This window comes from Bradyrhizobium sp. MV1.5 (assembly GCF_055807615.1).
Genome location: NZ_JBVVPL010000039.1, coordinates 1 through 55,474, shown reverse-complemented (window position 1 = coordinate 55,474; position 55,474 = coordinate 1). Strand labels below are relative to the sequence as shown.

At 64.1% G+C, this 55,474-nt stretch carries 56 protein-coding genes; 33 read left to right on the top strand and 23 right to left on the bottom strand.

Features of this window, described 5'->3' with window-relative positions; all coding sequences use genetic code 11:
• Positions 1 to 79: 79 nt before the first annotated feature.
• From AC0L2J_RS28090 to AC0L2J_RS28080, 3 genes are all read left to right on the top strand, one after another.
• The gene (locus AC0L2J_RS28090) at positions 80 to 280 is read left to right on the top strand and encodes a hypothetical protein (protein WP_473395165.1); all 201 of its coding nucleotides are present in this window, start codon (positions 80 to 82) and stop codon (positions 278 to 280) included.
• Positions 281 to 427: 147 nt separating this feature from the next.
• Positions 428 to 1,375, top strand: a complete 948-nt coding sequence (locus tag AC0L2J_RS28085; RefSeq protein ID WP_473395164.1) for an AAA family ATPase — start codon at positions 428 to 430, stop codon at positions 1,373 to 1,375.
• Between the two features lie 5 nt (positions 1,376 to 1,380).
• The gene (locus AC0L2J_RS28080; RefSeq protein ID WP_473395163.1) at positions 1,381 to 2,757 is read left to right on the top strand and encodes a vWA domain-containing protein; all 1,377 of its coding nucleotides are present in this window, start codon (positions 1,381 to 1,383) and stop codon (positions 2,755 to 2,757) included.
• A gap of 19 nt (positions 2,758 to 2,776) precedes the next feature.
• Here the strand turns inward: AC0L2J_RS28080 and AC0L2J_RS28075 are convergent, their stop codons facing one another.
• The gene (locus tag AC0L2J_RS28075; protein ID WP_007612823.1) at positions 2,777 to 2,959 is read right to left on the bottom strand and encodes a hypothetical protein; all 183 of its coding nucleotides are present in this window, start codon (positions 2,957 to 2,959) and stop codon (positions 2,777 to 2,779) included.
• Between the two features lie 344 nt (positions 2,960 to 3,303).
• Between AC0L2J_RS28075 and AC0L2J_RS28070 the strand changes: the two genes are divergently transcribed.
• A complete protein-coding gene (locus AC0L2J_RS28070) occupies positions 3,304 to 3,525 on the top strand; it encodes a hypothetical protein (RefSeq protein ID WP_473395162.1) in 222 nt (73 codons plus the stop codon).
• A 214-nt stretch (positions 3,526 to 3,739) separates the two neighbouring features.
• Positions 3,740 to 5,059: a dicarboxylate/amino acid:cation symporter gene (locus AC0L2J_RS28065; protein ID WP_473395161.1), complete on the top strand. Its 1,320-nt coding sequence runs from the start codon at positions 3,740 to 3,742 to the stop codon at positions 5,057 to 5,059.
• Positions 5,060 to 5,069: 10 nt separating this feature from the next.
• Here AC0L2J_RS28065 and AC0L2J_RS28060 read toward each other — a convergent pair whose 3' ends face one another.
• Both AC0L2J_RS28060 and AC0L2J_RS28055 read right to left on the bottom strand, forming a co-directional pair.
• Positions 5,070 to 6,443, bottom strand: a complete 1,374-nt coding sequence (locus tag AC0L2J_RS28060) for a hypothetical protein (RefSeq protein ID WP_473395160.1) — start codon at positions 6,441 to 6,443, stop codon at positions 5,070 to 5,072.
• A gap of 94 nt (positions 6,444 to 6,537) precedes the next feature.
• Positions 6,538 to 7,812, bottom strand: a complete 1,275-nt coding sequence (locus tag AC0L2J_RS28055; protein ID WP_473395159.1) for an allantoate amidohydrolase — start codon at positions 7,810 to 7,812, stop codon at positions 6,538 to 6,540.
• Positions 7,813 to 8,216: 404 nt separating this feature from the next.
• Here AC0L2J_RS28055 and AC0L2J_RS28050 point away from each other — a divergent pair, with 404 nt between their 5' ends.
• From AC0L2J_RS28050 to AC0L2J_RS28025, 6 genes are read left to right on the top strand one after another with little or no spacing between them, the layout of a single operon-like run.
• Positions 8,217 to 9,329, top strand: a complete 1,113-nt coding sequence (locus tag AC0L2J_RS28050) for a BMP family ABC transporter substrate-binding protein (protein WP_473395158.1) — start codon at positions 8,217 to 8,219, stop codon at positions 9,327 to 9,329.
• Positions 9,326 to 10,438: an ABC transporter permease gene (locus tag AC0L2J_RS28045; RefSeq protein ID WP_007612831.1), complete on the top strand. Its 1,113-nt coding sequence runs from the start codon at positions 9,326 to 9,328 to the stop codon at positions 10,436 to 10,438. The genes AC0L2J_RS28050 and AC0L2J_RS28045 overlap by 4 nt, the downstream gene beginning before the upstream one ends.
• 1 nt (position 10,439) lies before the next feature.
• Positions 10,440 to 11,366 carry an ABC transporter permease gene (locus AC0L2J_RS28040; RefSeq protein WP_007612833.1) on the top strand — a complete coding sequence of 309 codons (927 nt, stop codon included), beginning with the start codon at positions 10,440 to 10,442 and terminating at the stop codon, positions 11,364 to 11,366.
• An 11-nt stretch (positions 11,367 to 11,377) separates the two neighbouring features.
• Entirely contained in the window at positions 11,378 to 12,061 is a 684-nt protein-coding gene (gene biuH, locus AC0L2J_RS28035; protein ID WP_473395157.1) for a biuret amidohydrolase, read from the top strand.
• Positions 12,058 to 13,590 (top strand): ABC transporter ATP-binding protein, encoded by a 1,533-nt coding sequence (locus AC0L2J_RS28030; protein WP_084777535.1) that lies wholly within the window; start codon positions 12,058 to 12,060, stop codon positions 13,588 to 13,590. The genes biuH and AC0L2J_RS28030 overlap by 4 nt, the downstream gene beginning before the upstream one ends.
• A 12-nt stretch (positions 13,591 to 13,602) precedes the next feature.
• Positions 13,603 to 14,088, top strand: a complete 486-nt coding sequence (locus tag AC0L2J_RS28025; RefSeq protein WP_473395156.1) for a nucleoside deaminase — start codon at positions 13,603 to 13,605, stop codon at positions 14,086 to 14,088.
• 134 nt (positions 14,089 to 14,222) lie between these two features.
• Here AC0L2J_RS28025 and AC0L2J_RS28020 read toward each other — a convergent pair whose 3' ends face one another.
• Positions 14,223 to 15,332: a hypothetical protein gene (locus tag AC0L2J_RS28020; protein WP_473395155.1), complete on the bottom strand. Its 1,110-nt coding sequence runs from the start codon at positions 15,330 to 15,332 to the stop codon at positions 14,223 to 14,225.
• Between the two features lie 571 nt (positions 15,333 to 15,903).
• Between AC0L2J_RS28020 and AC0L2J_RS28015 the strand changes: the two genes are divergently transcribed.
• The 4 genes from AC0L2J_RS28015 (at position 15,904) to AC0L2J_RS28000 (ending at position 20,609) form a co-directional block, all read left to right on the top strand.
• The gene (locus AC0L2J_RS28015; protein ID WP_473395154.1) at positions 15,904 to 17,475 is read left to right on the top strand and encodes an ABC transporter ATP-binding protein; all 1,572 of its coding nucleotides are present in this window, start codon (positions 15,904 to 15,906) and stop codon (positions 17,473 to 17,475) included.
• Positions 17,459 to 18,550: an ABC transporter permease gene (locus AC0L2J_RS28010; protein ID WP_473395153.1), complete on the top strand. Its 1,092-nt coding sequence runs from the start codon at positions 17,459 to 17,461 to the stop codon at positions 18,548 to 18,550. Before AC0L2J_RS28015 ends, AC0L2J_RS28010 begins: the two co-directional genes overlap by 17 nt.
• Complete coding sequence (locus tag AC0L2J_RS28005; protein WP_473395152.1) at positions 18,537 to 19,454, top strand: ABC transporter permease; 918 nt, start codon at positions 18,537 to 18,539, stop codon at positions 19,452 to 19,454. The genes AC0L2J_RS28010 and AC0L2J_RS28005 overlap by 14 nt, the downstream gene beginning before the upstream one ends.
• Positions 19,455 to 19,532: 78 nt before the next feature.
• Complete coding sequence (locus tag AC0L2J_RS28000; RefSeq protein ID WP_007612862.1) at positions 19,533 to 20,609, top strand: BMP family ABC transporter substrate-binding protein; 1,077 nt, start codon at positions 19,533 to 19,535, stop codon at positions 20,607 to 20,609.
• A 112-nt stretch (positions 20,610 to 20,721) separates the two neighbouring features.
• Here the strand turns inward: AC0L2J_RS28000 and AC0L2J_RS27995 are convergent, their stop codons facing one another.
• Positions 20,722 to 22,071, bottom strand: coding sequence for an 8-oxoguanine deaminase (locus tag AC0L2J_RS27995; protein ID WP_007612864.1), 1,350 nt, complete (start codon positions 22,069 to 22,071; stop codon positions 20,722 to 20,724).
• A 153-nt stretch (positions 22,072 to 22,224) separates the two neighbouring features.
• Here AC0L2J_RS27995 and AC0L2J_RS27990 point away from each other — a divergent pair, with 153 nt between their 5' ends.
• A complete protein-coding gene (locus AC0L2J_RS27990; RefSeq protein ID WP_007612868.1) occupies positions 22,225 to 23,052 on the top strand; it encodes an FAD binding domain-containing protein in 828 nt (275 codons plus the stop codon).
• Complete coding sequence (locus tag AC0L2J_RS27985) at positions 23,049 to 25,775, top strand: molybdopterin-dependent oxidoreductase (protein WP_473395151.1); 2,727 nt, start codon at positions 23,049 to 23,051, stop codon at positions 25,773 to 25,775. Before AC0L2J_RS27990 ends, AC0L2J_RS27985 begins: the two co-directional genes overlap by 4 nt.
• On the opposite strand, the gene uraD is transcribed toward AC0L2J_RS27985, so the two are convergent.
• The 4 genes from uraD to AC0L2J_RS27965 form a co-directional block, all read right to left on the bottom strand.
• The gene (uraD, locus tag AC0L2J_RS27980; RefSeq protein WP_473395150.1) at positions 25,772 to 26,659 is read right to left on the bottom strand and encodes a 2-oxo-4-hydroxy-4-carboxy-5-ureidoimidazoline decarboxylase; all 888 of its coding nucleotides are present in this window, start codon (positions 26,657 to 26,659) and stop codon (positions 25,772 to 25,774) included. The two genes, AC0L2J_RS27985 and uraD, sit on opposite strands and share 4 nt — an antisense overlap.
• 5 nt (positions 26,660 to 26,664) lie before the next feature.
• The gene (puuE, locus tag AC0L2J_RS27975; RefSeq protein WP_473395149.1) at positions 26,665 to 27,600 is read right to left on the bottom strand and encodes an allantoinase PuuE; all 936 of its coding nucleotides are present in this window, start codon (positions 27,598 to 27,600) and stop codon (positions 26,665 to 26,667) included.
• Complete coding sequence (locus AC0L2J_RS27970; protein WP_007601448.1) at positions 27,601 to 28,014, bottom strand: DUF3830 family protein; 414 nt, start codon at positions 28,012 to 28,014, stop codon at positions 27,601 to 27,603.
• A gap of 89 nt (positions 28,015 to 28,103) precedes the next feature.
• Entirely contained in the window at positions 28,104 to 28,382 is a 279-nt protein-coding gene (locus AC0L2J_RS27965) for a hypothetical protein (protein ID WP_007612882.1), read from the bottom strand.
• Positions 28,383 to 28,610: 228 nt separating this feature from the next.
• Between AC0L2J_RS27965 and AC0L2J_RS27960 the strand changes: the two genes are divergently transcribed.
• A complete protein-coding gene (locus AC0L2J_RS27960; RefSeq protein WP_007612884.1) occupies positions 28,611 to 28,829 on the top strand; it encodes a hypothetical protein in 219 nt (72 codons plus the stop codon).
• 925 nt (positions 28,830 to 29,754) lie between these two features.
• Here the strand turns inward: AC0L2J_RS27960 and AC0L2J_RS27955 are convergent.
• Positions 29,755 to 30,144 carry a hypothetical protein gene (locus AC0L2J_RS27955; RefSeq protein WP_473395148.1) on the bottom strand — a complete coding sequence of 130 codons (390 nt, stop codon included), beginning with the start codon at positions 30,142 to 30,144 and terminating at the stop codon, positions 29,755 to 29,757.
• Positions 30,145 to 30,433: 289 nt separating this feature from the next.
• On the opposite strand from AC0L2J_RS27955, the gene AC0L2J_RS27950 reads away from it, so the two are divergent.
• Positions 30,434 to 30,691 (top strand): DUF2798 domain-containing protein, encoded by a 258-nt coding sequence (locus AC0L2J_RS27950; protein WP_473395147.1) that lies wholly within the window; start codon positions 30,434 to 30,436, stop codon positions 30,689 to 30,691.
• A gap of 50 nt (positions 30,692 to 30,741) precedes the next feature.
• Here AC0L2J_RS27950 and AC0L2J_RS27945 read toward each other — a convergent pair whose 3' ends face one another.
• The 3 genes from AC0L2J_RS27945 to AC0L2J_RS27935 form a co-directional block, all read right to left on the bottom strand.
• Entirely contained in the window at positions 30,742 to 32,529 is a 1,788-nt protein-coding gene (locus AC0L2J_RS27945) for a chloride channel protein (RefSeq protein ID WP_007612892.1), read from the bottom strand.
• Positions 32,530 to 32,541: 12 nt separating this feature from the next.
• Positions 32,542 to 33,195 (bottom strand): class II aldolase/adducin family protein, encoded by a 654-nt coding sequence (locus tag AC0L2J_RS27940; RefSeq protein ID WP_473395146.1) that lies wholly within the window; start codon positions 33,193 to 33,195, stop codon positions 32,542 to 32,544.
• Between the two features lie 158 nt (positions 33,196 to 33,353).
• Positions 33,354 to 33,980, bottom strand: a complete 627-nt coding sequence (locus AC0L2J_RS27935) for a MarC family protein (RefSeq protein ID WP_473395145.1) — start codon at positions 33,978 to 33,980, stop codon at positions 33,354 to 33,356.
• An 89-nt stretch (positions 33,981 to 34,069) separates the two neighbouring features.
• Between AC0L2J_RS27935 and AC0L2J_RS27930 the strand changes: the two genes are divergently transcribed.
• The 5 genes from AC0L2J_RS27930 (at position 34,070) to AC0L2J_RS27910 (ending at position 38,068) form a co-directional block, all read left to right on the top strand.
• Positions 34,070 to 34,276, top strand: a complete 207-nt coding sequence (locus tag AC0L2J_RS27930) for a hypothetical protein (RefSeq protein WP_007612900.1) — start codon at positions 34,070 to 34,072, stop codon at positions 34,274 to 34,276.
• A gap of 112 nt (positions 34,277 to 34,388) precedes the next feature.
• Positions 34,389 to 34,955: a YciE/YciF ferroxidase family protein gene (locus AC0L2J_RS27925; RefSeq protein WP_007612902.1), complete on the top strand. Its 567-nt coding sequence runs from the start codon at positions 34,389 to 34,391 to the stop codon at positions 34,953 to 34,955.
• A gap of 154 nt (positions 34,956 to 35,109) precedes the next feature.
• Complete coding sequence (locus AC0L2J_RS27920; protein ID WP_007612908.1) at positions 35,110 to 35,493, top strand: Hsp20/alpha crystallin family protein; 384 nt, start codon at positions 35,110 to 35,112, stop codon at positions 35,491 to 35,493.
• An 8-nt stretch (positions 35,494 to 35,501) separates the two neighbouring features.
• Positions 35,502 to 37,907 carry an endopeptidase La gene (gene lon / locus AC0L2J_RS27915; protein ID WP_473395143.1) on the top strand — a complete coding sequence of 802 codons (2,406 nt, stop codon included), beginning with the start codon at positions 35,502 to 35,504 and terminating at the stop codon, positions 37,905 to 37,907.
• A 5-nt stretch (positions 37,908 to 37,912) separates the two neighbouring features.
• Positions 37,913 to 38,068: a hypothetical protein gene (locus AC0L2J_RS27910; protein WP_007612910.1), complete on the top strand. Its 156-nt coding sequence runs from the start codon at positions 37,913 to 37,915 to the stop codon at positions 38,066 to 38,068.
• Between the two features lie 71 nt (positions 38,069 to 38,139).
• Here AC0L2J_RS27910 and AC0L2J_RS27905 read toward each other — a convergent pair whose 3' ends face one another.
• From AC0L2J_RS27905 to AC0L2J_RS27895, 3 genes are all read right to left on the bottom strand, one after another.
• Positions 38,140 to 38,442, bottom strand: a complete 303-nt coding sequence (locus tag AC0L2J_RS27905; RefSeq protein WP_007601427.1) for an HU family DNA-binding protein — start codon at positions 38,440 to 38,442, stop codon at positions 38,140 to 38,142.
• A 357-nt stretch (positions 38,443 to 38,799) separates the two neighbouring features.
• A complete protein-coding gene (locus tag AC0L2J_RS27900) occupies positions 38,800 to 40,032 on the bottom strand; it encodes an acetyl-CoA C-acetyltransferase (protein ID WP_473395142.1) in 1,233 nt (410 codons plus the stop codon).
• 236 nt (positions 40,033 to 40,268) lie between these two features.
• A complete protein-coding gene (locus AC0L2J_RS27895) occupies positions 40,269 to 41,732 on the bottom strand; it encodes a GH1 family beta-glucosidase (RefSeq protein ID WP_473395141.1) in 1,464 nt (487 codons plus the stop codon).
• A 488-nt stretch (positions 41,733 to 42,220) separates the two neighbouring features.
• On the opposite strand from AC0L2J_RS27895, the gene AC0L2J_RS27890 reads away from it, so the two are divergent.
• Positions 42,221 to 42,427, top strand: coding sequence for a hypothetical protein (locus tag AC0L2J_RS27890; RefSeq protein WP_007601421.1), 207 nt, complete (start codon positions 42,221 to 42,223; stop codon positions 42,425 to 42,427).
• Between the two features lie 167 nt (positions 42,428 to 42,594).
• Here AC0L2J_RS27890 and AC0L2J_RS27885 read toward each other — a convergent pair whose 3' ends face one another.
• From AC0L2J_RS27885 to AC0L2J_RS27860, 6 genes are all read right to left on the bottom strand, one after another.
• Positions 42,595 to 43,002 carry a hypothetical protein gene (locus tag AC0L2J_RS27885; RefSeq protein ID WP_473395140.1) on the bottom strand — a complete coding sequence of 136 codons (408 nt, stop codon included), beginning with the start codon at positions 43,000 to 43,002 and terminating at the stop codon, positions 42,595 to 42,597.
• A 59-nt stretch (positions 43,003 to 43,061) separates the two neighbouring features.
• Positions 43,062 to 43,229, bottom strand: a complete 168-nt coding sequence (locus AC0L2J_RS27880; protein ID WP_007612915.1) for a hypothetical protein — start codon at positions 43,227 to 43,229, stop codon at positions 43,062 to 43,064.
• Positions 43,230 to 43,397: 168 nt separating this feature from the next.
• A complete protein-coding gene (locus tag AC0L2J_RS27875; RefSeq protein WP_063995436.1) occupies positions 43,398 to 43,631 on the bottom strand; it encodes a hypothetical protein in 234 nt (77 codons plus the stop codon).
• Entirely contained in the window at positions 43,628 to 43,927 is a 300-nt protein-coding gene (locus AC0L2J_RS27870; protein WP_473250872.1) for a hypothetical protein, read from the bottom strand. The genes AC0L2J_RS27875 and AC0L2J_RS27870 overlap by 4 nt, the downstream gene beginning before the upstream one ends.
• A 141-nt stretch (positions 43,928 to 44,068) precedes the next feature.
• Positions 44,069 to 46,558: a TonB-dependent receptor gene (locus AC0L2J_RS27865; RefSeq protein WP_473395139.1), complete on the bottom strand. Its 2,490-nt coding sequence runs from the start codon at positions 46,556 to 46,558 to the stop codon at positions 44,069 to 44,071.
• A 153-nt stretch (positions 46,559 to 46,711) separates the two neighbouring features.
• Complete coding sequence (locus tag AC0L2J_RS27860) at positions 46,712 to 48,070, bottom strand: histidine kinase (RefSeq protein ID WP_473395138.1); 1,359 nt, start codon at positions 48,068 to 48,070, stop codon at positions 46,712 to 46,714.
• A 144-nt stretch (positions 48,071 to 48,214) separates the two neighbouring features.
• On the opposite strand from AC0L2J_RS27860, the gene AC0L2J_RS27855 reads away from it, so the two are divergent.
• Together AC0L2J_RS27855 and fghA are read left to right on the top strand one after the other, a co-directional pair.
• Positions 48,215 to 48,835, top strand: coding sequence for a response regulator (locus tag AC0L2J_RS27855; RefSeq protein ID WP_473395137.1), 621 nt, complete (start codon positions 48,215 to 48,217; stop codon positions 48,833 to 48,835).
• Positions 48,836 to 48,904: 69 nt separating this feature from the next.
• Positions 48,905 to 49,750 (top strand): S-formylglutathione hydrolase, encoded by an 846-nt coding sequence (fghA, locus tag AC0L2J_RS27850; RefSeq protein ID WP_473250877.1) that lies wholly within the window; start codon positions 48,905 to 48,907, stop codon positions 49,748 to 49,750.
• A 7-nt stretch (positions 49,751 to 49,757) separates the two neighbouring features.
• On the opposite strand, the gene AC0L2J_RS27845 is transcribed toward fghA, so the two are convergent.
• Positions 49,758 to 50,258 carry a DUF3280 domain-containing protein gene (locus AC0L2J_RS27845; RefSeq protein ID WP_473395136.1) on the bottom strand — a complete coding sequence of 167 codons (501 nt, stop codon included), beginning with the start codon at positions 50,256 to 50,258 and terminating at the stop codon, positions 49,758 to 49,760.
• A gap of 127 nt (positions 50,259 to 50,385) precedes the next feature.
• On the opposite strand from AC0L2J_RS27845, the gene AC0L2J_RS27840 reads away from it, so the two are divergent.
• From AC0L2J_RS27840 to AC0L2J_RS27815, 6 genes are all read left to right on the top strand, one after another.
• On the top strand, positions 50,386 to 51,567 hold the full coding sequence (locus AC0L2J_RS27840) for an ABC transporter substrate-binding protein (RefSeq protein WP_473395135.1): 1,182 nt from the start codon (positions 50,386 to 50,388) through the stop codon (positions 51,565 to 51,567).
• A 10-nt stretch (positions 51,568 to 51,577) separates the two neighbouring features.
• Positions 51,578 to 52,558, top strand: coding sequence for a YVTN family beta-propeller repeat protein (locus tag AC0L2J_RS27835; RefSeq protein ID WP_473395133.1), 981 nt, complete (start codon positions 51,578 to 51,580; stop codon positions 52,556 to 52,558).
• Positions 52,555 to 53,361, top strand: coding sequence for an ABC transporter ATP-binding protein (locus AC0L2J_RS27830; RefSeq protein ID WP_473395132.1), 807 nt, complete (start codon positions 52,555 to 52,557; stop codon positions 53,359 to 53,361). Before AC0L2J_RS27835 ends, AC0L2J_RS27830 begins: the two co-directional genes overlap by 4 nt.
• Positions 53,358 to 54,206 carry an ABC transporter permease gene (locus AC0L2J_RS27825; RefSeq protein WP_473250882.1) on the top strand — a complete coding sequence of 283 codons (849 nt, stop codon included), beginning with the start codon at positions 53,358 to 53,360 and terminating at the stop codon, positions 54,204 to 54,206. Before AC0L2J_RS27830 ends, AC0L2J_RS27825 begins: the two co-directional genes overlap by 4 nt.
• The gene (locus AC0L2J_RS27820; RefSeq protein ID WP_473395130.1) at positions 54,203 to 54,817 is read left to right on the top strand and encodes a hypothetical protein; all 615 of its coding nucleotides are present in this window, start codon (positions 54,203 to 54,205) and stop codon (positions 54,815 to 54,817) included. The genes AC0L2J_RS27825 and AC0L2J_RS27820 overlap by 4 nt, the downstream gene beginning before the upstream one ends.
• Positions 54,818 to 54,954: 137 nt before the next feature.
• Positions 54,955 to 55,254 carry a copper-binding protein gene (locus AC0L2J_RS27815; protein WP_063995428.1) on the top strand — a complete coding sequence of 100 codons (300 nt, stop codon included), beginning with the start codon at positions 54,955 to 54,957 and terminating at the stop codon, positions 55,252 to 55,254.
• The last annotated feature ends 220 nt before the right edge of the window (positions 55,255 to 55,474 follow it).

The window sequence follows — 55,474 nt, the reverse complement described above, 5'->3', positions numbered from 1 at the left end:
AAAGAGTTGATGTCGGCCTTGCGCCGGCCGGCAGTAGCCTTCGCGCGGGTTTGGAGGTCGTCTGCGAAGGAGAGCCGAGATGCCAGCTTATGTACAGCATCATCAGGATATCGAAATCGCGCCTGTGATTTGCCCTGCATGCATGGGGTTCCTTCCAATGTATGTGCGCGAGGTCGAACCGCATTGGAGTCTTGCCAAGATCGACTTCGTCTACGAATGCGCCGATTGCAGCGCCGAGGTCAGACAGACGATCCGCAAGCCGGAGTTGCTGCGGCACTGATCGCGCGGCCGGTAGCCGCCCGACTATTTGCGTTGAGCGGAAAAAACGCCCATTCGCGCGGGTCTGGCCTCTCCCAAACGAGGCTTGTTCTTTGCCATGAACGCAGGCAGAACAAGCCTCAATCAAGACCTTTGGGAGCGCCTTTTCGTGGCTGAACAGAAGCCCTCGACAGCGATCGAGGCAGTGGAGAGCGGCCTCGCCGAGCAAGGCTACATCGCGAGCCGGCAGATCGCGACCGCCGTCTATTTGTCGCAACAGATCGAGAAGCCGATCCTGGTCGAAGGCCCGGCGGGCGTCGGCAAGACCGAGCTTGCCAAGGCGATCGCGGCCTGGCGCGGCCTGAAGATGATCCGCCTGCAATGCTATGAAGGCCTCGACGAGGCCAAGGCGCTCTATGAATGGAAATACGCCAAGCAGCTTCTCTACACGCAGATCCTCAAGGACAAGCTTGGCGAAGTCCTCGGCGGCGCGCAGACTTTGCACGCTGCACTTAATCAGCTCCACGATTTCGGTGACGTGTTCTTCTCCAAGGAGTTCGTCGAGCCGCGCCCGCTGCTGCAAGCGCTGGAGCAGCCGGGCGGCTGCGTGCTCCTGATCGACGAGATCGACAAGTCGGATGCGGAGTTCGAATCGCTGCTGCTGGAAATTCTCTCCGACTTCCAGGTCACGATCCCCGAACTCGGCACCGTCTCCGCGATCACGCCGCCAACGGTGATCCTCACCTCCAACAGCGAGCGCGATCTCGGCGACGCCCTGAAGCGGCGCTGCCTGCATCTGCACATCGGCTTCCCCGAGCAACGGCTCGAGGAGCGCATCGTCGAGAGCCGCGTCCCCGGTATTTCGCAGACGCTGCGGCGGCAGATGGTCGGCTTCATCCACGAAATCCGCTCGCTGGACCTGAAAAAGCTGCCTTCGGTCAGCGAGACCATCGACTGGGCCCGCGTGCTGGTGCTCTTGCAGGCCTCGGAGCTCGACACCGAGATCGTCAAGGACACGCTCAACGTGCTCCTGAAATACGAGGCCGACATCGAGGCGGCTCAGCCTCAGATTACGACCTTCATTGCCAAGGCAGCACGATCCAACGTCTTCGGTTGACGCCGATGCGCGAGAATATCCATCGTTTCTTCCGTGCGGCACGGGGCGCCGGCGTCCATGTCTCGCCTGCCGAAAGCATCGATGCGATGCGCGCGGTCGCACAGGTCGGCGTTTCCGACCGAACCATCCTGCGCGATGCGCTCCTTCTGACGCTCGCCAAGTCGCAGGACGAAAAGCTCGCGCTCGGTGACTGTTTCGATCTGTTCTTCAGCCAGCCGGAGCCGCGGCAGGAACAGCCTGAAGCCGACGGCAACGATGTTTCGGAGAACGCGGATCAATCTCCGTCGTCTGGCGAGGCCAGCGATGCGAGCGGCGGTTCGCCTCCCGCAGAATTGGGTCCCCTCGCGCAGATGCTGCTGTCTCAGGATCGCAACGCGATCACCGCCGCGATCGCCAGCGCCTCAGGGGCGGCCTCCCTGTCCGACATCCGCTACTCCACCCAACGCGGCATCTTCTCCAGCCGCATCCTCGACGCCATGGGGCTCCAGCGGCTACGCGACGATCTCGACGAGCTGACCGCGACCAATCCGGCACTGGCCGAGCGGCTGCGCGCCGCGCTCGATGGCTTGCGCGAAGCCGTTCGCGACACCGTCGCGCAGGGGCTTGCGCTCTATGCCCGCGAGGAGGCCGAGAACCTCCGCAATGAGATTTTGCGCAACGCGCCGCTTGCCCGCATCGAGCGGCGCCATGTCGCGGAGATGCGCGCTCTCATCCGCCAGATCGCACGGCGCCTGCGCGAGCGCTATTCGAAACCACGCAAGCGCCAACGGCGCGGTCATCTCGACGTCCGCCGCACGCTGCGCCGCAATGCCGCCTGGGGCGGCATCCCCTTTCTCACGGCCTGGAAGCGCAAGCATCGCGACCGGCCGAAGATCGTAGCACTCTGCGACGTCTCGGGGTCGGTCGCACAGGTCTCGGATTTCTTCCTGCTCCTGATCCACTCGCTGCACGAGGTCGTCGACGACGTCCATTCCTTCGCCTTCTCCTCGCATCTGATCGAAGTCAGCGACATCCTCGAGAAGAAATCGCCGGAAGAAGCGATGGCCGAGATCATGTCCAAGGTCGGCTTCGGCTCCTCCGACTACGGCTCGTCGCTGGCCGATTTCGAGAAGGAGTTCATGAGCGCGCTGACGCCACAGACCACGGTGATCGTGCTAGGCGATGCCCGCAGCAACAATCTCGATCCGCGCGCCGACATCCTGCGCCGCATCTCCGAGCGCTCGAAGCGACTGGTGTGGCTCAATCCCGAGGGACGTCTCGCCTGGGGCTTTGGCGATTCCGAGATGCCGCGCTATGCGACCTTCTGCAGCGTGGTGCGCCAGTGCGCCACCGCGCAGCAGCTCGAGCGCGCGGTGTCAGATATTGTGGCCACTTATCAGTAGGCCTTACCCACAGCCGACGTCAGTTTCGCACCAGCTCCGTCTGAGCCACATTGCACTCCCGGAAATGATAGGCGATCTCGTCGAGCGCGCGCTGCTCCCATTCCTGAGCTTGCGCAAGCCAGAAAACCCGGCGCTCGAAATCAAGCGCGGCGCGCTCCCGGCACAAGGATTCCTGACTGCGAATTTCGACCAGCCTGTTCATGCACTCCACTCCTGCCGTGTGAAGCCATTCCCCGCGAATCAGCGTAACAGAATCCCGAACCCTTCGTCTCATGATTTCTGTGCATATTGCGACGCAGAATGGGACAGCAGCGCTTCCCATGCAGTGCGGCGGACCAACATCAAGCCCACATCATCAATATGTGATCGAGGCTCCGGATGGTCCTCGTGATCGGGCGGTCTTAACTCTTGTGGCGCAATGGCGTGCAGCAATTTGTGAAGAGAAGTTCTAAACGCCTCACCGGATTCCCGACTCATTGTCGTCGCACGGTCTTCATGCAGCGCCTCTAACAGAGGCGCACGAACGGCAATGTGGCTTGAGGCAACATGAGCAACGACAGCGACTTCGATCTTGCGCCGGACCAATGGGAGGTTCTGAAGGCGCTTCGCAACCCGGTGTCGAACGGTCGCCTTTCGAAGCCTTATCTCATCGAGGGCCTCGTCAAGCTTGATCTTGTCGTCGTCCGCGACGGCGTGCCGGTCATGACGCCGAATGGACGCAAGGTGCTGGTACGCGGATCGTGTCGGCTGCTGGATCTCGCGGCGTGACGCGGCCACCCGCGTGCGGAACGTGACAGCAGGACCGCAAATCTCCTATCCACGTGACGGTCGGCATCTGGAACGGTTTCCCCGTGCCGACGCGGATGCCCGGTCGCACCGCAAGAAGGCCGAATAGACCTCCTCCTCAGCGAACACCGCGACAATCTGGCACGCTAGTTGCTCCTTTAGACGATCGAGACGTCGTCAAAACGGGGGAGTCACCATGTCGACCATTGCCGCGGCCCCGGCCGCCGAGCCAAAACCGCTCTACACATCGCTGTTCGTCCAGGTCCTGGCCGCGCTGATCCTCGGTATTATCCTCGGCGTGGCCGTGCCGGATTTTGCCATCTCCCTCAAGATTCTCAGCGACGCCTTCCTGAAGCTGATTTCGATGATCGTGGCGCCGATCGTGTTCTGCGTCGTCGTGCACGGCATTGCCGGCGCGGGCGACCTCAAGAAGGTCGGACGGGTCGGCGTCAAAGCGCTGGTCTATTTCGAGGTGATGACCACAGTCGCACTCGTGGTAGGTCTCATCCTGGCCTACACTTTCGGCCCCGGCCATGGCATGAACATCGATCCCTCGACGCTGGACGCCAAAGCGCTCAATAGCTATGCCGATAACGCCCACAAGCTTCAGGGCGGCGGCATCGGCTCCTTTCTCCTCAACGTGATCCCGAGCACCTCGTTCGACGCGTTGTCGCGCAACGACGTGCTCCAGGTGCTGTTTTTCGCCGTGCTGTTCGGCGTCGGCCTCGCACTGGTCGGCGGCGAGAAGGGCAAGCTCGTCACGTCGATGATCGATGCCGCCTCGACCGTGCTGTTCCGCGTCATGGGGCTTATCGTCCGCATTGCTCCACTTGGCGTGCTCGGCGCAGTCGCCTACACCGTCGGCAAATACGGCGTCGGCTCGCTCAAGCAGCTCGTCTCACTGGTGGCGCTGTTCTACGTCTCGGTCGGCATCTTCGTGCTGGGCGTGCTCGGCGGCGTCATGGCGCTTGCCGGCATCAACATTCTCAAATTCCTCGCCTACCTGCGCGAGGAGTTGACGATCGTGCTCGCGACCGCCTCGTCCGACGCCGTGCTGCCGCAGATCATGAAGAAGCTGGAGCGGATGGGCGTGAAGGATTCCGTCGTCGGCCTCGTCATTCCGACCGGTTATTCCTTCAATCTCGACGCGTTCTCGATCTACCTGACGCTTGCGGTCGTCTTCATCGCGCAGGCGACCAACACGCCGCTTTCCTTCGGCGACCTCCTGCTCGTGCTCGGCGTCTCCCTGATCACGTCGAAAGGCGCGCATGGTGTGCCGGGCTCTGCGATCGTGATTTTGGCGGCGACGCTGAACGCGGTGCCGAGCATCCCTGCGATCGGCCTCGTGCTGGTTTTGTCGGTTGACTGGTTCATCGGCATGGCTCGCGCGGTCGGCAACCTCACCGGCAATTGCGTTGCGACCGTGGTGGTGGCCGCCTGGGAAGGCGACCTCGACCGCGCCAAGGCGGCCAAGGTCCTCGACGGTGGTGAGCTTGTGGACGTGACGGCGGGGTAACGACCGCCGTTCAGTTATTCCACTGGAGGAGCGGCGTTCCATATGCCCTCCTCCAGACGGACAGGAAACGCGGAAACCAGGAGTGGGCCACGGCGCCCTTGTAGGCCCAGGTACGATATTTCAGGCCCTGCTCCGAGATCAGTTCCTGATAGCCGCCGTGGACTTCGGTCGCGGTGCGGATGTCCTTCAATATTCCTTGCGCGCAGGCGCGGTAGGTATCGCTCCCCGAGAATTCGTCATAGTCCAGCATGCGATCCGCGAACTCGACGTTGAACGTCGGCCAGGAGGAACGTCCCTGGTAGGCGGGAGCCGCGATCTTGTGGATCATCTTATTGCGCGGATTATCCGCCGACACCAGGAAGTGGAACGTGGTGGGGATGCGAAAGCGCGGCTCCGCAATGATCAGATCCGCCGTGGCCGCGAACAGTGCGCGCTCGCTTGCCTCGTTCAGATCCCAGAAGCCGCGATGCACGTTGACGAAATCTAACGCGACCGAGAATACCGGCGAGCCCGCGGGGCCGTCCAGGGAATGCCTGATATAGCCGCCCTTGCCGAACAGGCGGAGCAGGTCCCTCTTGTACTGCGCCAGATCGCGTCCGAGCCGCCGCTTCAGCTCGTTCTCGTCGACGATTCCGAGCTGCACGCCCCACACGAACGTCGTGTAGACGCAGGCATTGGTGACGAAACGCCTGCGCTCGGCGCGCGTGTCGGTTGCCGCGGAGCGCGGAGCACTGGCATCGCACAGCAAATACGTGGAGCCATCATCATTGAAAGGTTCGAGCTCGCTTGCGAGCTGGAGGATCGCGCGCTTCAGATCACCACCATATTCGGCCAGGAGCAGGCGGCCGGCATGCGCGCATTGCGACATCGCCAAATAGGATGACGCTCTTTGCTCAGCAGAGATCATCTGCTGGAGGCCGGCCAGAATGCCGAGCAGCGTATCCGAGGGGCGCGAGAAATAGTTCACGCCGAGGTACCGGGCGCGACCCGCCGAGACGATGGTCGTCGTGACGACGTCGGCGCGAACCGCTTCCAGCAACAGGCGGACGCTCTTTTCGAGCAGACGAGCCCGCCGCACCGCATCCTGCGGACCCATGATGGTTTCGGGGTCGAGGACGTCGGGATAGAACCAGGCGAAGTCGCGAGGGTAATAGGCGGAAGCGTGCGGCGCCCCCGTGACGAGGAATGCCTCGGTCATCGAAAAGGCGCTGTCCATCGAGTGCCGGTAGAGGTCCTCGATGGCCGTGAACGGATGATGTGACTGCCTCAGGAATCGATCACCGAGAAAATTCACCGCCTGAAGCGCGTTGGCGACAAAGGTCGCAGCCGCGCCTTGATAAAATCGGTTCTCACGATGTGACGGCAAGGAAATATCGCTGTTCATGTTCGCCTGGTCTGCGGTGATCCCGGCACTGGCCGGTCACCATTCCAAACATGGCTGATTCGCGTCTCGCTCCGATGACGTGAACTCCCGACACTCAGCCCGCGCCGGTGCGGTCCTCCCGCGGCCGAAAATTCTCGATCACCCGCAGCAACACCCGCGCGCCGGCATGGGCATCGGCTAGCTCGACATGCTCGTCGGGGTGATGGCTGATGCCGCCGCGGCAGCGAACGAAGATCATGCCGACGTCGGCAATGTCGATCATGGCCATGCCGTCATGCCCGGCCCCGCTCGGCAGCTCGAACACGGAGAAACCTTCCGCTTTGATCGCCTGGGCGATCTGCTCCTGGAGCCAGGGCGCGCAGGGCGCGGTGCGGTTCTCGTGGGTGACGTCGAGCTGAAGCGACAGTTGACGGCGCCTTGCGATGGCTTCGATCTGCCTCACGACATCGGCGACCGCGCGCTTCCGGTGCATGTCGGTCGGCGCCCGCATATCGATGGTGAACGACACCTCGCCCGGAATGACGTTGGTTGCGCCGGGCCTCGCCTGGATGTAGCCGACGGTGCCGACCAGCCCACCCTCGTCGGTCCGGCAGAACTGCTCGATCGCGCCGATGGATTCGGCCGCGCCCGCCAACGCATCGCGCCGGAGCGACATCGGCACCGTGCCCGCGTGGCCCGCCATGCCGGTCAGCCGCGCGGCAAGCCGTGTCGCGCCCGCGATCGCGGTGACCACGCCGACGGGCAGGTTTTGGGCTTCCAGCACCGGCCCCTGCTCGATGTGCAGCTCGAGATAGCCAAGCAACTCGCGCCGGGCCCGCGCGGCCGCGCCGATATGATCGGGGTCGAGCCCGAACTGCACCAGCGCATCGCGCATGGCGACGCCATCGCTGTCGCGTGTGTTCAGGACGCTTTCGTCAAAAGTGCCGGCCACCGCGCGGCTGCCGAGCAGGGTCGAGGCAAAGCGCACCCCTTCTTCATCCGCAAAACCTACGATTTCGATCGCGAACGGCAGGCGCTTGCCGCGGCGGTTGAGATCGGCGACGCAGGCGATCGCCGTGATCACGCCCAACGGCCCGTCCCATTTGCCGGCATCGCGCACGGTGTCGTAGTGCGAGCCGAGCATCAGGCACGGCGCGCCCGGCAGCTCGCCTTCGTAGCGCCCGCAGACATTGCCGATCGCGTCGAGACGCGCACTCATGCCGGCATCGCGCATCCAGCTCAGGATGAGGTCCGCGGCCTTGCGCAGCTCGCCGGTCAGATAGATGCGGGTGAGCTTGTCGCCTTCTTCCGAGATCGCCGCGAGGTCGTTGATCCCTCGCACGATCTCTTCGCCGAGCGAACCATTCTGAACGGCGGTACCAGCAGCCATCTCGGCGGGCTTTCCATCTCTTGGGACCGCGGCGACGGCGGTCCTGGCGGCAATCGATTCAAGTTCGGTGCCAGCGAAATCACGCTGCCGACGTCGTTCCAATCAGCGCGTGGTTAGCATGAATGCGGTCGCCGGCAGACCGCCCGGCCCTCGTCATGCACACGTCCAAGCCGGTTAAGACTGCTTAACTCCATTGCATACAATCATAAAATACTGCCTATATTTTCATCTGCCACTTTCCTGATCAAGCTCAGATCGCCGAAAATAGCGATTTACCTTCAATAGCTTAATTGGAAGTTCTGTCTCGGTAGTCTCTGGCACGAAGCTTGCGACAATCTATCCCGGGCTCCGCCAGACCGGCGCAGCGCGAGATGAGGCGGTGCATCCGCCAAGGGGAGCAAGCAATGGAATTTGGCAGGATCTCACGACGTCATTTGTTGCAGGGCGGTGCGGCCCTCACCCTCGGTGCGGCGACGGGCATTCGTCCGGCCTTCGCGGCCGAGACCACCATCGGTTTCATCTACGTCGGCTCGCGCGACGACTATGGCTACAACCAGGCACATGCCCAGGGCGCGGCGGCGCTGAAAAAGATTCCCGGCCTCAAGGTCGTGGAAGAAGAGAAGGTGCCGGAGACCGACGCGGTCGAGAAGACGATCGAGTCCATGATCAATCTCGACGGCGCCACCCTGCTCTTTCCCACCTCGTTCGGTTACTACAATCCTCACATGATCAAGATGGCCAACAAGTTCCCGAAGCTGCACTTCGAGCACTGCGGCGGCCTCTGGAGCGACAAGGACCCGAAAAACGCCGGTAGCTATTTCGGCTATATCGATGAAGCCCAGTACATCTCGGGCATCGTCGCCGGCTATAGCTCCAAGAGCGGCAAGCTCGGCTTCGTCGCCGCGAAACCGATCCCGCAGGTGCTGCGCAACATCAACGCATTCGCGCTCGGCGCGAGGCTTGCCAACCCCAAGGCTACCACGCAGGTCATCTTCACCGGTGACTGGTCGATGCCGGTCAAGGAAGCCGAGGCCACCAACAGTCTGATCGACCAGGGCGTCGACGTGCTGACCTGCCATGTCGACGGTCCGAAGACCATGGTCGAGAACGCCGCGCGACGGGGCGCCATGGTGTGCGGCTATCACGTCAACCAGTCGCCGCTCGCGCCGAAGGCGTATCTCACGGGCGCCGAGTGGAACTGGGAAGCGCTGTACCCCAAGTTCGTGAAGATGATCGCCGCCGGCGAGAGCATCCCGAACTTCTATCGCGGCGGCCTCAAGGAAGAGATCGTCAAGACCTCGCCCTATGGCGAAGCGGTCTCCGCCGAGGCGCGCAAGCACGCCGACGACGTCAAGGCCAAGTTCTTGTCCGGTGACGGCTACGCCATCTTCAAGGGAGGCCTGGTCGACAACAAGGGCAAGACGGTGATCGCGGCCGGCACCGATCGCGGCCAGAAGGATCCCGAGCTCGAGAAGATGGACTATCTCGTGGAGGGCGTGGTCGGGGCGACTTCGTGACGACGGAAGCTGCGGATCCTGTTGATGCGGTCGGGACGGTTGCCCCGGCCGCCGATCCGGGATTCCTCCAACGTCACGGCGGAGCAATCGAATATATCCTGATCCCGGGCGCGGCGCTGGCCGGCGCGCTCGGCGTCTTCGGCATCTTCGTCGCAATGTTCGGCAAGAGTCCGCTCGACCTCTATTTCTACATGTACTACGGCGCGTTCGGCACCTGGTTTTCATGGCAGAACACGCTGACGCGCGCGGCGCCGCTGATCCTTACCGCACTCTGCACGGCGCTGCCGGCGCAGCTCGGCATGGTCATTATCGGCGGCGAAGGCGCACTCCTAATCGGCGCGCTGTCGGCAACCAGCGCGGCACTGGTGCTTCAGGGCATGCCGCCGCTCATCGTGCAGATCGCCATGGTCATCGCCGGCGTGATCGGCGGCGGCCTGTGGGTCATGCTTTCGGGCGCGCTTCGGCAATATCGCGGCGTCAACGAAACGATCTCAAGCCTGCTGCTCGTCTACATCGCGCTCGCGGTCCTCAACCATCTCGTCGAAGGCGTGATGCGCGACCCCTCGAGCCTCAACAAGCCGTCGACCCGCGAGATCGGCGCGGCCAACATGATCGGATCGATTCCCGGCACCGACGTGCATTGGGGTCTCGTATTCGGCCTGATCGCCGCGATCGCCGCCTATATCCTGATCTATCACACCGTGTTCGGCTTCGCCGCGCGTGTTGCCGGCGGCAACATCCGCGCTGCGAAGATCGTCGGCCTCAATGTCAGCAAGCTGATCCTGACCATCTGCTTCCTCGCCGGCGGCGCCGCTGGCCTTGCCGGCATGGTCGAGGTCGCCGCCGTGCAGGGGCGCACCAATGCCAACCTCGCCGCAGGCTACGGCTTCACAGGGATTCTCGTCGCCTTCCTGGCGCGGCAAAATCCGCTCGCCATTATCCCCGTCGCGATCCTGCTCGGTGGTATCAGCGCCAGCGGCGGGCTGTTGCAGCGCCGCCTTGGATTGCCGGATGCATCCGTGCTGGTGCTGCAAGGCATCATCTTCGTCTTCGTGCTGGCCAGCGATGCGCTCTACGGCCGCATCGGGTTTCTGAAGGGAAAGTCCTGAGATGGCAGACGGCTCGATCGGACTCTGGACGGTCCCGCTCGCCGTGCTCGGCGGCGCCATTCGTGTCTCGACGCCGTTCCTGTTCGTGAGCCTGGGCGAATGTATCACCGAGCGCTCCGGCCGCATCAATCTCGGCCTCGAAGGCACGCTGGTGATGGGCGCGATGAGCGCCTACGGCATTTCCTACCTCACGGGATCGCCGTGGCTCGGCGTGCTCGCCGCTGGCATCACCGGCGCGCTTCTGGGCGCCCTGCATGCCGGCATCTGCTCCCTGCCGCGCGTCAACGACGTCGCGGTCGGCATCGCGCTGATGTTGTTCGGCACCGGCCTAGCTTTCTACCTCGGCAAACCGTTGATCGAGCCGACAGCACCTCGGCTGCCCGCGATTGATTTCGGCTGGTGGAGCGACATTCCGCAGGTGCGCGCGGCCCTACGGGTCAACGTGCTCTTCCTGATCGGCGTCGCGCTCGCGCCAATTCTCTACTGGGCCTTCCGGACCACGCGCTGGGGCCTCTTGATCCGCACCGCCGGCGAGAGTTCGGACGCCGCGCGTGCGATGGGCCACTCGGTGCTGCTAATCCGCCTGCGCGCGACCATGGTCGGCGGCTTCCTCGCCGGCATCGGTGGTTCGTTCCTGTCGCTGTTCTATCCCGGAAGCTGGAACGAGGGCCTGTCGTCGGGCCAGGGCATCACGGCCGTGGCGCTCGTGATCTTCGCGCGCTGGGACCCCTTGCTGTGTCTGTGGGCCTCGCTCGCCTTTGGCGGCGCCGCGGCGCTGGGCCCGGCGCTGCAATCGGTCGGCGTCACCTCCGGCTACCACCTCTTCAACGCCGCACCCTACATCCTGACGCTGGCGATCATGATCATCACCTGCTCGCCGAAACGCACGCTGACCGGCGCCCCGGCCGAATTGTCGATCACCCGCTAGAGAGCCAGATCATGCCCGAGCGCACCATCAAGTCCGAGCCCTATGCCTGGCCCTATAACGGCGATCTCCGTCCCGAAAATACCGCGCTCATCATCATCGACATGCAGACCGATTTCTGCGGCGTCGGCGGCTATGTCGACAAGATGGGCTATGACCTCTCACTGACACGGGCGCCGATCGAGCCGATCAAGAAATTGCTGACGGCTATGCGCGCCCAAGGCTTTCACATCATCCATACTCGCGAAGGCCACCGTCCCGATCTGTCGGATTTGCCTGCCAACAAGCGCTGGCGTTCCCGGCAGATCGGCGCCGGCATCGGCGATCCCGGCCCGTGTGGCCGCATCCTGGTGCGCGGCGAGCCCGGATGGGACATCATCCCGGAGCTCGCGCCGCTGCCCGGCGAACCCATCATCGACAAGCCCGGCAAGGGCTCGTTCTGCGCCACCGATCTGGAGTTGATCCTGCGCGTGCGCGGTATCGAGAACATCGTGCTCACTGGGATCACCACCGACGTTTGCGTTCACACCACCATGCGTGAGGCCAACGACCGCGGCTTCGAATGCGTGCTGTTAGATGACTGCTGCGGCGCGACCGACAGGAGCAACCACGACCACGCGCTGAAGATGATCAAGATGCAGGGTGGCGTGTTCGGTGCGGTCTCGACCTCCGACGCCTTCATCGGAGCGATTTCGTGATCGTCGGCGAAACGCCTCCACCATCGGGCGCCTTCGGCGTCGATGCCATCGCTATGACCATGCGCTTCGGTGATTTCCTGGCGCTGGACAATGTCGCGCTGAAAGTGCGGCCGGGTTCGTTCCACGCGTTGCTCGGCGAGAATGGCGCCGGCAAGTCGACCCTCGTCAAATGCATCATGGGTTACTATCACGCCACCGAGGGCGACATCCTCGTCGGGGGCCGCGAGCAGGCGATCGGCAATCCGAAGGACGCCCACGCCCTCGGCCTCGGCATGGTCTACCAGCATTTCACCCTGGTGCCGGCGATGACAGTGGCCGAAAATCTGGTGCTGGCGCGCGATGACGTGCCGGCTGTCGTGAACTGGCCGAAAGAGATGAAGGAGCTCGAGGCCTTTCTCGCGCGCATGCCATTCAAGGTACCGCTCAGCTCAAAAGTCTCCGACATCTCCGCGGGCGAACGGCAGAAGTGCGAGATCCTCAAGCAGCTCTACCTGAAGCGCCGCTTCCTGATTCTGGACGAGCCGACTTCGGTGCTGACCCCGGCGGAAGCTGACGAAGTACTCGGCATGCTCCGCGACATGGTCGTCAAGGGCGAGCTGACCATCCTGATGATCACGCACAAGTTCCGCGAGGTCATGGCCTTCGCCGACGACGTCACGATCCTGCGCCGCGGCAAGCTTGCCGGCGCCGGCAAGGTTTCCGAACTGACGCCGGACGCGATGGCGCGCACCATGATCGGCGCCGAGGAGCTGACGGTGCAGCCGCCGCGCACCGGAGAAGCCGGCAAGGCGAGGCTTGAACTGGCGAAGATGCGCGCGCTCGACGACGCCGGCGCCATCGCCGTGCATGACGTCTCCCTCACGGTCCGTGCCGGCGAGATCGTCGGCATCGCCGGCGTCTCCGGCAACGGCCAGCGCCAGCTCGTCGAGGTGCTGGCGGGGCAGCGCGCAGCCGAGAGCGGCGAGATCCGCGTCGCAGGCGATCCCTATCATGCCAGCCGCGAGGAGATGCGGCGGCACAATATGTCGCTCCTGCCGGAGGAGCCGCTGAAGAACGCCTGTGTCGGCGGCATGAGCGTCGCCGACAACATCGCCTTCCGCGAGTTCGACCGCGCGCCCTTCGCAAGCCTCGGCTGGTGGCTCAACCACGGCGCCTTCCGCGTCGATGCCAGGAAGAAGATCGCGCAGTACAAGATCAAGACCCGCACGCCCGACACGCCAATCTCGGCGCTGTCGGGCGGCAACGTCCAGCGCGCCGTGCTGGCCCGCGAGCTCGGCGGCGACGTCGAGGTGCTGATCGCAGCCAATCCCTGCTTCGGGCTCGATTTCGCTGCGGTGGCGCAAATCCATGCCGAGATCATGGCTGCGCGCAACCGCGGCGCCGCGGTGCTGCTGGTCAGCGAGGACCTCGACGAACTCCTTGAACTCTCCGATCGGCTGGTGGTGATGTTCCACGGCGAATTCGTGTATGAAGCACGGACCAGCGAAGCCGATCTCACCGTGGTCGGCCGGCATATGGCGGGGCATTGACCGGGGAAGAGCATGAGCGGCGGATCCGGGCGCGACGAGCACTTCCTCCGCCTTTCCTTTGCGGTCGCCCGCCGTTCCCTCACACACGGCAACCATCCCTTCGGCTGCATCGTCGTCGATGCCGAGGGCAAGGTCCTGATCGAAGCCGAGAACGGCTACATGCCGGATCACGACGGCACCGCGCATGCCGAGCGCCTCGCCGCCACGCAGGCCTGCCGCACGCTCGACCGCGAGGTGTTGGCGAGGGCCACGCTCTATTCCTCCGCAGAGCCCTGCGCGATGTGCGCCGGCTCGATCTACTGGGCCGGCATCGGCCGTGTCGTTTACGGGCTCAGCGAGCACCGCCTGCGCGGCATTACCGGCGATCATCCGGAGAACCCGACACTCGACCTGCCCTGTCGCGAGGTCTTTACCAGCGGCCAGCGGCCGACAGAGGTTGCGGGGCCGCTGCTCGAAGACGAGGCCGAAGCCCTGCACGACGGCGTGTGGACGAAGTAGACGGCGCCGAGCGGGCCTTGCCCCGCACTCACCGAAGGGCCGCCTGACGGTACCCAACCCATCCCCCAAATGAAGATGACGCCGCGGAGGTTTGACGCGGCGCCATCGTCGTTCACCTGAAGAATGTCAGGTGGCTAGAACTTCACAGTGATACCGGAGTAGAGCGAGGACTCGGTGCAGGATCCGGTGCTCACCTTCGTACCACCGACGAAGGTGGTGCAAGCAAAGGCATTGTTGTGATCGAGGCCGAACTTGTTCTGCCAGTACCGATAGGCGACCCAGACGTCGACGAAGTGCGAGTACTTCTCACCCCAAATCGCCTTCGAGGCATCGAGGGTCAGGCGGATCGGCTCGGAATTGAACTCGACCTTGGTCGGATAGACGTTGTTGGCAACGCTGGCGGGAAGCGGCTCGGTGTCAGTGCCCTTCTTGCCGTACCACGCCGCGCGACCGCTGATCGAGAAATACTGCATGTTCTGCGGCAGGAAGCCGAGGTCCATATAGTAGTTGGTTTCGATCGCCCAGGTCGGCTTGAACGACGTGTTGCCGTCGGCAATACACGGAGCGGACCAACCGGCGCCGCACTGCGAGAAGGAGTTGTGGTTGGCGAACTCCCAATACACCAGCGGCGCTACGTTGAAGTAGCCCTTATAAGGAAGGTCGAAGGCGAACTGCAGACCGGCGACAACGTCGCGTTTGGCGGCGCCGAAATACCGGTTCTCCGTGTTGGCATCCATGCCAACCTCGAACGAGATGTTATGCAGCGGCCCCTGCGTGAAGGCCTTGGTGTTGAAGATTTCGTTCCAGCCGAAGGTTGAGCGGAAAAGGCCGTAGATCTCCGTCGCGCCGGCACAGCTCGTCGGCGTCGCTGCGAAGCCTGCAGCCGGCGACACAACCACGCCTGTGGCAGTACACGGGCCTGCCGGATCGTTGTGGTCCGACTTGAACATCGAGATGGTGAAGAAGTTGGTGCCGTAAGTCCAGGCATCGAAGTGGGTGAAGGAGTAGACCTGCTTCGTCGTCTTGGCGTTGATCACGCCGTTGGTGTTGGTGAACGCACCGGGCTGCGAGGCATTGAAGATGTAGGAGAAGGTGACGCGGTCGTCGATTACCAGGAAGAACGGAAGGTCCGCCGCCTTCTTGGCAGCCTTGACCGGCAGATCCGCCGCCTGAGCCAGGCCACCGGTAGCGAGCGTGGCAAGTGACAGCGCGCCTGCTGCAATTGCCTTGAAACGAAACGACATCCTGAATACCCCCAAGTTTGGACACGTAAAAATGAACGTCCCTTGGGTGCGACACTTGCGCCGATCTCCCGGAGTGAGAAGCCTCAACTTATTTCAAGGCATGCCGCTTGTTTGCACAGGGCACTGCGTTTCACCGGCCGATTTGAACGCCAACCTCACCGCCGCGCGGCCAGGCGAGAGCGGCCATTGCCGGATATTCCCATTTGATTTCGCTCGCCTTTTCATGTCGAGCGGACGAGGCAGACAGAATGGGCGGGAGCTACTGTCGCAGTGTTCGCAAATGCATACGCGTGATGGCGCGTCTCTGCTTAACTTCACGCCAAGCCTGCATAGCGCGTTCCGATTTGGCTTGAGCCGTCACAAATTTGCAACAGGCGTCATACGCAAGCCATGACTGCAAAGGCTGCTCGGAAGATATCTGAAGACGATCGCCGCAGGCGAGAGCTGCGACTCGCCGACACCACCTGCCTGCCGAAGCGTTGAGCAAGGGATGACGCTTTTTCACACCTTACGCAGCGGTTCAAACTAGCCCAGTATTGAGGCACTTCACCCTATGCAAGCGCATCAGCGAATGTTGGATCCCACGGCTAACAGCCTGCATTCCGGCGAGTCCCCGCTCCTCAGGACGGTCGGGCTCACCAAGCGCTATGGCGATTTCCTCGCCAACGATGCCATCGACATCGATATCTGGCCAACGGAAATCCATGCGTTGCTGGGCGAGAACGGCGCCGGCAAGTCGACGCTGGTCAAGGCGATCTACGGGCTGATCCAGCCCAGCGCCGGCCAGATTTTCTGGCGGGGCCAGCCGATCATGCTGTCCGGTCCCTCGGAGGCGCGCAGCCGCGGCATTGGCATGGTGTTCCAGCACTTCTCATTGTTCGACAATCTCACTGTCGCGGAGAACGTCGCGCTCGGCCTCGACGGGAGAGAATCCTTCAAGGACATGTCGGCGCGGCTTGAGCAGGTGTCGAAGACTTATGGATTGCCGCTCGATCCCAAACGCGAGGTCTGGCAATTGTCGGTCGGCGAGCGCCAGCGCATCGAGATCGTGCGCGCGCTGATGCAGGATCCGCAATTCCTGATCCTTGACGAACCCACCGCGGTGCTGACGCCACAGGAAGCCGACCAGCTCTTCGTCGTGCTGGAGCGGCTCAAGGCCGAAGGTCGCGCCATCCTCTACATCAGCCACAAGCTCGAGGAGGTGAAGCGCCTGTGCGACACGGCAACGATCCTGCGCGGCGGCAAGAAGGTGGAGACCTGCAATCCCAGGCTTGAAACCGCCGCTTCACTCGCGCGCATGATGGTCGGCGGCGAGATCAAGGAGGTGAAGGCGACCGCAGGCCGGCAGACGACCGTGCCGCGCCTCGTCGTCAACGACCTCTCGCTCGCCCCCGGCGAGGCGCATGGCGTGCGCCTTGAGCACATCTCGTTCGAGCTAAAAGGCGGCGAGATCTTCGGCATCGCCGGGGTCGCCGGCAACGGCCAGGACGAATTGTTCGCCGCGCTGTCCGGCGAACGCCTGTCGAAGGATCCCGGCACGATCGTAATCGAAGGCCTTGCCGCCGGCCATCTCTCGATCACGCAGCGCCGCAAGCTCGGGGCGGCCTTCGTTCCAGAGGAGCGGCTCGGCCACGGCACCGCGCCGCGCATGAAGCTTTCGGAGAATGCGCTGCTCACCGGGCACGCCGCCAGCGGCATGGTCCATCACGGCTTCATCGATACTGCGGCCACTCTGAAGACGGTCGACCGCGCAACCGAGACGTTCGACGTCCGCAAGGCCAAGCGCGATCCGGAAGCAGCATCCCTCTCCGGCGGCAATTTGCAGAAATTCATCGTGGGACGCGAGATCCTGCGCAATCCCGCGGTGCTGGTGGTGAGCCAACCGACCTGGGGCGTCGACGCCGGCGCTGCCGCCGTCATCCGCCAGGCACTGCTTGATCTCGCAACCGCAGGCGCCGCCGTACTCGTGACCAGCCAGGACCTCGACGAGCTCGCGGAAATCGCCGACCGCATCGCCGTGATGTTCCATGGCCATCTATCCGCACCGCTCGCCGCCAGCGAGGCGACGCGCGAAAAACTCGGCCTGTTGATGGGCGGCAGCACGCTGGAGCCGAGGGAGGCCGCGCATGCAGTTGGTGCTTGAGAAGCGCGCCGAACGCTCCAACACGATCGCGCTGATCTCTCCGCTGATCGCGATCGGCCTCACGATCGTGACCATGGTCATCCTGTTCGCGATCCTCGGCAAGAATCCGCTGCTCGCCCTGCACGCCTATTTCATCGCCCCTTTGACCGACAGCTATTCGCTCCAGGAAATCGCGGTGAAGGCCACACCGCTGGTGATGATCGCGATCGGACTGTCGCTCTGCTATCTCGCCAATGCCTGGAACATCGGCGCCGAAGGGCAGTTCCTGATCGGTGCAGTCGCCGGAAGCTGGATTGCGGTGAAGACGCAGGGCACCGACGCCGGCGTCTGGGTGCTGCCGGTCATGCTCGTGCTCGCCGCCGCCGCCGGCGCGCTCTACGCACTGATCCCGGCAATCTGCAAGGTGAAGTTCGGCGCCAGCGAAATCCTGACCAGCCTGATGCTGGTGTACGTCGCCGATCTCTTCCTCGACTATCTCGTGCGCGGCCCCTGGCGCGATCCGCACGGATTCAACTTCCCGACCACGGCCGAGTTCGATCCGGTCGCAACGGTGCCGTTGCTGATCGAGGGCGGCCGGCTGCATCTCGGCTCGATCATCGCCCTGCTCGTCGTCGCTGGCGCGGCGATCCTGCTCGGGCGCACCATCAAGGGATTCGAGATTCGCGTGGTCGGTGCGGCGCCTCGTGCCGCGCGGTTCGGCGGCTTCAATTCCAACCAGCTGATCATCCTGACCTTCGCCGTCTCGGGCGCGCTGGCAGGCCTCGCCGGCATCATCGAGGTCGCGGGTCCGGTCGGGCATCTGCAGCCCGGCATCTCGCCGGGTTACGGTTTTACGGCGATCATCGTCGCCTTTCTCGGCCGGTTGAACCCCCTTGGAATATTAATTGCAGGCCTTTTTCTCGCGTTGACCTTTATCGGCGGCGAGCAGGCGCAGATCGCGATGAAGATCCCGTTGGACGTCACCAAGGTTTTTCAAGGCATCCTGCTGTTCTACGTGCTCGCCTGCGATTCCCTCATTCTCTATCGCTTCAAGCTGGTCTTCCCGAACCGACAGGTGGCTCGTGGAACTCATTGAAGCCATCATTCTCGCAGTGCTCGCCGCCTCGACGCCGCTCCTGATCGCGGCGACCGGCGAGCTCGTGACCGAGCGTTCCGGCGTGCTCAATCTCGGCGTCGAGGGCATGATGATCGTCGGCGCCGCATGTGGCTTTGCGGGTGCGTGGCTGACCGGCTCGATCTTTATCGGCGCGCTGTTCGGCATCGTCGCCGGCTCGTTGATGTCGCTGGTCTTCGCGTTGATGGCGCTCGGACTTGCCGTCAACCAGGTTGCGACAGGGCTGGCGCTGACCATCCTGGGCGTCGGACTCTCCGGCCTGATCGGCGCCGGTTTCGTCGGCGAGCGCATCACGCCGGCAGCGCATCTTGACATTCCCGGCCTCACGGACATCCCACTGATCGGCCGCGTGCTGTTCGGCGAGGACGCCTTCGTCTATTTTTCGCTGGCGCTGGTCGCCGGCGTCTGGTGGTTCCTGTACCGCACGCGGCCAGGATTGATCCTGCGCGCCTGCGGCGACAACCACGTGTCTGCGCATGCACTCGGCTACCCCGTGCTGCGGATCCGGACCTTCGCCGTGATGTTCGGCGGCGCCTGCGCCGGACTTGCCGGCGCTTATCTGCCGCTCGCCTATACGCCGTTCTTCATTCCGGGCATGACCGCAGGTCGCGGCTGGATCGCACTGGCGCTGGTGGTGTTCTCGTCCTGGCGGCCGGGCCGCCTCGTGGTCGGCGCGTATCTGTTCGGCGCGGTGACGATCCTGCAGCTGCACGCGCAGGGCTGGGGCGTCGGCATTCCCTCGCAGCTCATGTCGGCGCTGCCTTACCTTGCGACGGTCATCGTCCTGGTCCTGCTCTCCCGTGCGCGCACGGGCGGATCGACCGCACCGGCTGCGCTTGGCACCGTGTTCGTGCCCGACCGCTAGCGTTTCATTTCCGCGGCGTGCGCGATGGGGCGCGCACGTTGGGGATCGTGGCTTTCCCCTGATGTTTGGAGATTGATGATGAGGAAATCACTTCTTGCGCTGGCTGCCGGGCTTTTGCTTGCCGGGAGCGTCAGTGCAGCCTCCGCCGCCGACAAGCTGAAAGTCGGATTTATCTACCTTGGCCCGGTCGGTGACCTCGGTTGGACCTATCAGCATGAGCTGGCACGCCAGGCGCTGGTGAAGGAGCTCGGCGACAAGATCGAGACCACTTTTCTCGAAAACGTGCCTGAAGGCCCCGACGCCGAGCGCTCGATCGAGCAGCTCGTCCGCGCCGGCAACAAGCTGATCTTCACCACCTCGTTCGGCTACATGGATCCGACGCTGAAGGTCGCGAAGAAATATCCGAATGTGCATTTCGAGCACGCGACCGGATACAAGCGCAACCCGAACATGTCGACCTATTCGGCCAAATGGTACCAAGGCCGCTACATCCAGGGCCTGATCGCGGCCAAGATGTCGAAGTCCGGCGTGCTCGGCTATATCGGCTCGTTCCCGATTCCCGAGGTCGTCTCCGGCATCAACGCGACGATCCTCGCTGCGCAGACCATCAACCCGAACATCAAGGTCAAGATCATCTGGGCCAATACCTGGTTCGACCCGGGCAAGGAAGCCGACGCCGCCAAGGCGCTGATCGACCAGGGCGCCGACATCATCATGCAGCACACCGATTCGCCGGCGGCAATGCAGATCGCCAGCGAACGCGGCAAGCTCGCCTTCGGCCAAGATTCCGAGATGATCAAGTTCGGGCCGAAGACCCAGCTGACCTCGATCCTCGATACCTGGGGTCCCTACTACATCGCCCGGGTCAAGGCCGAGCTCGACGGAACCTGGAAATCGGAGGACAGCTGGGGCGGCCTCGACAGCCACATGTTCGCGATGGCGCCCTACACCAACATGCCTGACGACGTGAAGAAGATCGCCGAGGATGCCCAGGCCGCGATCACTGCGGGCAAGCTGCATCCGTTCAAGTGCCCGGTCGTTGGGCAGGACGGCAAGCCTGTCGAGTGCAAGGGCGGCGCCAATCTCGACGACGGCCAAATCCTCGGCATGAATTTCTACGTCAAGGGCATCGACGACAAGCTGCCGGGCAAGTAGCACGCTTCTTGCATTGCCTAGATCACCTGCTCCTCCCGGAACAGGTTCGGAGGGGGTGGCCAGAAGCACCCGGCACTTGTGGTCGCCCCCTCTTTCAATTTTCGCCTGATTATTATCCGGCCTGCATGGCCCGCGCCGCCGAACTGTGGCGGCGGATGAGGTCTGCCACATCCAGCCCCGGGATCGTCCCGTCGATCACGGCCCATTTTCCGGCCACCATCACTCTGTCAGCCCGATGCGCCCCGCACAGCACAAGTGCGGCCAGGGGATCGCCATGGCCGGAGAAGCGTAGCTCGTCGAGCCGGAACAGCGCGAGGTCGGCCGTCTTACCGACGGCGATGTCGCCGAGTTCCGGCCGGCCGATGCAGGCCGCCGAGCCCTTGGTGGCCCAGCGCAGCGCATCCTTGTGACTGACCTTCGTCACTCCGTAGCGGGCACGTTGCAGCAGGAACGCGGCCCGCACCTCCTGCATCAGGTTCGATCCGTCGTTCGAGGCCGAGCCATCGACGCCGATGCCGATGCCGACACCGGCCTCCTCCATCTCGCAGACGGGGCAGCAGCCGGAGGCCAGGAGTTGGTTGCTGCAGGCGCAATGACTGATCGTTGTCTTCGCCCTGCCGAGCCGCTTCATCTCGTCTGCATTGAAGAAGATGCCGTGGGCGAGCCACGTCCGCGCATTGAGCCAGCCGCATTGTTCGAGATAGTCGAGCGGACGGCAGCCGTACATCTCCTGGCAGAATTTGTTCTCGTCCTCGGTCTCGGCAAGATGGGTATGCAGGCGCACGTCGAGCTTCTCGGCCAGATCGGCGGTGGCGCGCATCAGGGATGTCGTCACCGAGAACGGCGAGCAAGGCGCGAGCGCGATCTGCACCATCGCATCCGCACCGCGCTGATGGTGCCTGGCGACCACGCGCGCGCTGTCCGCGAGGATGGTGTCCTCATCCTGCACGACGCTATCGGGCGGCAGACCGCCGTCGCGCTGCGACAGGTTCATCGAGCCGCGCGTGAGCAGTACGCGCACGCCCAGCCGCCTGGCCACCGCCACCTCGATATCGACGGCGTCTTCGAGCCCTGCCGGAAATACGTAGTGATGATCCGTCGTGGTGGTGCAGCCCGACAGCAGCAGTTCGGACATCGCCACCGTGACGCCGAGCTCGAGCGCATCCGGCGTCAGCTTCGCCCACACCGGGTAGAGCGCCTGGAGCCAGGGAAACAGCTCGCGGTCCATCGCCGCCGGCAACGCCCGCGTCAGCGTCTGGTAAAAATGGTGATGGGTGTTGATGAGGCCCGGCAGCACGACGTGGTCGCTAGCATCGAACACCGCGACGTCAGCGGTTGCGGGCGCAGCGCCGGCCGGCACCAGCTCGACGATCCGGCCGCCTTTCACCACGATCCCGCGCTCGGCGCCATCGGCGAGGCTAGCCAGGGGATCCCTGATCCAGATCGGCTTTGCGTTGCTCATCAACCTGCTTCTCCTCACATCCGCTGACGACAGGCTTGCACGACAGGGGCCGGCCTGATTGCACTTTTGCTGCGACTTGTTGTTGCGACTTGGCGCTCGTCTTGCAAGACTTTCTCCTGGCTCGATTCACTCGTTGGAAGCGTTGGCGTCGCCATGGACTTGAATACCATCACAGCGGTCGCCCATCCGCAAACGCGCGCGCAGCTGCCTGTTTGGACGCCAGGTGATGCTTGGCTCGCGGGCGGCACCTGGCTGTTCTCGGAGCCGCAAGTTCAACTCACTCGGCTCATCGATCTCACCGACCTGAAATGGCCGGCGCTGACGGTCACCGAGAGCCATTTCAGCATCGCGGCCACCTGCACCGTTGCGCAGCTCGATGGATTCGTCTGCCCACGCGACTGGTTCGCGGCGCCGCTGATCAACCAGTGCTGCCGCGCCTTCCTTGCTTCGTTCAAGATCTGGAAGACGGCGACGGTCGGCGGCAATCTCTGCATGTCGCTGCCGGCAGGACCGATGATCTCGCTCACGGCTGCGCTGGACGGCGTCTGCACCATCTGGAAGGCCGGCGGTGGCGAACAGATGATGCCCGTCGTCGACTTCGTCACCGGCAACCAACACAACCTTCTGGCGCCGGGGGACCTGCTCCGGCAGATCGATGTTCCGATTGCCGCGTTGAAGCGTCGTACGGCCTTCCGCCAGATCTCGCTGGCGCCGGTCGGCCGTTCGGCGGCGCTTCTGATCGGCAGCCTGGATACCGATGGCACGCTGACGCTCACGGTCACCGCATCGACAGTGCGGCCAATCCGGTTGTCCTTTCGCGAGGCCCCCGCCGCGAAAGCACTTCGCGAGGCCATCGCGCAGCAGATCACGGACGATCTGTACCACACCGACATTCACGGCAAGCCGCTCTGGCGCAAGCACATGACACTGCGGCTTGCCGAAGAGATCCGCGACGAACTCCTCGGAGCGACGTCGTCATGAGCTTCGAGGTCGACGGCAAGCCGTTTTCGCAAGTGCCGCGCGCCGGCCAGTGCCTGCGCACGTTCCTGCGCGAGCTCGGTCATTTCGGCGTGAAGAAGGGTTGCGACGCCGGCGATTGCGGCGCCTGCACCGTGCTGCTGGACGGCGAGCCGGTGCATAGCTGCCTGATCCCGGCATTCCGCGCCGACGGCCGTGCCGTTACCACGATCGAAGGTCTGGGCGGAGACGGCGGCACGCACCCGATGCAGCAGGCTTTCCTTGACGCACAGGGCTTTCAATGCGGCTTCTGCACCGCCGGCATGATCCTGACCTGCGCCTCGCTGAACCAGGCGCAGCGCACCGATCTCGGCGTGGCGCTGAAGGGCAATATCTGCCGCTGCACCGGTTATCGATCGATCGAGGATGCGTTGCTCGGCAAGACCAACATCGAGGAGAGCGTCGAGGCCGGCGCCGCATTCGGCCGCAGCCTGCCGGCACCAGCTGGCCGCGATATCGTGCGCGGCAAGGCGCGCTACACGTTCGACACGCAGATCGACGGCTTGCTGCATATCAAGCTGCTCCGTTCACCGCACGCCCACGCGAGGATCGTCGCGATCGACAAGTCGGAAGCACTGGCCGTTCCCGGCGTCCACGCGGTGCTGACGCATGAGGATGCGCCCACGATCCTGCTCTCGACCGCGCGGCACGAGAAGGACTGGATGGATCCCGAGGACACCCGTGTCCTCGACGACCTCATCCGCTTCATCGGCCAGAAGGTCGCCGCCGTGGTCGCAGACAGCGAAGCCGCCGCTGAGGACGCATGCCGCCGGCTGAAGGTCCGCTACGAGCTTCTGCCTGCGCTGATCGATCCGGAGCAGGCGATGGCGCCCGGCGCGCCTGTCATTCATCCCGACCGCACCACTGCGAACCGCGTTGCCGACGCCCAGCGCAACCTCGCCGCGGAGACGCATGGCGAATTCGGCGACGTGGCGGCTGCGTTCGCGACATCCGCCGCCACCTTCGAGGGCACCTTCCATAGTCACCGTGTGCAGCATGCCGCTTTGGAAACTCACGGCGGCCTCGCCTGGCTCGACGCTTCCGGCGTGCTCAATGTCCGCACCTCGACGCAGGTGCCGTTCCTGACTAGGCGCGCGCTGTCTGATATCTTCGAGCTTCCCATGGACAAGGTCCGCGTGTTCTGCGAGCGCGTCGGCGGCGGCTTTGGCGGCAAGCAGGAGATGTTCGTGGAGGACATTCTGGCGCTCGCCGCGCTCAAGACCGGGCGGCCGGTGAAGCTGGAGCTCACCCGCGAGGAGCAGTTCATCGCAACCTCGACGCGGCATCCGATGCGGGTCCACGTCAAGGCCGGGGCCGACGCGGACGGCAAGCTCACCGCGCTCCAGCTCGACGTCCTCTCCAACACCGGCGCCTACGGCAATCACGCCGGCCCCGTGATGTTCCACTCGCTGGCCGAATCCATCAGCGTCTACAACTGCCCGAACAAACGGGTCGACGGCTATGCGGTCTATACCAATACGGTGCCGGCAGGCGCGTTTCGCGGTTATGGCTTGCCGCAAACACTGATTGCGGTCGAGGCCGCGATCGACGAACTGGCCAAGCAGCTCGGCATCAGCCCTTACGAGATGCGCCGGCGCAACGTCGTCAAGCCCGGCGACCCCATGGTATCGCCGCCGCCGTCGGAATTTCACGACGTGCACTACGGCTCCTACGGGCTGGACCAATGCCTCGACCTCGTCGAGCGCGCGATGCAGGCTGATGGCCCGCAGCCAGGCCTGTCGCCGGAGTGGCTGATCGGCGAGGGCATCGCGCTGACCATGATCGACACGGTGCCCCCGGCGGGCCATCTCGCGGATGCGATGGTCACGCTCAACGACGACGGCGGCTTTGACCTCACCGTCGGCACCGCCGAATTCGGCAACGGCACCAGCACCGTGCACCGGCAGATCGCGGCGACGACGCTTGCGACCACCGTCGACCGGATCCGCCTGCGCCAGTCCGACACCGCCCATGGCGGCCACGACACCGGCGCCTATGGCAGCGCCGGCATGTTCGTGGCAGGCAAGGCGACGCATGCGGCAGCCATGCAGCTTGCAACCGAGCTGAAGGCGGCCGCCGCCGGCGCATGGCTCTGCGACGTCGGGAGCTGCGCGCTCGAGAGCGAAGCCGTCGTCAGTGGCGTGCGGCGGATGTCCTTTATGGAGCTGGCAAAGCTCGCGCGCGAACGCGGACAGCCGTTCGCAGGCGCCGGCAATTCCGGCGGCACGCCGCGTTCGGTCGGCTTCAACGTGCAAGGCTTTCGCGTCGCCGTGAACAAGGGCACCGGCGAGCTCCGGATTCTCAGGAGCGTGCATGCGGCGGACGCCGGCGTCGTCGCCAATCCCATGCAGTGCCGCGGTCAGGTCGAAGGCGGTGTCGCGCAGGCGCTCGGTGCCGCGCTCTACGAGGAGATGGTGATCGACGCGGACGGCCGCGTCGCCAACCCCAAATTCCGCGACTACCACCTGCCCTCCTTCGCCGACGTGCCCCGTACCGAGGTCTTCTTCGCCGAGACCTCCGACACGATCGGCCCGCTGGGGGCGAAGTCGATGAGCGAGAGCCCGTACAATCCGGTCGCCGCCGCCCTCGGCAACGCGATTGCCGATGCCACCGGCATTCGCTTCACGGCGCCGCCCTTCAAGCCGGACCGGCTGTTTCCGGCGCTGCACGAGAAGTTCGGTAACTAACTGCCGCGGTAGGTCGAATAGCTCCACGGCGTGACCAGCAGCGGCACGTGGTAGTGGCTCTCCGGCTCGCTGATCGCGAAGCGTAGCGGGATCTCGTCGAGGAACGGCGGGTCGGTGAGCTGCACGTTGCGCTCGGCGTAATATTTGGCGACGCTAAACCGGAGCTCGTAGCGGCCGATCGGCAGCGGGCGGCCGCCGATCAGCGGCTGATCGGTGCGGCCGTCCGCATTGGTCACCGCGCGCGCTATCACGCGGCTTTCGCCGAGGTTCGCGAGCTCGACCAGCTCGACCGGAATGCCCGGTGCGGGCTTGCCGGCGTGGTTGTCCAGCACATGGGTCGAGAGCCGGCCATGGACCTTGAGCTTGTCATCGGCTGCGACGAGTTGATCGAGCCGCAACGCCGAGATACGGCCGATCTCCTCGATCGCACGTCGTGTCTCGGTCTTGGCGATATTGCGCAACCGCGTCTCGAAATCGCGCAGCACGGAATCCCTGGTGTGACGACGCACGCACACGATATAGGGGATGTCGAATTTCTCACGATAGGCATTGTTGACGCGCTCGAACGCCGCGTATTCGGCCTCCGACAGCCGGTCGAGGCCGGCGCTGTTCTGCTCGTCGGCCGATTCCGCGGTGAGCCCCGCCGCGCGCTGGGTCTTGTTGGCGAGGTCCGGATGCGCCCGGATCAACGCCAATTGCACCTCGGGTTCGGCACTCTGGATCGCCGCCATCAGCGCGGCGTGCAACTGGTTGATGCCGGCGAACGGTCGCTTCGCGGCCAGTTGCCCGGCGATCCACGGCGAATATTCAACGACGTTGGCGAGGGCGGCAACGAAATCGGCTTCATCGGCGGCATTGAGATCAGACAGCGATATCTGCGACATCGTCCTCACCCGATCTCGAATGCGTCGGCCGCAAGATGCGTGAGCTTGTCGTGCCAATGCTGTGCGATCTGCAACCGCGTCGGCACCCAGACGCGGTCGTGCTTGCCGATGTAGTCGAGGAAGCGGATCAGCCCCGCCGCGCGGCCGGGGCGGCCGGCGAGACGACAGTGCAGGCCGACCGACATCATCCTCGGCGCGCTCTCGCCTTCGGCATAGAGCACGTCGAAGGCATCCTTCAGATAGGTGAAGAACTGCTCGCCTTCGGCAAATCCTTGCGGGTTGATGAAGCGCATGTCGTTGGCGTCGAGCGTATAGGGAATGACGAGCTGCTTGCCGCTCGCGCCCTTGAGCCAATAGGGCAGATCGTCGGCATAGGAATCGCTGAGATAGAGGAAGCCGCCCTCCTCCATCAACAGTCGGTTGGTGTTGATCGAGGAGCGTCCGGTATACCAGCCGAGCGGCCGCGAGCCGGTCGCCGCGGTGTGGACGCGGATCGCTTCCGCGATCTCCGCGCGCTCCTGCGCCTCGGTCATGTCCTTGTGCTCGATCCATTTCAGGCTGTGGCTGGCGATATCCCAGCCCGCCTCCTTCATGGCAGCAACGATTTCCGGATTGCGCTTCAGCGCTGTGGCGACACCGAACACGGTGGTCGGCCACTTCCGCTCGCTGAATATCCGCCACAGCCGCCAGAAGCCGGCGCGCGAGCCATATTCGAACATCGATTCGATATTGGCGTGGCGCTGGCCGGGCCAAGGCTGTGCGCCGAGCACGTCGGACAGAAACGCTTCCGAGGCAGGGTCGCCATGCAGGATGTTGTTTTCGCTGCCCTCCTCGAAATTGACGACGAACTGCACGGCGACGCGCGCGTTGCCGGGCCATTGCGGGTGCGGCGGGTTGCGGCCGTAGCCGCGGAGATCGCGCGGGTAGCGGGTACCAGTCACTCAGACTTCCTCGAAGCGGATCGGCAGCGCGCCCTTCCACAGCACGCTCTTGCCGAGCGTCGCCAGATTCTCCAGGCCGGAGGTCAGCGTGATGAAATGGTTGCCGGCGAGCTGGCCCATCTTGCTCGCGAAGTGCACGCCGCCATAGGCCATCAGGATCTCGGTCTCGCTGATGCCGCCGGGATAGAGGATGATCTGGCCGGGCGCGGGATAGCTGGTGTGGTTCTCATAGCCGACGCCGAAATCGAGGTCGCCGAGCGGCATCCACACGCCCTCGCCGCTCCAGCGCACGTGGATGATGTGGCTTTCGAACGGCAGCGCCTTGCGGAACGCGGCGACAGTCTTGGGTGCCGCTTGCTCCTCGAAACGGGCATCGAAGGTGAAGTCGCCGGCACGGATAACGAGTTTGGTCATCTCATCTCTCTGGATCGGGGGCGATGGCCCCACGGGGAATTTTCAGGCAAAGAGCATTCCGTCGGGCTTCGCGCAAGGGGCGCGGCCCGTTACCTGCGGTCGTAGGACCAGCCGAAAACGCCACTCCGCCGCGTCTCGGGCTCCGGCTCGGCGGCGGGCTGCGGCGCCTCCCTCAGTTCTGCCTGCGGCGGCGGAGGCGGCACCGGCAGATTCTCGCATTTCATGGAGTAGACCAGCTTGCCGTCCGCGGTCCGCCCGATCGGCACGCAGGGGTCCGGATGCGCCGCCGATGTTTTTGGGGTCAGCTTGACCTGGGCCACGGCCGGCGAGGCGATCAGCAGAAGGACAAGCAGATATTTCGACATCATTGTCGCCTGAAAACCAAATTTGGCCCATTGAACCGGATTGCGCAGGTCAAGTCCATCGGTGCCACGGGCGCGATTGCCGAATATTTAGCCGAGGCTAGAAAATTGGCTCGCCCCAATGTGATGTCGCGAGCGCTGATATCGGCTAGGCGCGTCGCCATGTCAGCCGCGACGGCGACCACACAAAACACACATCTCACAGCCGGGCTGTCGTCACGGGAGAAAGAAACAATGCAAAAGACTTTCATCATTCTCGGCGCGACGCTGATTGCCGCCGCCACCATCCAGACTGCCGCGGCGAACGACCGCCGTCATGTCCGCAAGGCGCAACCCCATCCCATCACCCAGTCGGTGCGCGATTCCAACGCCGCGCTCTGGCCATCGCAGCCGACCGGGCCCGACTGGTCGCGCTATTCCAACGGCGCGATGTCTGCACCAGCGGGACGGTGATGCCGGAAGCCTAGCGCGATCAACCGAAAGTGCCTCCATGTCGTCATTGCGAGGAGCTCTTGCGACGAAGCAAACCAGACATTTTCCACGGATGCATTTCTGGAATGCTTTCGCTGCGCTCGCAATGACGGAGTATGAGGCGGCAGCGCCACTCTTCCAGCTCGCATTTTAATTGCATACATGCCTTCGCGTCCTCGCGGCGCGTTTCGCCCGAGCTTTGCTTCGTCACTCCACCCACTTGTCCAAGAGGGCGCAGGGAAGGCCGGGTGCCGGCTGGCACCCACGGTCTGCTGCGCGAAAGGTGTAGCGCAAGAAGACCGCACAGCAGCATACAGGTGTAGCCAATCACTCGGCCTTCCCTGCGCGATGGTCGGACGGCTTATGCCGTGCTCTCCCGGGAGCCGAGTTCTCTTTGGCCTCCCTCACCCCAGCGAAAGTCGCCGACACCGCGCCGGTTGACGCGCATGCCGCATCCGCAAGAGCTTGACCGTAGCAACGACGGCCAGGACCACACGGTTTTGCCGTACGCACGGCCCGCCATTTCGCCGCAGTTTTTCCAGCCCTGTCGACGGAGCCGGAAACTTACAGACGAGACGAACCTAACAGCGCCGCTCGTCGGAACGAAGCCATGGGCTCACGGAGAGCAATCCGCCCTGCCCTTGGCCTCTCGCACCCGAACGCTGCCGCGTCCACCGCAAGCCCGGCTCGCGAACGTGACGACCACAAGATCGCCCCTCAAGGATGAGCCGGGATGGGCGACACATACGCCATTTCCGAATTTCGGTAAAGCTGAATATTTTTCCCGGAGGGGATTGACGCGCCCGCGACACAGGTCGCGCAATCAGACGCCTCGCGCAGAAGCAACAAGGGGCGGTGCAAAACACCGCCCCTTGGCGCGAAACGAGGCTGCGGCGAGGACAGGCGCCTAATACGGCTGATAATAGCCACGCGGACCATAGTAGGGACCGCCGCCGTAATATCCCTGGCCGCCGTAGTAAGGACCGGGACCGTAATTATAGCGCTCCTCGTAGTACTCCTGGCGCCTGCTCTCTGCGATCGCGCCGCCGATCAGACCTGCCGCCACGCCCATGAAGGCAAGGCCTGCAGCGTTCGGACCCCGTCGATAATAGCGGTGACGGCGAGCCGCGCTGAAATCGGTCGCAGCAGGAGCGGCCGGGCCCGCAGCAGCGGACTTGGGAGGCGCGGGCGAGTTGGCAGCCGAAGGCGTGATAGAGGCCGAAATCAGAACAAGACTTGCGAAAGCTGCCAACACAACGTTGCGGCCGGCTGCAGAAATCGTCGGAACCTTATTCATCTTGACCTTCCCATATTCTGCTCAAAGCCACATCATCAAACAAGACTTAATGCGCAAACCACTGAAATGGTTTCGTGATCGCGGCAATCTGCCACGCTTTGAACGATTGTAAACCGAACGTCCAGATCCAGCTTGCACCATCCAACATGAGCGGATAATGAACAGACGCACCGTTTTCCGGTCGCCGTAAGCGTTTTACGTGAACCAACGCATCAACCGACGCCGTCGGGATCGATGCCATCCTTGGGTTCACCGTGACTGACGCGTTCTATTCCAAAGAGAAAATCGGATGATTGCGGTTCGCAAACTGCCGGCGCGCTATGCGCCGATCGTGATGCCATTCGTGCTGTCCATCCTCATGACGGCCGTGGTGTCGGTCATTTCCACGCTTCGAAGCCTCGGCGCAACGCCGGCGTTCATCGCGACCTGGCCGGGTGCCTGGGCGCTGTCATGGCTGGTCGCCTTTCCCACGTTGCTGATGGTGCTGCCACTGGTCCGCCGGATCGTGGCTTGCGTTGTCGCTGCTCCCTCGCAGCCAGGCCGATAGCAGGCGCGGACGGCGGCGCATGACGCACGCCGCCCCGCTTCCGCGTGACCTTACGACAGCGCGCCGAGTACGCCGCGCGTCGCCTTGTCGATCTCCTCGACATAGCGGCGCCGGGCGAAGGTCTCGGTGAGGAAGCCGACCACCTTGCGGCTGTCGGTGGAATCGACCACTGCCAGCATCTCGGCCTCCGCTTCGTCGAACACCGCCATCGCCGACTTCACGTTCATTTCCGGGATCAGCACGATCTCGGTCAGGCGGGCGAGCTCGATCACCTGGATCTCGTCGGCGATGCTGTCGAGGTCGCCCGAGAACAGGTCGGGCAGCAGGACGAGGCCGACATATTCGTCCGCATTGTTGACGATGACGATCCCGGGCCGCGAGCCCAGCGCGAATTCGCGGCGGACCGCGGCGATCGTCGTGGTCGACGGCACCTTGCCGACATCGGAGCGCATCAGCCGCTCGACGGTGAGGTTGCGCAGCCAGCCGACGTCGTTGGCGCTGCGGATGGTCTCGCCGCGCAGATGCAGGCGCCAGGTCGAGAAGGAGTGTCCGAACATGAAGCGGACGCAGATCGAGGTGACGATGCAGCCGGCGAGCACCACGGCGGTGACGTCGACGTTGCGGGTCATCTCGAGCACGAGGAACGACATGGTCAAGGGACCGCCGACGATGGCGACACCGAGGGTCGCCATGCCCGTCAGCATCGCCACCAGCGGATCGATCACGAAGTTCGGGCTGATCAAGAGCAGCACCGCGGAAAAGAACTTTCCGATCAGGCTGCCCACGAACAGCGAGGCAAAGAACAGCCCGCCGCGGAAGCCGGAGGCAAGCGAGATCAGGCAGGCCGTCACTTTCAGGGCGATGATCAGCGCAATCAGACCGATCGTCATGTCGTGAAAGAGATCGAGCACCATGGCGCCGTGGCCGGCCGCCAGCACCTGCGGCGTGACAATCGCAAAGCCGCCGACGATGAGCCCGCCGATCACCGGGCGCAGCCAGACCGGCAACCATTTGAACAGGCGCTCGAACATCGAGGACGAGCGCATCACGGCGATGCCGACGCCGCTGGTGACGAGCGCGAGCCCGATCAGCGCCAGATATTGCTCGACGCCGACGGCGCTCACCTTGGGGATTTCGAGCGAGTATGGCGCGCCGCCGAGCCATTGCGCGGTCAGCGCACCGGCGAGCGAGGCGGCGAGGATCGGCGCGGCGCTGCCGACGGAATAGACGCCGACGATCAGCTCGCAGGCGTAGAAGGCCCCGGTGATCGGTGCACCGAAGGCGGCCGCGATCGCCGCAGCAGCGCCGCAGCCGACAATCAGGCGCAGATCGTTGCGGCGCAGATTGAAGAACTTGCCGAGCAGCGAGGCGATGCCCGAGCCGATCTGGGTATAGCCGGCCTCGAGGCCGACGGAGGCGCCGCAGCCGTTCGAGATCAGCGTCTGGCTGGACACCACCACGCTGTCGCGCATCGACAGATTTCCGCCACGCAGCGCGTTCGCCTCGATCGGATCGACCGCGCTGGAGAGCTTCAGCCGTCGCCGCCACCATTCCATGATACCGAGCGCCAATCCACCCAGCGCAGGCGCGATCAGCGCGGCCCAGGGACTGACGCTGGTATTGGCGGACAGGCGGACGTCGATGGGAATGCCGTAGATCACCATATGGGCAATCTGCGCAATCTCGGCCATCAGCGTCACGATGGCGCCGGCGAGCGTGCCGATCACCAGCGCCAGCGGGATCAGATAGAATTCGTTGCTGCGCAGCAGCGCCCGCAGCCGAACCATGACACGGTTCGTCCCCTTGCGGTCGGCGAGATGTCTGATCCGCAGGAACACTTTCGGCCCGCCCTACTCTTCCGACATGCCGTAGCCGGACATGCTCTGGCGGACCCGCTCGATCTCGGCGCCCGACAGCAGCGGCGGCTCTCCGATCTGGAGACAGCCGTGATATTGCCGCGCCAGCGTCTCGACCTCGACGGCGAGCCACATCGCCTTGTCCAGCGACTTGCCGACCGCGATCATGCCGTGATGGTCGAGCAGGCAGGCAAGCCGGCCCTCCAGCGCCCGCACGGCATGTTCGGACAGCTCTGCCGTTCCGAATGTGGCATAGGGCGCGCAGCGGATGCTGTCGCCGCCGGCGGCCGCGATCATGTAGTGCACGGGCGGGATCTCCAGGCCCATGATCGCCAGGATGGTGCAATAGGTCGGATGGGCGTGGACGACAGCGTTGACGTCTGGCCGGGCCTTCAGAATGTCGAGGTGGAAGCGCCACTCGCTGGACGGCTTCTGATCGGGCGAGTGCGAGCCGTTCATCGTCATGAACACGATCTGGTCCGGCGTCATGGCGTCGTAGGGCACGTTGGTCGGCGCGATCAGAAGCCCGTCCACATGCCGGACGCTGATATTGCCCGAGGTGCCCTGGTTGATGCCGAGCGTATTCATGCGGCGGCAGGCGCCGATGATGGCCTGTCTCTTGTCGAGCTCGTCCGCTGTCATCGACATCTCGATTTCCTGACGATGGGCGCCTGTCAGACGGGGAGTACGTCAAGCAATATGGCAGCGCAAGAGAAAGCGGACCGGATCACGCGCGATCCCGTCAGCCGCTTCATGGCATCATGAAATAAACATGAAAATCAACGCATTAACAGATTGTCGCAGCTCTATGACAAGCTCGCCCGGACCGCCGCGATGCCGTTGATCACGAACTGCACCGAATAGGCCGCGAGCAGCATGCCGAGCACGCGCGAGAGGACGGCGTTGCCGGTGCGCCCAAGGCTCCGCGCGATCATGTTCGCGAAGACAAAGCAGAGCATGCAGAGCAGGCACACGGCGAGGACGACCACGATGATGATCGCGAGCCTCGGCCCGTAGCCGGCATCGCCCGTCAGGAGCAGCGTGGTCGCGATCGCGCCGGGACCGGCCATCATCGGGATCGCCAGCGGGAATACCGCGACATCGGAGGCATGCTCGGAGCTCGCCTTGTCGGCCTCGCGGGCCTCGCGATGCGGACGGTCGCCGAAGATCATCTGATAGGACACGCCGAACAGCAGCAGCCCGCCGGCGATCTGGAAGGCGGGGATGCCGATCCCGAGCTGGCGCAGCAGCCAGTTTCCGATCAGGGCAATCACCACCAGGATCGACGCCGCAATCAGCGGCGCGCGTAGCGCGATGGTGCGTTTGGTCTTGTCGGGCATGCCTCCGGTCGCGGCGAGGAAGGCGGGCGCAAGGCCCACGGGATCGACCACCAGCAGCAACGTGACGAACGCGGACAGGGAGAAATCAATCATGTCTCGGTGGGCTCCCTGGACACAGGAACGATGGCTGGCGGACTGACTTAGCCCGGCAGAACCGCTTTGAAAATCACCGGAGATGCACAATGAGCGACAGTGGAATTGGAATGTTGCTGGGCCACCTTTCGGGCAACCTGCTCTGGCTCTGGTTCATCGGAGCCTTCGTGCTCGGTGGGGTCCTCGTCTACGGCGTGGCGAAGGCGGGCCGTCTGCGGCGCCGCGAGCGCGCGCAGCTCGACCGCAACACCGAGGAGCGGCAGCGCCAGGAAGACCCGTACAAGCGTCCGACCTGAGCGACGCGGCGAGTGCAGCTTGCCGTTTGGAACTTTCGTTCACCTAAAGGCTTGGATCGCCTGAGGATTGAGGAAGGCGATGCCTTCCCGTGTCACCTCGACAGGAGGATTTATGGCCAAGAAAGCGAAGAAGCGCACAACCAAGAAATCGTCGACGGGCCGCGCCCGTCAAGCGCCGAAGATGTTGAGCGACCTATTCCTGGAAACGCTCAAGGATATCTATTTCGCCGAGAACAAGATCATCAAGACCTTGCCCAAGATGGCCAAGGCTGCCAACTCGAAGGAGCTCGCGGCGGCTTTCAACAAGCATTTGCGCGAGACCCAGGGCCAGGTCAAACGTCTCGACCAGATCTTCAAGATGCTTGGCAAGCCGGCCCGCGGCAAGCCTTGCGAAGCGATCAACGGCATCACCGACGAAGGCGCCGAGATCATGAAGGAGTTCAAGAACGCGCCTGCGCTGGACGCCGGCCTGCTCGCAGCCGCGCAAGCGGTCGAGCATTACGAAATCTCCCGCTACGGCACGCTGCGCACCTGGGCCGAGGAGCTCGGCATGCAGGACGCTGCAAGGCTGCTCCAGGCGACGCTGGACGAGGAAGAGGCGACCGATCACACGCTGACCGAGCTTGCCACCTCCGTGATCAACCTCGAGGCGGAAGAGGAATACCGCCAAGCGGCCTGAGCCACACGTGGCGTGACGACGAAACGCCGCGGCCCAACGGCCGCGGCGTTTGTCTTTTCGGATCGCACGATCCGCATGGCACCTCCGCGCCGCCGGGCTGGAATTCTCGGGAACCGGCCCCATATTCAGCGTTCCCCACCGCCGAGCCCGCATCATGCAACCCAAAAATCCCCTCGACTGGATGCTGTCCGAAGCCCTGGACTCGCTGACCCGCGCCGAACGGCTGCGCCAGCAGTTCGGCCGGCAGGACGCCTGCTGGGAGCCACCGATCGACGTGCTCGAAACCGAGCATGAGCTCCTGATCCTGGTCGCGCTTCCCGGCGTCAATCCCGACAATGTCGAGACTGTCATCCATGACGGCGTGCTCGTCATCTCCGGCCAGCGCACCCTTCCACCGGAGCTTCGCAACGCCCGCATCCACCGGCTCGAACTGCCGCAGGGGCGTTTTGAGCGCCGCATTGCATTGCCCGTTGGCCGCTACGCCATCAGCCGCTTCGTGATGGACGGCTGCGTCGCGCTGCGCCTCGCCAAATCCTGAGGTCGATCATGGCCACCGAACCAATGAATACCGCACCGACCAATCCCCAGAGCAATTCCGACGTGAAGATTCCCGAAGACGCGCTGATCATCATTCCCGTGCGTGAGATGGTGCTATTCCCCGGCGCCATCGCGCCGATCGCGATCGCACGGCCGAAGTCGGTCGCCGCCGCGCAACAGGCGCTGCGCGAGCAGCGGCCGGTCGGCATCGTCCTGCAACGCAGCCCCGAGACCGAGGAGCCCGGACCGGACGACCTCTATCGGGTCGCGACCATCGCCAACATCGTGCGCTACATCACCGCGCCCGACGGCACCCATCACATCGTCTGCCAGGGCGTGCAGCGCGCGCGCATCCTCGACTTCCTGCCAGGGACGCCGTTCCCGGCCGCGCGGATCCAGCAGATTCCGGAGCCGACCACGAGCACGCCCGAGATCGAGGCCCGCGGGCTGAACCTGCAGCGCCAGGCCATCGAGGCGATCGAGCTGCTGCCGCAGGCGCCGCCCGAGCTGATCGCGATGTTCCAGGGCACCACCGCGCCCGGCGCGCTGGCGGATCTGGCGACCTCGTTCATGGACATCAAGCCGCAGGACAAGCAGGAGGTGCTGGAGACCATCGACCTCGCCTTGCGTGTCGAGAAGGTGTCGAAGCATCTGGCCGAACGGCTGGAGGTGCTGCGCATCAGCAACGAGATCGGCCAGCAGACCCGCGCCAGCTTCGACGAGCGGCAGCGCGAGGCGATCCTGCGCGAGCAGATGGCGACCATCCAGCGTCAGCTCGGCGAAGGCGACGGCAAGGCGGCCGAGGTCGCCGAGCTGACCGCTGCCATCGCCAAGGCCAACATGCCGCCCGAGGCCGACGCGCATGCGAAGAAGGAGCTGCGCCGCTACGAGCGCATGCCGGAGGCCGCCGGCGAGGCCGGCATGGTCCGCACTTACCTGGACTGGCTGATCGAGCTGCCGTGGGCGCTGCCTGCGGAGAAGCCGATCGACATCAAGGAAGCGCGCCGCATCCTCGACGCCGATCATTTTGGCCTGGAGAAGATCAAGAGCCGGATCATCGAATATCTGGCGGTGCGCAAGCTGGCGCCGCAGGGCAAGGCGCCGATCCTGTGCTTTGTCGGACCGCCCGGCGTCGGCAAGACCTCGCTCGGCCAGTCCATCGCACGCGCGATGGATCGTCCCTTCGTGCGCGTCAGCCTCGGCGGCGTGCATGACGAGGCCGAGATCCGCGGGCATCGGCGCACCTATATCGGCGCGCTGCCCGGCAACATCATCCAGGGCATCAAGAAGGCCGGTACCCGCAACTGCGTCATGATGCTGGACGAGATCGACAAGATGGGCCGCGGCGTGCAGGGCGATCCTTCCGCTGCAATGCTGGAGGTGCTCGACCCCGAGCAGAACGGGACGTTCCGGGACAATTACCTGGGCGTGCCCTTCGACCTGTCGCGCGTGGTGTTCATCGCGACCGCCAACATGCTCGACCAGATCCCCGGTCCGCTGCTGGACCGCATGGAGCTGATCAGTCTCACCGGCTACACCCAGGAAGAGAAGCTGGAGATCGCCAAGCGCTATCTGGTGCGGCGGCAGCTCGAGGCCAACGGCTTGACGGCTGAGCAGGCCGAGATCGAGCCGGAGGCGCTGAAGCTGGTGGTCAAGGGCTACACCCGCGAAGCCGGCGTGCGTAACCTCGAGCGCGAGATCGGCAAGCTGTTCCGCCATGCTGCCGTGCAGGTCGCCGAGGGCACGGCTGCCAAGGTCGTCGTGACGCCGAAGGATATCGGCACCGTGCTCGGCCAGCCGCGCTTCGAAGGTGAGATCGCACAGCGCACCAGCATTCCAGGCGTGGCCACCGGCCTCGCTTGGACGCCGGTCGGCGGCGACATCCTGTTCATCGAGGCGTCGCGAGTATCAGGCCGCGGCGGCATGATCCTGACCGGCCAGCTCGGTGAGGTCATGCGCGAGAGCGTGCAGGCTGCGATGACGCTGGTGAAGAGTAAGGCCACGCAGCTCGGCATCGATCCGCAGCTGTTCGAAAAGAGCGACATCCACGTTCACGTGCCCGCAGGCGCGACCCCGAAGGACGGGCCGAGCGCGGGCGTCGCGATGTTCACGGCGCTGACGTCCCTGCTCACCAATCGCACGGTGCGCAGCGACACCGCCATGACCGGCGAGATCTCGCTGCGCGGCCTGGTGCTGCCGGTCGGCGGCATCAAGGAGAAGGTGGTGGCGGCTGCGGCCGCTGGCCTGAAGCGGGTGATGCTGCCGGCGCGCAACAAGCGAGACTATGACGACATCCCGCAGAGCGCGCGGGATAACCTCGAATTCATCTGGCTTGAGCGCGTCGACGAAGCCATCGCCGCGGCGCTCGAGCCGGCCGAGGCCAAGATCGAGGCCAAGGTCGAAGCGGCGGAGTGAATGCGATGAAAAAACTGCTGGAAAGAGCGAAGCGATCGCGGACAACGCAACGGCTGCGCCAGTTGCTCGATCGCGCCATCGACGGGGTTCGCGATGCGCTGGCGGCATCAGGACCGCGGCTTCAGCCGATCCCGGTCCGCGTGAAGCGCCGCAAGGGTTGAGCCCTCCGTCTCAAGTCCTCGCGACAGCCCCGAACAAAAGGCCCCCTCCACGCGAGGGGGCCTTTGCGTTGTTAGCCCACGGCGTCCTTGGCGGCCTTGACCGGGCGGGCGCGGACGATCTTGCGGGCCGGCTTGGCCTTGAACATCATCTCTTCGCCCGTGAACGGGTTGGTGCCCTTGCGTGCCTTGGTCGCGGGCTTCTTGATGACCACGAACTTGGCGAAGCCCGGCACCAGGAACAGGCCGTTCTTCTTGAGCTCCTTGTGGCCGACGTCGGTCAGCGTCTCCATGACGCTCTTGACGTCACGCTTGGAAAGCTCGGTGGTGGTCGCGATCTTTTCGATCAGCTGCGATTTCGACATTTGGGTGGCCATCGTGTCTCCTCTGATTCGTTGACGGCTGCATATTAGACCAACCGGTGAAGGCCTATAGCCTTCTGCACAGTTTTGTCGGGGTTTTACGGGCTTTTTTGGCCCTCTGTGGCAAAAAACCCTGCTTTTTAGCCACTTCCGGAGCGGGAGAAGCCTCAGGCAGCGGATTTTACCTTGTTTCAAAGGCCCGCACGCAGCCTTGCTAAAGCTGATTCGATGCTTTCGACAAGCGACGACCGGCCTCTTTGTCGAAAGCCGGCCGCGATTCACCCTGAAAAATAAGGCTAGATCGTCGTGATGCGGCGATGGCGGGTACTTTCTCTCCCTTATTTCTAAGGAGCGCGACGAGCTTCGCTCGCGCTAGATACGTTCGATGATGACGGCCGGGGCCATGCCACCGGCCGCGCACATGGTGACGAGACCGCGCTTCAAGTCGCGCCGTTCGAGCTCGTCGAGCACGGTGCCGATCAGGATCGAGCCGGTGGCGCCGATGGGATGGCCGAGCGCGATCGAGCCGCCATTGACGTTGACCTTGGCGCGGTCGAGCTTGAGGTCGCGGATGTATTTTTCCGCAACCACGGCAAAGGCCTCGTTGATCTCGAACAGGTCGATGTCGTCGATGGTCAACCCCGCCTTCGCCAGCACCTTGCGCGTGGCCGGCACCGGCGCGTTCAGCATCAGCGTCGGCGAGTCCCCCATGTTCGCCATTGCGACGACGCGGGCGCGCGGCTTCAGGCCGTGCGCCCTGGCGTAAGCGGGCGACGCCAGAAGGATCGCGGCGGCGCCGTCGACGACGCCGGACGAATTGCCGGCGTGGTGCATGAAATCGATCTCGAGGTCGGGGTACTTCTGCAGGATCAGACCGCGATAGGTCGTGCCCTTGTCGTCGAGCGCATGGTCGGCGACCGCGGGGAATGCAGGCTTCAAAGCGCTCAGCCCTTCCATCGTGGTCTGCGGCCGCGGATATTCTTCATGGTCGAGCGCGAGGCTGCCGTCCTCGCGATGCACCGGCACGAGGCTCTTCTTGAAGTGGCCGTTCGCGATCGCATGCGCGGCACGCTTCTGGCTTTCGAGGCCGAGCGCGTCGACGTCCCTGCGCGTGATGCCCTCCAGCGTCGCGATCGCGTCGGCGCAGACGCCCTGATGCGACTGCGGATGCTGCGCACGCAGGCGCAGATTGCCGTTGTCCATCATCATCGGGCCGCCGCCGCGACGTCCTTCCATCGACATCATCTCGCAGCCGCCGGCGACGACGAGGTCTTCCGCGCCCGCCATGATCGAGCTTGCCGCCATGTTGACGCTGGTGATGCCGGAGCCGCAGAAGCGGTCGAGCGTCACGGCACTGGCGCGCACGTCGTAGCCGGCGTCCAGCGCCGACATGCGGCCGAGATCGCCGCCTTGCGTTGCGACCTGCGCGCTGCAGCCCCAGATGATGTCGTCGACGTCGGCGGTGTCGATGCCGGTGCGCGTCGCCAGCGCACGCAGCACGGTTGCTCCGAGCTGCTGCGGATGAATGCCGGAGAGCGCCCCCTTGCCGGCCTTGCCGACGCCCCGCGGGGTTCGGCAGGCATCGATGATGAGTGCGTCGGTCATTGGCGTGTCCTCTTGTTATGAGTGGTTGAGGACGGTTTTGAATAAGGCAGAGAGTGGAGTCAATGCGCGGCGCTGCACTCCCTCTCCCCGTTCTTACGGGGAGAGGGTTGGGGTGAGGGGCTGTCTCAACAAAGACGGTGACAGACGGACTCGCGGAGACTCCCCCTCACCCGGATTTTCCGCTGCGCGTAAAATCCGGCCTCTCCCCGCAAGCGGGGAGAGGCGAAGAGACGCCGCTACGCCCCCGCCGCGTTCTTCGCGATCACGTTGCGGTAGAAGCTTGCGCTGAGTTTCGGCGTGCGCACCTGGGTGTCGAAATTGACGTGGTAGAGCCCAAAGCGCTTGTTGAGCCCGAACACCCATTCAAAATTGTCCATCAGGCTCCAGAGGAAATAGCCGCGCACCGGCACGCCTTCGGCGGTAGCGCGCTGGAGCTGGGCGAGGTAGTTGCGCAAATACATGATGCGGTCGGTGTCGTAGATCTTGCCGTCGGGCGTCACGACGTCGTCGCCGGAGGTGCCGTTCTCGCTGATATAGATCGCATCTGTCTTCCAGATCTTCGCCGCCAGCTTCGGCACCCAGTAGATCGTCTCGGGGCCGACGCGCAGCCAGTCCGAATTCATGTGCGGGAACGATTTCGGGATCGGCAGCGGCATGAAGCCCGCGCCCTGGTCGGAGGCCACCACGTAGTTCTGTGGCGCGTAGATGTTGAGGCCGAGGAAATCGACCGGCGAAGAGATGATCTTCAGCTCCGCATCGGTGTATTTCGGCGCAGCGCGCCCGGCGAACTTCAGGAAGGCGTCGGTATACTGGCCCGTCATGATGACGTTGAGATAGCCCGCGTTCATCTCGCGCAGCGCGATCTCGGCGGCACGGACGTTCTCCGGCGTGTCGATCGCGGGCGCGCAGGCATCGATGTTCTCGGCCGGTCCCACCCTGGTGCCGCGGCGGCCATGGGCGCGCACCGCCTGCACCGCGAGCCCGTGCGCGAGCGCGCTGTTGTGCCTGATCTGATTGACCTCGGCTTGTGGCAGCGTCACGCCCGGCGCGTCGATGCCGATGCCGTAGCCGAAATGGACGAAGCGACCGCTCTCGTTCAGTGTGAAGACGTTCTTGACGCGATCGGTCAGATGCTTGGCGACATAGGCTGCGTAATCGCCGAAGATCTTGCAGGTCTCCGTCGAGCGCCAGCCGCCAAACCGGTCCTGGAGCGATTGCGGCAGGTCCCAATGATAGAGCGTCAGCCACGGCTCGATGCCGTTCTTGAGGAGTTCGTCGACCAGGCGGTTGTAGAAGTCGAGCCCCTTCGGGTTGGGCTTGCCGTCGCCGTCCGGAAACAGCCGCGGCCAGGCCACCGAGAAGCGATAGGCCTTGCAACCGAGCTCCCTGATGAGCGCGATGTCCTCCTTGTAGCGGTGATAGTGCTCGTTGGCGCGGTCGCCGGTGGTGCCGTCCTCGATCTTGCCGGGGATGCGAACGAACTTGTCCCAGATCGAGGCCCCTCGCCCGTCCTCGTTGACCGCACCCTCGACCTGATAGGACGAAGTCGCCGTGCCCCAGACGAAGCCCGCCGGAAAGCCGTCCACGTTCCGCGGCGGCGATGCGGGCTTGGCGTCCGCGACCTCGAGAGGATTGGCGATTCCGGCTGCGGACAATCCCGCCAGCGTGGCGAACTGGCGACGCGAGACCTTGTCCGACATTGATCCTGCTCCGGGGTGCTCTTGCGGCGGCACCATGGCGAATCGCGGGTCGTTTGAGAAGCGGGCGAGCCGAGGGCCGAGGATGCAGGATTGCAGAATGCGACGAAGTTGTCCGAAAGGGGCCACGGCGATCGTCGGCAGAGCTACCCCAAAGCCGAAATACCAGCCCCGCCGTGATTTGAATTCCAGCCCAATCCGGCGAGGAAGTTGTCAGTTCCCTCGATACGAGGGTCCGTAGGCTCACAGAATGCCATAAACCGCTCGGAAATTACGACCAAAGTTCGCAAATATGGCGTATGGTGCGCCATCGCCGCTCCGCTCTGGGCGATTGTCTGTCTGCACCGGTCAAGCAAGGGAACGACTGACTTATGACGCGATTTGACCGCATGGGACTGTGGTGACCTATTCCGCTTGACCAAGCGCCTGTCCTGCCAGGGATACAAAGACTGACCCCACGTCAGAGCCACTGTGAATTTCGAGGTAGATATATGTCGTATGCCTACAAGCTGAATGAAGACGTTCGCCACCAGCCGCAAGGCCCGCAAGGACGTGCCGCAACTGAGCCACCGATGATTTACACCATCGTCCAGCATATGCCCATCGAGGCCGATGGACGTCTCCGATACCGCATCAAGTGCAAGTCGGAGAAAATCGAGCGAGTCGTCACGGAAGATCAGCTTTCGTATTCGCAGTGATCTGCTTGATGACGGTGGCACTCCAGCACGGATGAATTGGCTCGGAGTTGCCATGATCAACGGCGGGACCGTTCTCGTCGCTTGGCGAACCTCAATTCTGGAATGTCTGCCTGGGTCAGGAGCAGACATGAGGTCCTTCCGCCGCACGGGCGCGCGGGCTTCCGCGATCAGCGCGAGCGCTTCGGCAACTTTGGCAGCTTGTCGGGATTGAACGGCGGCATCTGCCGGCTTCGTTCAGGTGCGGGCGTCTGCTGTTCCGTCAAAATCAGCGTACCCTGGAGGACCATTCCCGGCACCTGCACTGCCGTCGCCGTGTAGGTCGCGACCTTGCCCGGGCAGTTTCCCTCGATATCCAGCGTGAGCTCATCATCGACGCCGAACACCGTTGCGCGTCCGTCGGTGTGGCGCTTCGTCGACACGGTGGCGGTGAAGCGATCTCCGTCGATCTTGCAAGAGCCGTGATAGGTCATCAGGCTGTCGCAGCCCCAGATCTGTCCGTCTGCGACGTGGACGATCCCGGTCCCCTGATCGAGCGGTGTCTTGTACCAGGCGGCGTAGGTGCCGTCCTTCAGCATGGGAGCAGTCTCCCGGTATTCCCTCGCGCATCATCCACACGATCAGCGCTAACAAAGCGTTAATCGCGCGGCCCGTGCCAATCCGGGCTATCCCTGCGCAGCTCGGCTTCCAGGTCCTCGATGATGCTGTGAAGCAGACACGCGGCAAGTGGATCGGTCACTTCGCGCTCCAAACGCCGGTAACGCGCGATCTGAAATTCCTGCTCTCTCAACTGGTGCTCTGTCATCGGACGGGCCCTCCGACAAACCGACGCAGAGACAGCCAAGTCGTTTCGTTACAATTTTAGGATCATTCGTTATGGTTTCCGATCGGTAAAAACAACGCGACGCCGGGCTTCGCCGGCGCGCGGGATCATCGGACGTGTCAAAGGTCGATACGCCGACATGCGCCGCTGTTACGGCACATCACCGCTTCTCCGACTCTCGCCGATGCTGTGCGGCTTGTTGAGGAAGAACTCCCGGTTACCGAGAGCCGCTTCCGCGTATTGATCAATCGCAACCTGGATGGCCTCGATGTGCATGCGGCACCAGCCCTCGAGGCAGGACAGGCGCCGCGCATGATGGAGCGCCTTCAGAAATTCCGGGGGCTCCTGCATGTCGGAGAAGTAGGTCGGCCTCTCCCCCTTCATGCCCGTGCCATCTCTCGCGGCGGAACAAGGCGGTGCTTCTCACCACCAACGCGCGATGGCATCGGCCGACGGCGGGGAACGAAGAGGCTGGCGACGACGATCGGGTCGGTGTCTCCGAGCGCGGCCCGCTCCTGAACGAGGCCGCTCATCACGGTGCGCATCTTCATGACTTCGCCTGCGACGAAGCTGCAGTCCTCGTCCCTGTTGATCTGCTCATGCATGATCGCCTCGGCCTCACGCATGCTGACGCGTAACGCCCTGATGATCCTGCGGATTTCGTTGATGCGGTTGTCCATGGCTCGCTCCCTTGGCTGGACGAACAGCATAAGAACAAAACATGAACAACGAGTCAATCGGCTTGAGGTAGAACAGAGCCGGCGTGACACGCCGTTCCGTGCGGCGCCACCCCGCGCCAGCCCCGGGCTTACCGAGCCAGATCAGAACGTCACCCGCATCCCCGCATAGAAGGCGCGCGGCCTTGCCGGACTGAGCGAGCGCGGGTCGGTGAACTCGGCACCGCCATTGGTGAAGTTGGGCACGGCTTTGGTGTCGAAGAACTGTCCGTAGGTCGCGTAGCGCTTGTCGAAGATATTGTCGATCTTGCCGTAGAGCTGGACGTTCTTGGTCACCTGGTAGGACGTGTGCAGGTTGAACACGGTATAGGACGGCAGCTTCGCATATTGGTTGGACTCGTCGCCGACCAGATATTGGCTGGAGACGAACAGCGCGTTGCCGCCGACTTTCCAGACGTCGGTGACGGCATAGTCGATGCCGACCTTGACGCGATGGCGCGGGATCGCCGGGAGCTTGTTGCCGGGCAGCACCTGAATGGTCTCGGTGACAGTATCCCTGAACGGGCTTTCGGAACCGAGCGCGAAAGCATCGAGATAGCGTGCGTCGACGAACGCGTAGCTCGCCTGAAACTGAAGCGTGGGCGACTTGATGTTGACCTCGGCTTCGAGCCCCTGACGCCTGGTACGGCCGACGTTGGAGAAATAGCCGAAGCCGGTGCGGCCGACTGCGGGAACGGCGACGATGTCGTCGTAATTGGTGGCGCGGAAGCCGCCGATCTTCCAGCCGAGCGTGCCGATGTTCAGCTCCCTGCTGCCGCGCAGACCCGCCTCCACGGTCTTGGACACGACCTGCTTCAATGGCGGATCGGAGACGAGAAACGCGGCAATGAGACAGGGACGGGCAGGATCGGCGCAGCCGAGTTCGAGTGGCGTCGGAACGCGGTTGGCCTCGGAATAGCCGGCATAGGCCGTCAGCTCCGGCGTGATCTTGTAGGTGCCGCCGATCACCGGATTGAAGCGGGTGAAGGTGTGATCGCCGTTGAGATCGGTCCCGAGCTGATCCTCCAGCGTGATGCGCGCCACGTTGAAACGGCCGCCGCCGGTGACAGCGAAGGCGTCCGTGATATTGAACGTGTCCATTGCGTAGAGGCCGTTATACTGGTTGACGGTCCGCAGCGAGACAGGGCCGGCAACGGTATCCGGTACGCCGGTTGGCCCCAGGAAGAGGCCGCTGCCGCTGACGACATAGTTTTCTCCGATCGTGCCGATTTCGGCGGTGGCGTTGTAGCGCGTGACACTGGCGTCATAGGTCGTGCCCATCACGAACCGGTTGTCGTGGCCGAACAATTGATCGGTGTTGGTGGCCTGCCCCGACACGCCGAAGGTGGTCGAGCGTATCGAGCTGCGGTCGATCTCGCCGAGGATGGTCCCGGACGCGAAAGGATTGGCAAGCGGCAGGCCGTTCACGCCGTTGGCCGGTGTGGCGCCGTCGCCGAAGCAAAGAAGGCCAGTGAGCCCCGGATCGGTGCATTCCTGCGCGTCGGTCGGATTGCCGTCGACGAGCTTCTGCTCGTACCGGCGCACATGGGCGGTGCCTTCGAGCGTCCAGGTCGGCGTCGCATCGACCTTGCCCGTCAGGTTGAGATAGCCGACGCGGTTGGAAGTGGTCTGCGGGGTCGTGTAGGTCGCGCCCCAATATTTGTCGAGCAGCTCGGCGGGAACGGCGGCGCTGGCGCCGAAATCATTCTTGGCGACGCCCATGTTGGCGTGGAATTCGCTGTCGCCGGCCTTGTAGCCGACATCGCCGTAGAAGCGGCGCACGTCCGATTGGGAGAAATTGCGGAAGCCGCTGTCGTGCAAGCCTTCGAGCGCGGCATAGACGCCGAAGTTCTTGTCGACCGTCTTGCCCCATTGCGCCGAGCCCTGGATGCGGCCGAACGAGCCGCCCATGAGATCAAGCTCCGCGCCCTGATAGGTGAAACCGTCCTTCATTTGCAAATTGATCGCGCCGCCCAGCGCGTTGAGGCCGAAGGCGGGGTTGTTGGTCACGAGCGTCACCGACCGGATCGCCGCGGTCGGGATCAGATCCCAGTTGACGGCGTCGGAGAAGGCTTCGTTGATGCGGACGCCATTCTGATACACCGCGAGGCCTTGCGGCGTGCCCGTCACGGGCGAGGCAACGAAGCCGCGGAATTCGATGTCCGGCTGAAACGGATTGCCGGTGACCTCGCTGATGTTGACGCCGGCGATGTTGTCGCGAAGCGCGTCGGTGATGTTCATCGAGCCGGTGCGCTTGATCTGGCTGGCGTCGACGGCGTTGATCGCCGACGGGACCTTGTCGACGTCAAGACCTCTGCCGGTACCCGGCGCGGTCGGGTAGACGTAGAGGCGCGTCCTGGGGCTCGCGGATGACGGCGCTCCGATGTGCGCGACCGGACGCGATGACGCAGTGCGCCGCGCCGTTGACGGCGGCGGCGCCGTCACCTCGACCGGCGGCAGGTTCTCGACGTTGGTTTCCTCGTCCGGCGCGGCCCACGCGGGGATCGCAAAGACGGAGAGCAGCCCGGTCGAAACCGAGGCCATCAACAAACGACGCTTGAACCCAAGAGCCTTGAACCGAACGCGATCGCCCATCCCAGCCTTCCCATCCGTCACCACCGGCTGTTTTGATTTTCGCCGGTTGGTCGAAACGAGTGTAATCGGCAGCGATGACTGCGCCAGCCACAAAAGGTCGGGCCGTATCCGCACCAATCTTCCCGACCAAATCGGGAATTTTTCCCGACGCGATCAGGCCGCCGCCGTCGGAACCAGCGCCTCGACGGTCAGACCGCCGTCACCGGAGACGACGTTGAGCGTGCCGCCCAGCGCGAGAATCCGCTCGCGCATGCCGACGAGCCCGAAGCCGAGCTTCTGGCCCGGCTCCATGCCGCGGCCGTTGTCGCTGACCCGCACCCTGGCACAGCTGCGGCCGTCGCTTGCCGCCTGCGCCACCGGCTCGATGACGACATTGACCGAGGTCGCCCCGGCGTGGCGGAACACGTTGGTGAGCGCCTCCTGCACGATGCGGTAGATGGTGAGGTCGGCGGTCTCCCCCGTGACGCCAAGCGCCGGCGAGATCACGGTCTCGATGGCGACATCGGGATGCGATTCCCGCCACAGCCGCGACAGCGATTCCAGTGCCTGGCGCAGGCCGAGCTCGGCCAGGCCGACGGGCCGGAGGCGCTCCAGCACGCGGCGATTGAACTGCTGAAGCGCATTGATCTGCTCCAGCATGGCACTGCCGTGTTTTCGCACGGCCTCCGCACTCGGGGCGCGTCCGTCCGCCTGCTTCGCCAGCGCGCTGGCATGCGCGCGCAGCGAGAACAGATATGGCCCGAACTCGTCATGGAGCTCGCGCGCGATCTCCTTGCGCTCGACGTCCTGGAGCGACACCGTGCGCTCGGCGAGGCGCCGCTTGTCCTCGATGGCGTCACTGAGCGCTGCCGCAAGATGGTTGAGCTTGGTGCAGATCGCGGCGAGTTCCGGCGCGCCGCCCGGCGCGACGCGCGCCTGATAGCGACCGTCTTCGAGCTCGGCCATCACATCCGCCAGGGACTGGAGCGGCGCCAGTGCCCGGCCGACCACATTCATCATCACCAGGAACAGCGCCAGCGCGATCGCCGAGCCGACCTCGAGCTGGGTCACGATGGCGTCCCAGATCTCGGCAATCTCGTCATCGGGATGGGAGGTGATCAGCAGCGAACCCGGCTTGCCATGGATCGAGACGGGTACGCTCACTGCGGTCTGCTCGGGATGAACCAGGCTGACGAACCAGGCCGGCGGCGCGCGGGTGTCGTCATCGGCGTCGGTCCGGGGCTGCGTCAGCGGACTGCCGGATTCGTCCCGAAGCGCGATGCTGACATGGCGCAGGCGGCTGAGGTCGCGCGCGATCTGGTTCAGCCTCGCATCCGGATCGGGCGCCTCGTTGAGATCAGCAACGATCATTTCGATGAATTCGCGCGCGAGCCGGATCACGCTCTGGTCCTCGGCCCGCACGCGCGGTCCGGCTTCCGCGACCTGGCGGCCGATATTGACGGCGAGTCCCAGCGCCAGCAGCAGCGCCAGCAGCAGGTTGATGCGCCCGCGCAAGGATAGATTTTGCCACATTGGTCTCGCCCGTGCCCCGCGAAGGATTGGCCTGCGCCTGTCCGATGACGTTGACAGAGGCGAAGCGCCCGATATCTAATCGAAAGCGTACAGCAATCCCGGCCGGGCGCGAAACAGGCCAAGACGCTGTCGCGAGGAACGCCCATGCGCATTTTGATCGTCGACGATCATCCCATCGTCGCCTCCGGCTGCCGTGCCGTGCTGGCCGACGAGGGCGAGATCGAGATTTTGGAGGCCGCCGACGCCGAAGACGGCGAGTGCGTCTTCATCGTCGAGCGCCCCGACCTCTCGATCATCGACATCAACCTGCCGACCGTGTCCGGCTTCGAGCTCGCGCGCCGCATCCTCGAGCGCGCGCCCGAGGCCCGGATCATCATGTTCAGCATGAACGACGACCCTGCTTTCGCCGCCCGTGCGATCGAGTGCGGCGCCAAGGGCTATGTCTCCAAGACCGGCGACCCCGATGATCTCGTCGAGGCAATCCGCACCGTCGGCAGCGGCGGCACCTATCTGCCGAGCGCAATCGCGCGCAGCATCGCCTTTGCCGGACCCGCTCTGGCGGAAAGCCCGCTGTCGAAGCTGAACGCGCGCGAGATGGAGATTTTGCGGCTGCTCAGCGCCGGAAAGAGCCTATCCGAGATCGCCTGGCTGGTGCAGTCGTCTTACAAGACTGTCGCCAACACCTCGTCCATCATGCGCCAGAAGCTCGGGGTGAAAACCTCTGTCGAGCTGGTGCGGCTGGCGATCGACAGTGGCGTGGCCTGACGGCGCCACGAATTCGGTCACACAAGCGTTGCAATCCTGATGTGGTGTGATGCCACGGAGCATAACGGCATGACGATCCAGACTGTCTCGACCAACACATCCTATGGCGGCGTGCAGGGCGTGTATCGCCATGCCAGCCAGGCGACCGGAACCGACATGACGTTCTCGGTCTATGTTCCTCCGCATGCGCAGAGCGCCAAACTGCCCGTGGTCTGGTATCTCTCCGGCCTCACCTGCACGCACGCCAACGTCACCGAGAAGGGCGAATTCCGCAAAGCCTGCGCCGAGCTCGGCCTGATCTTCGTCGCGCCCGACACCTCACCGCGCGGCCCCGACGTGCCGGGCGATGCCAACAATGCCTATGATTTCGGTCTTGGGGCCGGCTTCTATGTCGACGCGACGGAAGCGCCGTTTTCACGCAATTATCGCATGTGGAGCTACGTCACCGACGAACTGCCGAAACTCGTGGCAGAGAATTTTCCAGTCGATGCGAAGCGCCAATCGGTGATGGGCCATTCGATGGGCGGCCACGGCGCGCTGACGGTGGCGCTGCGCAACCCGCACCGTTTTCGCGCGGCCAGCGCCTTTGCGCCGATCGTGGCGCCGTCGCTCGTGCCCTGGGGCATCAAGGCGCTGACCGGCTATCTCGGACCGAACAAGGACGTTTGGCGCAGCCACGACACGGTGGCGCTGATCGAGGACGGCGCGAAGTTTTCAGGCTTCCTCGTCGACGTCGGCGAGGCCGATAATTTCCTGAAGGAGCAGCTTCGTCCTGAATTGCTGCAGGCGGCCTGTGCCAAGGCCAACATCCCGCTGACGCTGCGACTGCAGGCGGGATACGACCACAGCTATTATTTCATCTCCACCTTCATGGGCGATCACCTGCACTGGCACGCGGAGAGATTGAAGGGGTAAATCCCCCTCACGGCTTGCCGTAGTTCGGTGCCAGCAAGCGGTTGCGGATCAGATAGCTCATCGTGCGTGTCCAGGATTCATCCGTGTTGCCGCGCATGTCGGCGCTCGCGGCCGTGATCATGTTGCCGGTCTTCACGTCGCGCAGGTAGATGTTGAGGTTGATGATCAGGTTCGAGACCTTCTGCACCATGCCGGTGATTTCCAAATCGGCACCCAGCTGCCCGGCGAGCTTGAGGTCGCAGCCGCCGCAAGCCTGCAGATTGCTGTGACGGGCCGCATCCCGGATCGGCGCGATATCGAGCAGCTGGAACCTGCCTGACTCAACGAGTGCCTTGCGCAACTGCTCGCTGATGAGTTCGAGCCGCGCCTCCTCGGGCTTGGATCCATAGAACTCGCCGGGCAGGCTGGTGTCGATCAGTTCAAAGTCGAATACCGCGAGTTTCGGCGGATCGGCGAGCGCGGCCGAGCCCGTCAACAACAAAGCTGCGAAACATATCAGCGCTCGCATGATCGTGATTCCCGGCGTGGCAGCGTGAGGACGAAATGCGGGGTTGCATGCCCTGACAAATCGGTCATGCTTTAGCAGAGACAATTCTCCATCGGCGGTCAAGCCGGGGAGAGCATCTGGAGGAAACATGATCCGATGGTTGATCGGCCTGATCGGCCTGGGTCTTGCAGCGACGAGCGCGCTCGCGGCCGACCCCGTCATGATCGGCGTCGGCTATCTCGGAATCGCCGGCACCAGATCGACGCTGTCGCTGGTCGAGCAGCCCGCGGAGAATGACGGCGTCGCCGGCGCACGCCTGGCCATCGAGGACAACAACACCACCGGCAAATTCCTCAACCAGCGATTTACGCTTGAGGAGCGCCGGATCAAAGAGGGCGAGGATGCCGTGCAGGCCGCGACCGACCTCGCCGCACGCAACGGCTTCATCATCGCCGACCTGCCGGCCGACGCGCTGCTGAAGGTGGCCGACGCCCTGCGCGAGCGCGGCACGTTGCTGTTCAACGCCGGCGCGATCGACGAGCGGCTGCGCGAGGCCGATTGCCGTGCCAACATCATCCACACCGCGCCGACGCGCGCAATGCTGGCCGATGCGCTCGGCCAATATCTGGTGTGGAAGCAGTGGAAGCGCTGGCTGCTCGTGGTCGGCTCGCACGACGAGGACAAACTGTTCGCCGATGCGCTCCGGCGCACCGCGACCCGGTTCGGCGCCAAGATCGTGCAGGAGCGCAGCTTCGAGGACAAAGGCGGCGCGCGCCGCACGGACTCGGGCGTGACGCTGATCCAGCGCCAGATGCCGGTATTCACGCAACAGGCACCGGCCTACGACGTGCTGGTCGCCGCCGACGAAAGCGAGGTGTTCGGCGCCTACCTGCCCTATCGCACCTGGGATCCGCGGCCTGTCGCGGGCTCTGCCGGCCTGGTGCCGCGGAGCTGGGACGCCGCGCAGGACCAGTGGGGCGCGATCCAGATGCAGAACCGCTTCGTCAAGCTGAACGCGCGGCGGATGACCGCGCTCGACATGCAGGCGTGGACGGCCGTGCGCATGATTGGAGAGGCCACCTCGCGCACCAATTCCGGCGACATCAAGAAGGTCACCGATTTCATCAAGGGCCCGGATTTCTCGGTCGCCGCCTTCAAAGGCACGAAGCTGACCTTGCGCGACTGGAACCTGCAGCTGCGCCAGCCGATCCTGCTGGTTGACGGCCGCATGGTGGTGTCGGTGTCGCCGCAGGAAGGTTTCCTGCATCAGGTCTCCGAGCTCGACACGCTCGGCTATGACCGCCCGGAGAGCAAATGCAAGCTGAAGTGAGGACATTAAAGTGAGGACTTGGACGTTGCGCGCGTGGCGCGTTGGGTTGCTGTCCGGACTGGCGCTGGCGGCGGCGCCGGCACATGCGTTCATCGCTTATGTCTCGAACGAGAAGAGCAATACGGTGTCGGTGATCGACACCGAGAGCTGGACGGTGACCAAAACCATCAAGGTCGGCCAGCGCCCGCGCGGCATCGACTTCACGCGCGACGGCAAGTTCGTGATGGTCGCGGTCGGCGACGACGACACCATCCAGATGATCGACGCCAAGACGCAAACCGTGGTGGACAGCCTGCCCTCCGGGCCGGACCCTGAATTGTTCGCCCAGGACGCCGCCGGCAAGGTCCTCTATGTCGCCAACGAGAACGACAACACGGTGACCGTGATCGACCTCGAGAAGCGCGCCCGCCTTGGCGACATCCAGGTCGGCGTCGAGCCCGAGGGCATGACCATCAGCCCGGACGGCAAGACGCTGATCAACACGTCCGAGACCACCAATATGGCGCATTTCATCGACACGTCGTCGCGCCAGATCGTCGCCAACGTGCTGGTCGACGCGCGGCCACGCTTTGCCGAATTCAAGCACGACGCTTCCGAATTGTGGGTGTCCTCGGAGATCGGCGGCACCGTGTCGATTATCGACCCCCGCAAACACGAGGTGACCGGCAAGATCAATTTCGAGATTCCGGGGTTGAGGAAAGAGGCGATCCAGCCCGTCGGCATCGGCATGACCAAGGACGACAAGACCGCCTTCATCGCGCTCGGGCCCGCCAACCGCATCGCCGTGGTCGATACCGGCTCGCGCAAGGTGACGAAATATCTGCTGGTGGGACAACGGGTCTGGCACATGGCCTTCACGCCGGACGAAAAATTTCTGCTCACCACCAACGGCGTCTCGAACGACGTCTCGGTCATCGACGTCGCCGCGCAAAAAGTGATCAAGACCATTCAGGTGGGCGAACTGCCCTGGGGTATCACGATCGCGCCATGACCAGCCCTGCTCCCATCGCCGAACAACGCGAAACACCAAGGCCCGATCCGGCGGCTGTGCCCGCGCTGTCGATCGACGGCGTCAGCCACGCTTATGGCCCGCGCCGCGCGCTGGTGGACGTGTCCTTCAACGTACAGCCCGCGAGCTTCACGGCCCTGCTCGGCCTCAACGGCGCAGGCAAGAGCACGCTGTTCTCGCTGATCACGCGGCTGTTCGGCATCCAGTCCGGCCGCGTCAGCATTTTCGGCCATGACATCAGCAAAAGCCCCGGCGAAGCGCTGCGGTTGCTCGGCGTCGTGTTCCAGCCGCGCACGCTCGATCTCGATCTGTCGCTGACGCAGAACCTGCTCTATCACGCCGCACTCCACGGCATCAGCCGTCGCGAGGCCGCTGCACGAGCTGCCGAGCTGCTCGGCCGCATCGGGCTTACCGAGCGCGCCGGCGGCAAAGTGCGCGATCTCTCGGGCGGGCAGATGCGACGGCTGGAGATCGCACGCGCCCTGCTGCACCGGCCGCGCCTGCTGTTGCTGGACGAGCCGACCGTCGGCCTCGACGTCAAGGCGCGCGCCGACATCATCGGCCATGTGCGCCAGCTCGTGAGCGAGCAAGGCATCGGCGTGCTCTGGGCCACGCATCTGTTCGACGAGATCATGACCGGTGACGATCTCGTGGTGCTGCACCAGGGCAAGGTGCTGGCGCAGGGACCGATGAGCCGCGTCGTCGCGGAAGCCGGCGCGCAGGACGTCAACACCGCCTTCATGCGCCTGACCGGCGCGCAGACCCTGCCGGGCGGCGGCGCATGAGCAGCATCACCACGCGCGAGGCGCCACGCGGCTTCTCCGCCGCCGAATACATGACCTGCCTCACGGGCATCGTCTGGCGCGAGGGACTGCGCTTCCTGCACCAGCGCGAGCGTTTCGTCTCGGCGCTGGTGCGGCCGCTGGTGTGGCTGTTCATCTTCGCCGCCGGCTTCCGCCAGGTGCTCGGCATCTCCATCATCCCGCCCTACGAGACCTACATCCTCTACGAGGTCTTCATCGCGCCCGGGCTGATGGCCATGATCCAGCTCTTCAACGGCATGCAGTCCTCGCTCTCGATGGTCTACGACCGCGAGATGGGGAACATGCGCACGCTGCTGGTAAGCCCATTGCCGCGCGGCTACCTGTTGTTCTGCAAGCTGCTCGCGGGCACCGCGGTGTCGCTGCTCCAGGTCTACGCGTTCCTTCTGATCGCCTGGTTCTGGGACATCACCCCTCCTCTATCAGGCTATCTCACCGTGCTGCCGGCACTGATCCTGTCCGGACTGATGCTGGGCTCGCTGGGCATGCTGATCTCCTCCGGCATCAAGCAGCTGGAGAACTTTGCCGGCGTGATGAATTTTGTCATTTTCCCGATGTTCTTCGCTTCATCGGCGCTCTACCCGCTCTGGCGGGTGCAGGAGGGCAGCCCATATCTCTACTATGTCTGTGAGGCCAATCCGTTCACCCATGCGGTCGAGCTGATCCGCTTCGCGCTGTACGGACAGATCAACTGGATCTCGCTGGCGGTGGTCGCGACCTGCACAATCGCCTTCATGATCGGCGCGATCTATGCCTATGATCCCTCGCGCGGGCTGGCGCGACGAGGCCCTGCGGGAGGCGAAGGATGACGGTTCGGGTTCTGGCCATGGCCGCTCTGATGCTTGCAGCCGCGAGCACGGCGGCACGCGCGGCCGATCCGCGTTATCCGGATTGGCCCTGCACGCAGGCAAAAGTGCCGGAAATTTCGCTCGCCGCCGTCTGGGCTGGTCCTTCGCTCGACGACGTGCAGAACAAGTGGAAGGACGACGCCAAAGTCAGCGCGCTGGTCGCCAAACTGTCGGCACGCAAGACGCCGCTGGACGAGGCCGAGAAGTTGGTGAGGGAGTTTTTGGCGGGCTCCGCGGCCGACAAGACCGCGAATGCGAAACTGCTGTTCGCAGGCCTGTTCGACACGCTCAACGCTCAGCGCTCGCAGGTCATGAGCGGGCTGGAGCGCGTCAGCCGCAAGCAGCGCGAAGCCGCCGACAAGATCCGCGAGGAGAGTGTCCAGCTCCAGGCGCTCCAGGGCGCCACGCCGCGCGACGAGGCCAAACTCGAGGCGCTCAGCAACGAGCTGATCTGGAAGACCCGCATTTTCGAGGACCGCCACAAGGTGGTGCGGTTCGTTTGCGAGGTTCCCACGACCATCGACCAGCGGCTGTTTGCGCTCGGACGCGTGATCCAGCAGGAAATGGAATAGAGTCAGCCTCATTGACCGCCTGCAGCCGGTTCCCGCGCCTCCATTGCGGTCATTAACCTGTCGCCGCGCTGTATGCCGGAACCAAATCGGTCTAGGATGTCTTGTCGATGGGTAATCCAAGGCATCGGGAGGCCTCGATGGGAACCACGAAATTCATCCTCGCAGGCGCTGCGGCCATCAGCATGCTCGCAAGCAGCGCATTCGCTGACGATCTGACCGGAATGGTCACCCGGATCGATCGGCTCAACAGTACGATCTCGATCCAGCAGACGCAGAAGGGCACGGTCGGTGGCAGCGCAGGCGGCGCCGGCGCGCTCCAGCAGTACAAGGCCAAGGATGCCGCGATGCTCGACGCCGTCCATGCTGGCGACCGGGTGAGCTACTCTGCGACCGACAATAACGGCACGGGCACGCTGACGAAGTTGCAGAAGCAGTAGTGTTGCCTTCACCTCTCCCCGCTTGCGGGGAGAGGTCGGAATTCGCGCGCAGCGCGGATTCCGGGTGAGGGGGTACAGTGTCCCTCGATGGGTTCAATCTGAGGAGAAAGGGCCCTCACCCCAACCCTCTCCCCGTAAGAACGCTAGGGCATGCACATATCTGGTGCGGCGGATTGACTCAGATCGGCATCTGGGGATTCCAGAATCGTGAAACCGTGTG

Coding starts and splice junctions, on each gene's coding strand:
- AC0L2J_RS28060 (WP_473395160.1), bottom strand. CDS start 6,443: ATGAACAGCGATATTTCCTTGCCGTCACATCGTGAGAACCGATTTTAT.
- lon (WP_473395143.1), top strand. CDS start 35,502: ATGGCCACCGAACCAATGAATACCGCACCGACCAATCCCCAGAGCAAT.
- AC0L2J_RS28055 (WP_473395159.1), bottom strand. CDS start 7,812: ATGGCTGCTGGTACCGCCGTTCAGAATGGTTCGCTCGGCGAAGAGATC.
- AC0L2J_RS27815 (WP_063995428.1), top strand. CDS start 54,955: ATGGGAACCACGAAATTCATCCTCGCAGGCGCTGCGGCCATCAGCATG.
- AC0L2J_RS27880 (WP_007612915.1), bottom strand. CDS start 43,229: ATGACAGAGCACCAGTTGAGAGAGCAGGAATTTCAGATCGCGCGTTAC.
- AC0L2J_RS28015 (WP_473395154.1), top strand. CDS start 15,904: ATGTTGGATCCCACGGCTAACAGCCTGCATTCCGGCGAGTCCCCGCTC.
- AC0L2J_RS28020 (WP_473395155.1), bottom strand. CDS start 15,332: ATGTCGTTTCGTTTCAAGGCAATTGCAGCAGGCGCGCTGTCACTTGCC.
- AC0L2J_RS27845 (WP_473395136.1), bottom strand. CDS start 50,258: ATGCGAGCGCTGATATGTTTCGCAGCTTTGTTGTTGACGGGCTCGGCC.
- AC0L2J_RS28070 (WP_473395162.1), top strand. CDS start 3,304: ATGAGCAACGACAGCGACTTCGATCTTGCGCCGGACCAATGGGAGGTT.
- AC0L2J_RS28000 (WP_007612862.1), top strand. CDS start 19,533: ATGAGGAAATCACTTCTTGCGCTGGCTGCCGGGCTTTTGCTTGCCGGG.
- AC0L2J_RS27985 (WP_473395151.1), top strand. CDS start 23,049: ATGAGCTTCGAGGTCGACGGCAAGCCGTTTTCGCAAGTGCCGCGCGCC.
- AC0L2J_RS27970 (WP_007601448.1), bottom strand. CDS start 28,014: ATGACCAAACTCGTTATCCGTGCCGGCGACTTCACCTTCGATGCCCGT.
- AC0L2J_RS27895 (WP_473395141.1), bottom strand. CDS start 41,732: ATGTCGGACAAGGTCTCGCGTCGCCAGTTCGCCACGCTGGCGGGATTG.
- AC0L2J_RS27860 (WP_473395138.1), bottom strand. CDS start 48,070: ATGTGGCAAAATCTATCCTTGCGCGGGCGCATCAACCTGCTGCTGGCG.
- AC0L2J_RS27865 (WP_473395139.1), bottom strand. CDS start 46,558: ATGGGCGATCGCGTTCGGTTCAAGGCTCTTGGGTTCAAGCGTCGTTTG.
- AC0L2J_RS27855 (WP_473395137.1), top strand. CDS start 48,215: ATGCGCATTTTGATCGTCGACGATCATCCCATCGTCGCCTCCGGCTGC.
- AC0L2J_RS27830 (WP_473395132.1), top strand. CDS start 52,555: ATGACCAGCCCTGCTCCCATCGCCGAACAACGCGAAACACCAAGGCCC.
- AC0L2J_RS27990 (WP_007612868.1), top strand. CDS start 22,225: ATGGACTTGAATACCATCACAGCGGTCGCCCATCCGCAAACGCGCGCG.
- AC0L2J_RS27900 (WP_473395142.1), bottom strand. CDS start 40,032: ATGACCGACGCACTCATCATCGATGCCTGCCGAACCCCGCGGGGCGTC.
- AC0L2J_RS27825 (WP_473250882.1), top strand. CDS start 53,358: ATGAGCAGCATCACCACGCGCGAGGCGCCACGCGGCTTCTCCGCCGCC.
- AC0L2J_RS27875 (WP_063995436.1), bottom strand. CDS start 43,631: ATGAAGGGGGAGAGGCCGACCTACTTCTCCGACATGCAGGAGCCCCCG.
- biuH (WP_473395157.1), top strand. CDS start 11,378: ATGCCCGAGCGCACCATCAAGTCCGAGCCCTATGCCTGGCCCTATAAC.
- fghA (WP_473250877.1), top strand. CDS start 48,905: ATGACGATCCAGACTGTCTCGACCAACACATCCTATGGCGGCGTGCAG.
- AC0L2J_RS27930 (WP_007612900.1), top strand. CDS start 34,070: ATGAGCGACAGTGGAATTGGAATGTTGCTGGGCCACCTTTCGGGCAAC.
- AC0L2J_RS27935 (WP_473395145.1), bottom strand. CDS start 33,980: ATGATTGATTTCTCCCTGTCCGCGTTCGTCACGTTGCTGCTGGTGGTC.
- AC0L2J_RS28040 (WP_007612833.1), top strand. CDS start 10,440: ATGGCAGACGGCTCGATCGGACTCTGGACGGTCCCGCTCGCCGTGCTC.
- AC0L2J_RS27820 (WP_473395130.1), top strand. CDS start 54,203: ATGACGGTTCGGGTTCTGGCCATGGCCGCTCTGATGCTTGCAGCCGCG.
- AC0L2J_RS27840 (WP_473395135.1), top strand. CDS start 50,386: ATGATCCGATGGTTGATCGGCCTGATCGGCCTGGGTCTTGCAGCGACG.
- AC0L2J_RS27905 (WP_007601427.1), bottom strand. CDS start 38,442: ATGGCCACCCAAATGTCGAAATCGCAGCTGATCGAAAAGATCGCGACC.
- AC0L2J_RS27955 (WP_473395148.1), bottom strand. CDS start 30,144: ATGAATAAGGTTCCGACGATTTCTGCAGCCGGCCGCAACGTTGTGTTG.
- uraD (WP_473395150.1), bottom strand. CDS start 26,659: ATGTCGCAGATATCGCTGTCTGATCTCAATGCCGCCGATGAAGCCGAT.
- AC0L2J_RS27890 (WP_007601421.1), top strand. CDS start 42,221: ATGTCGTATGCCTACAAGCTGAATGAAGACGTTCGCCACCAGCCGCAA.
- AC0L2J_RS27925 (WP_007612902.1), top strand. CDS start 34,389: ATGGCCAAGAAAGCGAAGAAGCGCACAACCAAGAAATCGTCGACGGGC.
- AC0L2J_RS27910 (WP_007612910.1), top strand. CDS start 37,913: ATGAAAAAACTGCTGGAAAGAGCGAAGCGATCGCGGACAACGCAACGG.
- AC0L2J_RS28090 (WP_473395165.1), top strand. CDS start 80: ATGCCAGCTTATGTACAGCATCATCAGGATATCGAAATCGCGCCTGTG.
- AC0L2J_RS27920 (WP_007612908.1), top strand. CDS start 35,110: ATGCAACCCAAAAATCCCCTCGACTGGATGCTGTCCGAAGCCCTGGAC.
- AC0L2J_RS28075 (WP_007612823.1), bottom strand. CDS start 2,959: ATGAACAGGCTGGTCGAAATTCGCAGTCAGGAATCCTTGTGCCGGGAG.
- AC0L2J_RS28010 (WP_473395153.1), top strand. CDS start 17,459: ATGCAGTTGGTGCTTGAGAAGCGCGCCGAACGCTCCAACACGATCGCG.
- AC0L2J_RS28065 (WP_473395161.1), top strand. CDS start 3,740: ATGTCGACCATTGCCGCGGCCCCGGCCGCCGAGCCAAAACCGCTCTAC.
- AC0L2J_RS28050 (WP_473395158.1), top strand. CDS start 8,217: ATGGAATTTGGCAGGATCTCACGACGTCATTTGTTGCAGGGCGGTGCG.
- AC0L2J_RS27870 (WP_473250872.1), bottom strand. CDS start 43,927: ATGGACAACCGCATCAACGAAATCCGCAGGATCATCAGGGCGTTACGC.
- AC0L2J_RS27885 (WP_473395140.1), bottom strand. CDS start 43,002: ATGCTGAAGGACGGCACCTACGCCGCCTGGTACAAGACACCGCTCGAT.
- AC0L2J_RS27965 (WP_007612882.1), bottom strand. CDS start 28,382: ATGATGTCGAAATATCTGCTTGTCCTTCTGCTGATCGCCTCGCCGGCC.
- AC0L2J_RS28025 (WP_473395156.1), top strand. CDS start 13,603: ATGAGCGGCGGATCCGGGCGCGACGAGCACTTCCTCCGCCTTTCCTTT.
- AC0L2J_RS27950 (WP_473395147.1), top strand. CDS start 30,434: ATGATTGCGGTTCGCAAACTGCCGGCGCGCTATGCGCCGATCGTGATG.
- AC0L2J_RS27960 (WP_007612884.1), top strand. CDS start 28,611: ATGCAAAAGACTTTCATCATTCTCGGCGCGACGCTGATTGCCGCCGCC.
- AC0L2J_RS28080 (WP_473395163.1), top strand. CDS start 1,381: ATGCGCGAGAATATCCATCGTTTCTTCCGTGCGGCACGGGGCGCCGGC.
- AC0L2J_RS27940 (WP_473395146.1), bottom strand. CDS start 33,195: ATGTCGATGACAGCGGACGAGCTCGACAAGAGACAGGCCATCATCGGC.
- AC0L2J_RS27995 (WP_007612864.1), bottom strand. CDS start 22,071: ATGAGCAACGCAAAGCCGATCTGGATCAGGGATCCCCTGGCTAGCCTC.